The sequence below is a fragment of the Streptomyces sp. NPDC051183 genome (genome assembly GCF_040682455.1).
Taxonomy (GTDB): domain Bacteria; phylum Actinomycetota; class Actinomycetes; order Streptomycetales; family Streptomycetaceae; genus Streptomyces.
Genome location: NZ_JBFBBA010000005.1, coordinates 112,857 through 168,909 on the forward strand (window position 1 = coordinate 112,857; position 56,053 = coordinate 168,909).

The window sequence follows — 56,053 nt, forward strand, 5'->3', positions numbered from 1 at the left end:
TTCTCGAAGATCGGGGAGTGCACCGGGAAGGTACGCTCCACGCCGACGCTGAAGGAGACCTTGCGAACGGTGAAGGTCTCGGAGACGCCAGAGCCCTGGCGACGGATGACGACGCCCTTGAACTGCTGGATACGGGAGCGGTTGCCCTCGATCACGCGGACGTGCACGTTGATCGTGTCACCCGGGCGGAAGGCCGGGACGTCCGAGCGGAGCGCGGCGGCGTTGACGCCATCGAGCAGGTGAGACATGTTGTTCGTCTGCTTTCTTCGCACGACGCCACAGGTCGCCGGTGCGGGTTTCCGTAGAGAATTCGGGAGCCGGGTCACTCGGCGGGCGACGTTCCCCCTGTGGCAGGGGCGCACGCGAGCACACAGCAGCCGCCTATTCTTCCACGGTCTGCGGCCTACGCCAAAATCGGCCGTCAGCGGTCGGCTTCCAGCCCAGGATGCTCAGCGCTTCCCGGTCCTTCTTGTCGAAGGCGGAGGCCTCACAGCGCTCGATCATGTCGGGCCGGTTCTGCGCGGTGCGGCGGAAGGCCTCGTCCCGGCGCCAGCGGGCGATCTTCCCGTGGTGGCCGCTGAGCAGCACGTCCGGGATGCCGCGGCCGCGCCACGTCGGGGGCTTGGTGTAGACGGGCCCCTCCAGCAGGTTGGCCATCTCGCCGGGCGCGAAGGAGTCGTCCCGGTGCGATTCGGCGTTGCCGAGCACCCCGGGCAGCAGTCGCGCGACGGCCTCGGTGACGACCAGGACGGCCGCCTCGCCGCCGGCCAGGACGTAGTCGCCGATGGAGACCTCGTAGACCGGCATGCGGGTGGCGTACTCGTCCATGACCCGGCGGTCGATGCCCTCGTACCGGGCCGGGGTGAAGATCAGCCAGGGGCGCTCGGAGAGCTCGACGGCGAGCTCCTGCGTGAACGGCCGGCCGCTGGGTGTGGGGACGACCATGACGGGGCCGTGCGCGCCCGACTCGTAGCCGTCGGCCAGCGCCGCGTCCAGGGCCTCGCCCCACGGCTCGGTCTTCATGACCATGCCGGGACCGCCGCCGTACGGGGTGTCGTCCACCGTGTTGTGCCGGTCGTACGTCCATTCCCGCAGGTCATGGACGTGTACGTCGAGCTGCCCGCGCGCCCGCGCCTTGCCGACGAGGGAGACGTTCAGCGGCTCCAGGTACTCGGGGAAGATCGTGACGACGTCGAGACGCATCAGGCTTCTTCCCCGGATCCGGAGTCCTCGCCACGGGTCGAGTCGATGATCGCCTCGCGCTCGTCGATCAGCCCGGGGGGCGGGGTGATGACGCAGCGCTGCTCTTCCAGGTCGATCTCGGCGACGATCTCCTCGACGAAGGGGATCATCACCTCGGAGCCGTCCGGACGCTCGACGATGAACAGGTCCTGCGAGGGCAGGTGGGAGATCTCGGTGATCCGGCCGATCTCGGTGCCGTCGGCGAGGACCACGTCGAGGTCCATGAGCTGGTGGTCGTAGTACTCGTCGGGCTCCTCGGGCAGCTCCGCCGGGTCGACCTCCGCGATGAGCAGGATGTTGCGCAGCGCCTCGGCGCCGGTGCGGTCCTTGACGCCGGCGAAGCGGAGCATCAGCCGCCCGCTGTGCACCCGGCCCGTCTCGATGGTCAGCGGTCCCGCCGCCGCGGGCTCCGTCTTGAGCACGGCGCCGGGACTGAGCCGCAGTTCCGGCTCGTCGGTGCGCACCTCGACGGTGACCTCACCCTTGATGCCGTGGGCGCGGCCGATCCGCGCGACTACCAACTCCACTGTGCTCTCCTGTTCAGACGACGACGGGCCGGGGCGGGCACGAATGCCCTCCCCGGCCCGTGCCGGTGTTTCACGCTTCTAGCAAACCGGGTCTCAGCGGACCTGGTCCACGTCGACGAGGTCGACGCGGATCCCCCGGCCGCCGATGGCGCCCACGACGGTGCGCAGAGCACGTGCGGTGCGGCCGTTGCGGCCGATCACCTTACCGAGGTCGTCGGGGTGAACCCGGACCTCGAGCACCTGTCCGCGGCGCAGGTTGCGCGAGGCGACCTGCACTTCGTCGGGGTTGTCCACAATGCCCTTCACGAGGTGCTCAAGAGCCTCCTCGAGCATGCTCAGGCCTCGGTCGACTCGGCGGCGGCCTCAGCCTCGTCCGCCTTCTTGTCGGCCTTCTTCTTCTGCGTGATGGCCTCGCCCTTGCCCTCGCCGATGCCCTCGAGGGCCTTGGCGAACTCGTCGAAGGAGCGACGCTTGCTCTCCTTCGTCGCCGGCTGCAGCAGCGGCGCGGGGGCCGGGAGGCCCTTGTGCGCCTGCCAGTCACCGGTCAGCTTCAGGATGGCGAGCACAGCCTCGGTGGGCTGGGCGCCAACGGACAGCCAGTACTGCGCACGCTCGGCGTTGACCTCGATGCGCGACGGGTTGTACGTCGGGTGGTAGATACCGATCTCTTCGATCGCGCGACCGTCACGGCGGGTGCGGGCGTCGGCGACGACGATGCGGTAGTGCGGCTGGCGAATCTTGCCGAGGCGCTTGAGCTTGATCTTGACTGCCACTGGAGTGGTGTCTCCTGAACTTGACGTGGTTGGGCACATGAGATGCCACGTGGGGTTGCGGTACTCGGGTGCCCGATGGACGCGTCAGCCGGAGGAGAGAGGGGTCCTATGCGACTGTCGAGTACAGCTAGCCATTGTGCCATACGCCCGCGGCGGGCTCAGCCGGGAGGGCCCGCTCCGGCCGCCCGGCCGCGACGTCAGGACGCCACGGCGACGGCGACCTCCGGGATGCGGAAGGGCTTCATACAGCCCCCGCACACGATCGGGGCCTGGGCCAGTACCGAGGGGACCACCCGCACATTGCGCCCGCAGTCGCACACCGCCTTGACGCGCACCCCGCCGCCGGAGGAGCCGTGCCGGGCGGCCGGACCGCGGAAGCTGCGCTTGGTGTCGGCGGCCGTGGCGACCGTGTGCGCCTTCAGCGCGCGCTGCAGTCGCTCCATGGTGGGGCGGTAGCGCCGCTTGGCCTCGGGGTTGAGCGAGACCAGCGAGAAGCCGCTGCTCGCGTGCGGCTCGTCGGAGTGGTCCAGCCCCATCTCCTCGGCGATCGCGAGGAATCTGCGGTTGTGGTAGCGGCCGGCGCGCGAGGTGTCGCGCACTCCGCGCGCTGCGGCGATGCCGTGGACTGCCTCGTGGAGCAGTCGCTCGAAGGAGAGCTCGGCGCCGCAGGCGGACGAGGACTCTCCGATCAGGGACTCGGGCGCGGCAAGGTCAGGCAGCTCGGGGTGGTACCGCTGAATATCGGCCCACGCCTGTGCCAGCTCTGCGGCGAGAACAGGTGGTGTCGTGCTCACGTCGTGACAACGAGCCGAGGTGCCCCGGTGTTCCGATTCCGGGCCATTCCAAATTTTTTGCACGTACCAGTCAGTTCAGTCTCATGCGTCCTGACGAGGACGGGTGCGTCGATCCCAGGAGGAGTCGGTACGTAACGAGGACTAACGACAAAGCCGCCCCGGCGCGCGGCACGGGCCGCACGCCGGGGCGCAGGAGTCACTCAGTAGGAGCGCGCGACGATGGCGAGGGTACCGGGGGCGTCGTCCGCCTCCGGGACCGACCCGTCGGCCGCGACCAGGCAGCGCACGGAGACGGCCTGCTCGGCCAGCTTGGCCTCGCCCTCGGGGCCGAGGTCGGCCCACGGGATCCGCGCCCAGCCACCGGCGATGGCGGCCTCGGCGGCCTCCTCGATGGTGGAGACGTCGGAGGTACGGGACTCGCGGCGCTCGCGGGACTCGCGCAGCAGCTGCGCCTGGTCCTCCTCCAGCACCTTGGGCAGCAGGTCGGCGAGGGCGTCGATCTGCACCGGGGTCTTGCCGCCCGGGATCCGGCGGGCCAGCATCGCGGTGCCGGCCTCCAGGTCGCGGGGGCCGATCTCGATGCGGACCGGTACGCCCTTGAGCTCCCAGTCCACGGCGCGGCGGCCGAAGGGGGTGTCGACGCGGTCGTCGACCTGGACGCGCAGGCCCGCGGCCTTCAGCTGGGCGCCGAGCTCGCGGACCTTGGTGACGGCCTCGTCGCCCTTGATCGCCATGACGACGACCTGGACGTGCGCGAGGCGCGGCGGGACCCGCAGGCCGTTGTCGTCGCCGTGGGACATGATCAGGCCGCCGACCATGCGGGTCGAGACGCCCCAGGAGGTCTGCCAGACGAGCTCCTGCTTGCCTTCCTTCGACAGGTACTGCGTGTTGAAGGCCTTGGCGAAGTTGGTGCCGAGCTCGTGGCTCGTACCCAGCTGGAGGGCCTTGCCGTCGCCCATCATGCCCTCGAGGGTGAGGGTGTTGATGGCGCCGGCGAAGCGCTCCTTGGCGGTCTTGCGGCCGAGCACGACGTCGATGCCGAGGACGTTCGTCATGAAGTCGCCGTAGACGTCCGTGTGGATCCGGGAGGCGTAGTCGCGGGCGTCCTCGTACGAGGCGTGGGCCGTGTGGCCCTCCTGCCACAGGAACTCGCTCGTACGGAGGAACACGCGCGGGCGCATCTCCCAGCGGACCACGTTGGCCCACTGGTTGATCAGCAGGGGCAGGTCGCGGTAGCTCTGGACCCACTTGGAGAAGTAGTCGTTGATGATCGTCTCGGAGGTGGGCCGGACGACGACCGGCTCTTCCAGCTCCTTGCCGCCGCCGTGCGTGACGACCGCGAGCTCGGGGGCGAAGCCCTCGACGTGCTCGGCTTCCTTCGTCAGGTACGACTGGGGGATGAACAGCGGGAAGTACGCGTTCTGGGCGCCCGCGTCCTTGATGCGCGCGTCCATCTCCTGCTGCATCCGCTCCCACAGGCCGTAGCCGTACGGCCGGATGACCATCGTGCCGCGGACCGGACCGTTGTCGGCCAGCTCGGCCTTGTTGATCAGATCCTGGTACCAGCGGGGGAAATCCTCCGCCTGCGGGGTGAGAACGGGTGCCTTTGCCATGGCGCGAATGGTACGGCGCCGGGCGACCCGAGCGTGAATCGGGTGGCGCGCTCCTCTGGACGCGGGGGCGAATCGGGAGTTCTCTGGCAGCGGGGGCAAGGGGGCGACACGGAATCAGGAGCGCTCTTTCGATGACACCGACGCCGACGGCGACGCTCGTCGCCCGGGACTGGGCGGAGATCCAGGAACGGATGCTGGTACCGCTGTACGAGGCGGTCTACGACCGGCTGGAGGTCGGGCCGGGCAACCGGCTGCTCGGCCTGGACTGCGGGGCCGGACTGCCGCTGCTGCTGGCCGCGGGGCGGGGCGCCTCGGCCACCGGCGTGGAGCCGGACCCGGCGCGCCGGGCGCTGGCACGGGAGCGGCTGCTGGAGGTGGTGGCGGCACCCCCGGTGCCCACGGCGCGGCCGTACGACGTCCTGCTGGCGTTCTCGCCCGGCCCTGGCACCCTGGCCGCCGCGCTGCCGGCGGTCCGGCGGGGCGGTGCGGTGGTGCTGGCCGACTGGGGGCCGCCGGAGCGGTGCACGGTGCCGGCGGTGCTGGGCGGCGGTCCGGCTCCGCGCGACCTGGACGCGGTGGTCGAGCGGGCGGGCCTGCGGCCGGACGGCTCGGGGCGGGTGTTCTGCCCCTTCGGGTACGCGGACGTGGACAGCGCGGTGCGGGGGCTGCTCTCGACGGGCCTGTACGACGGTGCGGCGGCAGCCGATCCCGCGCTGGCGGAGAAGGAGCTGGCGGAGTCGCTTCACCCGTACGAGCGGCCGGACGGAGCCGTCTGGCTGCCGAACATCTTTCGCTACGTGGTGGCCCGCACGAGGTAGCGGCGGCCCCGCCCGCGGCCGCCGCTACGCCGGGCGGTCCCGTCGGGCGGGTCCCGTCGGGCGGGTCCCGTCAGGCGGGTTTCGTCAGGCGGGTGATGCCCGCGGCGGCGTAGGCCGCGGACTCCTCCAGCGTCTCGTTCGCCAGCAGCGCCTCCGCGAGGGCGTCCAGCTTGTGGCGGTTCTCGCGGAGCAGGCGGCAGGCCTCCGCGTAGCACTCGTCGACGATGCGCCGCATCTCGTGGTCCACCACGTCGAGCGTGGCGGGGGCGGCGGAGAGGCCGTAGGGGCTCTGCCCGTCGGACGGGATGGCGGTCAGCTTGCCGACGCGGTCGCTCATCCCCCAGCGGCCGACCATCCCGCGCGCGAGGTTGGTGACCTGTTCGAGGTCGTTCTCCGCGCCCGTGGTGACGACGTCGTAGACGGTCTGTTCGGCGGCCATGCCGCCCAGCGCGCCGATGATGCGGCCGCGGAGGTACTCCTCCGTGTACGCGTAGCGGTCCGCGTCCGGGGTGGACAGGGTCACGCCCAGGGCCCGGCCGCGCGGCACGATGGTGATCTTGCGGACCGGGTCGGCGCCCGGCTGGAGCATGCCCAGCAGGGCGTGGCCGCTCTCGTGGTACGCCGTACGCCGGCGCTCCTCCAAGGGCATGACCAGCGGCCGCTCCGCGCCCAGCTGGACCTTCTCCAGCGCGTCCGAGAGGTCTGACTGGGTCACCGCGCGCTGCTGGCGCTTGACCGCCAGCAGGGCCGCCTCGTTGGCCAGGTTGGCGAGCTCGGCCCCGGTCATGCCCGGTGTCGTACGGGCCACCTGGGCGAGGTCCACGCCCTCGGCCAGCGGGATGTCGCGGGTATGGATGCGCAGGATCGCCTCGCGGCCGGCGCGGTCCGGCGGGGAGACGGCCACCGTGCGGTCGAAGCGGCCGGGCCGGGTGAGCGCGGGGTCCAGGACGTCCGCGCGGTTGGTGGCGGCCAGTACGACCACGCCCTCCGAGCCGGAGAAACCGTCCATTTCGGTGAGGATCTGGTTCAGGGTCTGCTCGCGCTCGTCATGGCCGCCCATGGCGGAGCCGCCGCCGCGGGCCCGTCCGATCGTGTCGATCTCGTCGATGAACACGATCGCCGGAGCCACCTTCCGGGCCTCGGAGAAGAGTTCGCGCACCCGGGAGGCGCCCACGCCGACGATCATCTCGATGAACTCGGAGGCGGAGGCGGAGAAGAACGGCACCCCGGCCTCCCCCGCGACCGCGCGCGCCAGCAGGGTCTTGCCGGTCCCCGGCGGGCCGGCCAGCAGGACCCCGCCGGGCATCCGGGCGCCCATCCTCCGGTACTGCTCCGGGTTCTTGAGGAAGTCCACGACGTCGTTGAGCTCGCCCTCGACCTCGTCGATTCCGGCCACGTCCTCGAAGGTGGTGCGCTTGGCGCCCTCCTCCAGTTCCACCGGCTTCGGCGGCGCCTTGCGGCCCAGCCCGCCCATGCCGCCCATCGCCGATCCCATCCGGCGGGCGATGAGCAGCCAGAGGCCGACCAGGAGCAGCATCGGGGCGAGCGAGATCAGCAGGTTGACCAGGAAGCTGCGCTGGACGACCACCGGGGAGGCGGTGACGTTGACGTTCTGCTTGGTGAGGTTGGCCCACAGCTGGTCGTCGGCGAAGGCGGGGCGCTGGGTGACGAACTTGGTGTAGTCGCCCTTGCCCCCGTCGGGCACCGGCTGTTTGGTCTTCAGCTGGCCCTGGATGGCGTCGCCCTTGGAGTAGATCTTCGAGACGTTGCCGTCGGTGACCTGCTTGCTGAACTCCGTGTAGGAGATGGTCGGCTCGTCGCCCTCGTTGAAGAAGGACAGGACGAGGTTGGTCACCAGGTAGACGATCAGGGCGGTGAGGATCAGCCCCCGCCAGCCGCCGGGCATCTTCTTCTTGGGCGGCGGGGTGGGCGGTGCGCCCTCCGAGCGCCAGGGGGTGTCGGCCCGGTCGCGCGGCGGTACGGGGGTGGGGCTGGGCACGTGGCCTCCTTATGCCGTCCTCCCAGCCGACGATAAGGGACAAACCTGATCATTGCCCCCGCAAAAGCGGAGGGCCCCGGCCGCTCGACCTGTCGGTCACGAGCGCGGCCGGGGCCCTCCCCCGCGTACTGGCGTGCGTACTACTTCATGAACTTCTTGAACTCGTCCGGAAGGTCGAAGTCCTGGCCGGGCTGGCCGCCGCCGGCCGGGAGGCCGAACGGGTTGCCGGCGGCCGCGGGCTCGGCGCCCTGCGGACCCTGCTCGCGGCGCAGGGCGGCCGCGGCCTCCTCTTCCTTGCGCTTCATCGGGTTGCCGCTCTTGCGCTTGCCCTTGGCCTGCTTGATCTGCTTCTTCTGCCGGCCGGGGCCGCCACCCATGCCCGGCATGCCCGGCATCCCGGGCATGCCGCCGCCCTGGGCCATGCGGGACATCATCTTGCGGGCCTCGAAGAAGCGCTCGACGAGCGACTTCACGGCGCTGACCTCGACACCGGAGCCCTTGGCGATACGGGCACGGCGCGAGCCGTTGATGATGTGCGGGTCGTGGCGCTCGGCCGGGGTCATCGACTTGATGATCGCGGCGGTGCGGTCCACGTCGCGCTCGTCGATGTTGTTGATCTGGTCCTTGATCTGACCCATGCCGGGGAGCATGCCGAGCAGCTTGGAGATGGAGCCCATCTTGCGGACCTGTTCCATCTGGGCCAGGAAGTCGTCGAGCGTGAACTCCTTCGGCCCCTTCGCCAGCTTGGCCGCCATCTTCTCGGCCTCGGCCTGGCTGAAGGTCTTCTCGGCCTGCTCGATGAGGGTGAGCATGTCACCCATGTCGAGGATCCGGCCCGCCATGCGGTCGGGGTGGAACGCGTCGAACTCGTCGAGCTTCTCGCCGTTCGAGGCGAACATGATCTGCTTGCCGGTGACGTGCGCGATGGAGAGCGCGGCGCCACCGCGGGCGTCGCCGTCGAGCTTGGAGAGCACGACGCCGTCGAAGCCGACGCCGTCGCGGAAGGCCTCGGCGGTGTTGACCGCGTCCTGGCCGATCATGGCGTCGACGACGAAGAGGATCTCGTCCGGGCTGACGGCGTCGCGGATGTCCGCGGCCTGCTGCATCAGCTCCTGGTCGATGCCGAGGCGGCCCGCGGTGTCGACGATGACCACGTCGTACTGCTTGGTGCGCGCGTACTCGATGGAGTCCTTGGCGACCTGGACCGGGTCACCGACGCCGTTGCCGGGCGCGGGGGCGTAGACCGCGACACCGGCGCGCTCCGCGACCACGGAGAGCTGGTTGACGGCGTTGGGGCGCTGGAGGTCGCACGCGACGAGGAGCGGGGTGTGCCCCTGGCCCTTGAGCCACAGGCCGAGCTTTCCGGCGAGGGTCGTCTTACCGGCACCCTGGAGACCGGCCAGCATGATCACGGTGGGGGCGGTCTTGGCGAACCGCAGCCGCCGGGTCTCGCCGCCGAGGATCGAGACGAGCTCGTCGTTGACGATCTTGAGGACCTGCTGGCCCGGGTTCAGGGCCTTGGAGACCTCTTCGCCGCGGGCGCGCTCCTTGACGTTCGCGATGAACGAGCGGACCACGGGAAGGGCGACGTCGGCCTCAAGGAGGGCGATACGGATTTCCCGCGCCGCAGCGTCGATGTCCTGCTCGGAGAGGCGGCCTTTGCCCCGGAGGGACTTGAAGGTCGCGCTGAGGCGGTCGGAAAGCGTATCGAACACGGTGGTCGCGATTCCTCGGGTCGGGGGCGGTGTGGTCGTCCCCCAGGGTATCGGCCCCCGCCAAGTGGTGGACCCGGCGGCCCGAGCTCCGCCGCGCGGGGCCTCCCGGGCTCTGCCCGGACCCGCGCATCAAACGCCGGCGGAGCTGGATCCTTCAGCCCCGCCGGCGTTTGGGGCGCGGGCTACGCCAGGGCCGACTCGACCGACGCGGCCAGGGCTGCCGCATCGGTCTGATCCAGGGGTTTGCCGTCCGCGGTGGTCACGTACAGCGTGTCCACCGCGTTGGCGCCGAGGGTGGAGACGTGCGCGCTGCGGACCCGGACGCCGGCCCCCTCCAGCGCCCGCCCGATCCGGTGCAGCAGTCCGACCGCGTCGGGGGCCCGCACCTCCAGGACCGTGGCCAGCGCGGAGACGTCGGGCACCACCGAGACCCGGGGCGGCGGCGGGACCACGCCCCGGCGGCGCGGGTACGCCGCCTCGCGGTCCGCGAGCTTCGCCGGGACGTCCAGCGACCCGTCCAGCGCCCGGACCAGATCCGTACGCAGCCGGGCCGCCTCCGGCAGGGAGCCGTACTCGGCGGCAACCCGCCAGCGCAGTACGAGGACCTCCCCGAGCCGGTCGGGCAGTTCCAGGGAGCGCAGGTCGGCCGCCCGCACCGTGAGGCGGTGCAGCGCCAGCACCCCCGCCACCGCGGGGAGGACCCCCGGCTGGTCGGGGACGGCTACCACCAGCTCCACCCCGACGGCGTCCTCCTCCTGGCGCGCGTGCAGCGCCAGCACCGGCTCCCGGGTGCGCAGCGCCTCCACCGCGAGGCGTTCCTGCTCCGTGGTCGGGATCTCCAGCTCGGTGGCGGCCGGCGCCGTGCCCCGCAGGACCGCGGCGACCCGCGCGACGAGGTCCGCCACCAGGGAACTGCGCCAGGCGCTCCACGCGGCCGGCCCGGTGGCCAGGGCGTCGGCCTCCGTCAGCGCGTGCAGGATCTCCAGCGTGCCGGGCGACCCCACGGCGTCGGCCACCGCCTTCACGGTCGCCGGGTCGTCCAGGTCCCGCCGCGTCGCGGTGTCGACCAGCAGCAGGTGGTGGCGTACGAGCGTCCCCAGCACCGCAGCGTCCTGCGCGTCGAAGCCGACGCGCACCGCCACGTCGCGCGCGATCGTCTCCCCCGCCACCGAGTGGTCCCCGGGCCAGCCCTTGCCGATGTCGTGCAGCAGCGCGGCCATCAGCAGCAGGTCGGGGCGGCCGACCCGGCGGGTCAGCGCCGAGGCCCGGACCGCCGTCTCCACCAGGTGCCGGTCCACGGTCCAGGTGTGCACCGGGTTGCGCTGGGGCCGGCAGCGGACCCGCTCCCAGTCCGGGAGCAGCCGTGCGATCAGGCCCTCCGCCTCCAGCGCCTCCCAGACCGCCACCGTCGGCTCGCCCGCCCCCAGCAGGGTCAGCAGCTGCTCGCGCGCCTCGGCCGGCCAGGGCACCGGCAGGGGCTTGGCCTGCGCCGCGAGCCGGCGTACGGCGTGCAGGGACACGGGCAGACCCGCCTGCGCGGCCGCGGCGCCGAAGCGCAGCGGGAGCACCGGGTCCCGGTCCGGGCGTGCGGCCAGAGCCAGTACGGCCTCGCCGTCGGACTCCACGACTCCTTCCGCCAGCGGTGCCCGCTCCACCGCCGAGGCCCCCCGGGTGCCCAGCAGTCCGCGCAGCCTCGGCCGGGCCGCCCGCGCCCGCAGCACGCGCCCGACCTCCCGCCAGGTCACGTCCTCGGCGTACGCGACGACCCGCGCGGCCTCGTACACCTCGCGCAGCAGGGCGTCCGCGTCGAGCAGCCCGAGCCGGGCGGCGACCTGCGGCTGCTCCTGGAGCGAGAGCCGGTCGGTGGCGCGGCCCGTCACCAGGTGCAGCGCGTCCCGCACGTCGAGCAGCCTCCGCCGGGCTTCGCCGAGTCCCTCGCGGGGGGCGTCGGCCAGCCAGGACGCCGCCACCGCCCGCAGCGCGGTGACGTCCCGGAGCCCGCCGCGGGCCTCCTTGAGGTCGGGTTCCAGCAGGAAGCGGAGCTCCCCGGCCCGATCGGCGCGCTCGCGGCACAGGGAGTGCAGCTGGGGCAGGCGCTTGACCGCCTGGTTGCGCCAGTCGGCCAGTACGGAGGTGCGCAGCCCGGCGAGCAGCCCGACGTCCCCGGCGACGGGCCGGGCGTCCAGCAGGCCGAGGTGCACCTTGAGGTCCTCGGCGGCGGTCCTGCGGGCCTCCGCGGGGGTGCGCACGGAGTGGTCCAGGGCCAGGCCCAGGTCCCACACGGGGTACCAGAGCCGGTCGGCGAGCACGCTCAGCGCCCGGGCGTCGGCCTTGCCGTCGTGGAGCAGCACCAGGTCGAGGTCGCTGCGCGGGGAGAGTTCGGCCCGCCCGTAGCCGCCGACGGCGACCAGTGCGGCGCCCTGGACGCCCGTCTCCCGTACGGCGGTCGTGAACAGCTCCCTCAGCCAGTCGTCGGTCAGGCCGGCCAGGGCGGAACGCCGCGAAGGCCCGGACCGCGACTCCTCCTGGAGGAGTCGCAGCCGGGCCGCGGCGTAGCCGCTGGGTCCCGAGTCGGCCGTGTGGTCCGTGGTCTCTTCGACACTCGTCAACCCAGGAGCTCCCGTCATCTAGAGCGCGTCAGCGCCGCGCTCGCCGGTGCGGACCCGGATGATCGAGTCCACGGGGATGCTCCACACCTTGCCGTCGCCGATCTTGCCGGTCTGGGCGGCCTCGACGATGACCCGCATGACGTCCTCGGCGTCGTCGTCCTCGACGACCACCTCGACGCGGATCTTCGGAACGAGGTCCACCGTGTACTCGGCGCCCCGGTAGACCTCGGTGTGGCCGCGCTGGCGGCCGTACCCGTTGGCCTCGGAGACGGTCAGGCCGTGGACGCCGAACCGGTGGAGGGCTTCCTTGATCTCGTCCAGCCGGTAGGGCTTGACGATCGCGGTGATGAGCTTCATGCGTCAACCTTCTTGCTCGCGGCGGCAACGGGGGTCGGTACGGCGGTGCTCCGGGAGGAGGAGCCGCCGCCGGCTCCGCTGAAGTCGTAGGCGGTCTCGGCGTGTTCGACCTGGTCGATGCCGGAGACCTCGTCGTCCTCGGTGACGCGCATCCCCATCGTCTTGTCGAGGAGGAGGGCGAGTACCGCGGACGCCACGAGAGAGTAGGCGAGGACGGCGAAGACGCCCACGGCCTGCTTGCCGAGCTGCTCCAGGCCGCCGCCGTAGAAGAGGCCGGCCGCCTCGGACTGGACCCCGCCGGTGGCGAAGAGGCCGACGAGCAGGGAGCCGAGGACACCGCCGACGAGGTGGACGCCGATGACGTCGAGGGAGTCGTCGTAGCCGAACTTGTACTTGAGGCCCACGGCCATCGCGCAGACGACACCGGCGATGGCGCCGATGGCGATCGCGCCGAGCGGCGAGCAGGAGCCGCCGGAGGGGGTGATGGCGACGAGGCCGGCGACCGCGCCGGAGGCGGCGCCGAGGGTGGTGAAGGAGCCGTGGCGCAGCTTCTCGTAGCCGAGCCAGGCGAGCATGGCGGCGGCGGTGGCGACCTGGGTGTTGACGAACATGACCGCGCCGACGCCGTCGTCGTTGCCGAGCCAGGAGCCCGCGTTGAAGCCGAACCAGCCGAACCACAGCAGACCGGCGCCGAGCATCACGAGCGGGAGGCTGTGCGGGCGCATCGGGTCCTTCTTGAAGCCGACGCGCTTGCCGATGACGAGGATCACGCCGAGGGCGGCGGCGCCCGCGTTGATGTGGACGGCGGTACCGCCGGCGAAGTCGATGACGCCGAGCTCGAAGAGCCAGCCGCCGGCGCCCCAGACCCAGTGGGCGACGGGGAAGTAGACGACGGTGACCCAGAGGGTGATGAACAGGGCCCACGCGCTGAACTTCACGCGGTCGGCCAGCGCACCGCTTATCAGGGCGGGGGTGATGATCGCGAACATCAGCTGGAAGACGGCGAAGACGTAGACCGGGATGGTGTAGCCGTCCCAGAGCTCGGTGATGCCGATCCCGCTGAGGCCCACGTAGTCGGAGGACCAGCCGATGAGGGAGCCGGAGTCGGTGCCGAAGGCGAGGCTGAAGCCGTAGAGGACCCAGAGGATCGTGACGATCCCGAGGCTGATGAAGCTCATCATGAGCATGTTGAGGCTGCTCTTGACGCGGACCATGCCTCCGTAGAAGAAGGCGAGGCCCGGGGTCATCAGCATGACCAGGGCGGAGCAGATGAGCATGAACCCGGTGTTCGCGGCAGACAGCGTCGGGGCGTCTGCAGCGAGGGTCGTGATGGCTGATGCCATCGGCGTCTCCTCGTCGTCGGTACGTTCGCGTGCGGGCGATCGTGAAAACCTGAGCGGCGTTAAGGGATCCGGCCTGGTGGGGGGCTGGCCGGTTATTGGCCCTGAGATTCGCGCAGGCCGGTTTCCGGCGGCGCCGCTCGGTGTTTCGCGTGCGTGACGAAGAGGTCGGGCGTGTTACGCATCCATGAACGAGTGGTTCATGAAGGCCGGCCGCGGCGGTACCCGGATGGCCTGGCTGGGGGAGCCTGATCGGGCTTCACGGGGTGACTGCCGCGGCCGGGGCCTTGGGGGGCGGCCGCGTGGCCGTCAGACGGCCTCCGCGGCTTCGGGGAGCCGGGAGGCGAGGTGGTCGGTCAGCCGGACCACGTCGGCCACGTCGCCGTACTCACGCGCGGCGGTGTCGACGGTCTTGCGCAGCCGGGTGTTGACCCGCTCGGACCGCACCTTTCCCGCCACGTCGAGGGCGCGGCCGACGAGCACGGTGGCCTGCTCGGGCTCGCGCTGGAGCAGGTGCACGGTGGCCATGCCGATGAGGTTGAGGGCGTACGAGCGCTGGTGCTCCTCGTCCTTCTCGAAGAGCTCCACGGCCCGCTCCATGACCGGCTCGGCGAGGGAGGCGTACATGGGGCTGCGCCCGGCGACGTAGGCCAGATCCCGGTAGGAGTGGGAGTTCTCGCCGTTGAGCTCGGCCTCGGAGAAGAAGCGGATCCAGTCGGGCTCGGGCTCGCCTCCGAGGCCGACGTCGCCGAAGGTGTCCTCGGCCATCCGCACGGCCCGCTTGCAGCGGCTGGGCTGGCCCATGTTGGCGTAGGCGCGGGCCTCCATCGCATACAGCATGGCCTGGGTGCGCGGTCCGGCGCAGTCGCGGCTGCCGTACTGGGCGAGGTGGATGAGTTCCAGGGCGTCCTCGGGGCGGCCGAGGTGGATCATCTGGCGGCTCATGCCGGAGAGGATGTACGAGCCGAGCGGCTTGTCGCCGCCTTCCTTCGCGGCGTGCAGCGCGAGTACGAAGTACTTCTGCGCGGTGGGGTGCAGGCCGATGTCGTAGCTCATCCAGCCGGCCAGTTCGGCGAGTTCCGCGGCGACCTTGAAGAGCCGCTTCATGACGGGGGCCGGGTGGTTCTCCTGGAGCAGGTCGGTCACCTCGTGGAGCTGCCCGACGACGGCCTTGCGGCGCAGGCCGCCGCCGCACTGCGCGTCCCACTGCCGGAACATCACGGTGGTCGCTTCGAGGAGGTCCAGCTCCGGTTCGGACAGTCTGGGCGGCCGGTGGCCGCCGAGGGCGCCCGCCGGCCCCGCCCCGCGCGGTCCCGGGTCGGCGGCCGGGGCCGGGACGAGCCAGCGCTGCATGGGCTCGATGAGGGCGGGGCCGGCGGAGAGGGCGAGCGAGGTCCCGAGGAAGCCGCGGCGGGCGAGCATCAGGTCGCTGCGGGAGAACTCGCTGAGCAGCTCGACGGTCTGCGGGCCGGCCCAGGGCAGGTCGACGCCGGAGACGGAGGGGGTCTGGTGCGCGGTGCGCAGGCCGAGCTGTTCGATGGCGACGACGGAGCCGAAGCGTTCGGAGAACAGCTCGGACAGGATCCGCGGGACGGGCTCGCGGGGCTGTTCGCCGTCGAGCCAGCGGCGCACCCGGGAGGTGTCGGTGCTGATGTGGTGGGCGCCCATCTGGCGGGCCCGGCGGTTGACCTGGCGGGCGAGCTCGCCCTTGGACCAGCCGCTGCGGACGAACCACGACGTCAGCTGTTCGTTGCGGCCGGCCTCGGGCGGTGCTTCCGGTACGGACGGCATCCCGTACTCCGCGCTCGTTCCGCTTGCGCCGCTGCCGCTCACTGGAACGCCCCCATCCGTCAGCCTCTTCACCCGAAACCCTGGCGGGGGCGGCGAGCGCCGCCCCGGACCTTCACAGGTCCTCCACAACTTGCCTCCGGCATACCCACGGACGAGTCTGCCTTCGAGCTTCGTGTACCGAAAGTAATCCTACGATCACCCCTTCGGCGAGGCCGATTCCACAATCGCCACCATTCGCCACCCCTTCGAATGAACTCGCCACCCGCCAGGCGCGATTCACTTGACACGAAGGCGAAACGGAATGGTTGGACGGGAGTGCGCTCGGGGCGCGCGCGGCGAGGAGTGCGCCGGGCGACAAGATCGCCGCCGATCCCGCGTCCCGTCCCGATCCCGTCCCGCCGGCGTCGTAACCACCGGCGCGTCCGACCCGTTGGAGGGGGCATGGGCATGGGCTTCACGATCGGCGGCAGCCGCAGTACCAAGGAGTTCCGCACCGGCGCTCGGCGCCGCGGCCGGATGTCGGAGTGCACGACGGTGGCGGAGTACACCGGGCTGTGGGGCTGGGACGTCGTCCCAGGTGCCCGGGCCGCGGCGCCCGCCCGGGACTGCTCCTGCGGTCATACGAGTTGCAGTGCGCCGGGAGCGCATCCGCTGGCCCTCGCGCCGACGGTCCCGGCCGGCGCCACCCTCGACGAGGTCGCCGAGGCCTGGGGCGAGTACCCGGGCGCGGCGGTCCTGCTCCCCGTCGGCCGCGCCTTCGACGTCATCGAGGTCTCCGAGGAGGCCGGGCGCCGGGCCCTGGTACGGCTGGAGCGGATGGGGCTGCCGCTCGGGCCCGTCACCGCGACCCCCGACGGCCGGGCGCAGTTCTTCGTGGCCCCGGGAGCGGCGGCCGGGCTGCCGCAGCTGCTGTACCGGATGGGCTGGGACGACGCGGACCTCGATCTGCGGGCGCTGGGCCAGGGGGCCTTCGTCACCGCCCCGCCGTCCGACTTCGCGGGGCTCGGCCCGGCGAGCTGGCTGCGGCCGCCGGCGCTGGACTGCGCCGGGGATCCTCCGCAGGCCCGGCTGCTGCTGGGCACCCTCGCCTACCTGTGCCACCGCCTGCGCGGCGCGTAGCTCCGCATGCGGCTCCGGACGTGCCGGTGCCCCCGGGTCCGTGGGACCGCGGGGGCACTGGTCGGCGTAACGGATCCTGCGGTCAGTCGCCGATCAGCGCGTCGACGAACGCCTCCGGCTCGAAGGGGGCCAGGTCGTCCGCGCCCTCGCCCAGGCCGACGAGCTTGACCGGGACGCCCAGCTCGCGCTGGACGGCGACGACGATGCCGCCCTTGGCCGTGCCGTCGAGCTTGGTCAGCACGATGCCGGTGATGTCCACGACCTCGGCGAAGACGCGGGCCTGGGTCAGGCCGTTCTGCCCGGTGGTGGCGTCCAGGACCAGCAGGACCTCGTCCAGCGGGCCGTGCTTCTCGACGACGCGCTTGACCTTGCCGAGCTCGTCCATGAGGCCGGTCTTGGTGTGCAGGCGGCCGGCCGTGTCGATGAGCACCACATCGGCGCCCTCGGCGATGCCCTCCTTGACCGCGTCGTAGGCGATCGAGGCGGGGTCGCCGCCCTCGGGGCCGCGTACGGTGCGGGCGCCGACCCGGTCGCCCCAGGTCTGCAGCTGGTCGGCGGCGGCGGCGCGGAAGGTGTCGGCGGCGCCGAGCACGACGCTGCGGCCGTCGGCGACGAGCACGCGGGCGAGCTTGCCGGTGGTGGTGGTCTTGCCGGTGCCGTTGACGCCGACGACCATCACGACGGCGGGGGTGTCGACGCCGCTCTCGGTCTTCACCGCGCGGTCGAAGTCCGTGCCGAGCAGGGTCAGCAGCTCCTCCTTCAGGAGCGTGCGCAGGTCTGCGGGGGTCCGGGTGCCGAGCACCTTGACCCGCTCGCGGAGCCGGTCGACCAGTTCCTGGGTCGGGGCGACACCGACGTCGGCGATGAGGAGGGTCTCCTCGATCTCCTCCCAGGTGTCCTCGTCGAGGTGCTCGCGGGAGAGCAGCGTGAGCAGCCCCTTGCCGAGCGAGTTCTGCGACCGGGCGAGGCGGGCGCGCAGCCGGACCAGGCGGCCGGCGGTGGGCTCGGGCACCTCGATCTCGGGTGCGGCCGGAGCCTCGGGCTCGGCGACCGGCGCCTCGACGGGGGCCTCGGCCTCCGCCTCGGGGAGGGACACCTCCTCGATCGTTCGGCGCGGCTCTTCCGCCGTCGGTGCGGCGTCCTCCCCCACCTGCGGTTCTGCGGGCGGGGCAGTGATGGTCGGCGTGCTCGACGGCGCCGTGGGCGGCAGCTGCTTCTTCTTGCGGCTGCTGACCACGAGCCCGCTGATCGCGCCGACCGCGACCAGGGCGATGACTACAGCAAGGATGAGGATTTCCATAACCCCCCCAGTATCGGCCACGGCCGCCCCGAAGCCCGGACCTTGGACGTCCGCACCGGGCACTAAGCCTCTGTTTGTGGTTTTAGCGGCAAATCTACGATGATGGTCGACTTCCCGCCTCCACGCCCCTACGGAGTACCGCATGCCTGCCGAGCCCGCCGACGGCGCCATAGAGACCGCCGTCGAGACCCGCGGCCTGGAGCCCGTCCCGGACGGCGAGCGCCACGGCCGGGTGCGCGAGCTCGTTCCGACCTGGGTCGCCGCCAACATCAGCGTGCTGCTGCTGACCATGGGCGCCGGCCTGGTCATCTTCAACAAGCTGAACATCTGGCAGGTGCTCGTCGTCGCGATCGCCGCGCCCGTCGTCTCGTACGGGATCGTCGGCCTGATCTCCATCGCCGGCAAGCGCGGCGGATCCCCCGGCATGGCGCTCTCCCGGGCCGTCTTCGGCCAGCGCGGCAACCTCTTCCCCGGCGCCCTGATCTGGGTCGCCCGGTGGGGCTGGGAGACCATCAACGCGGTCAGCGGCGCCTACGCCGTCCTGACGGTCCTGGACCTGGTCTTCGGCATCAGGAAGAACACCGCCCTGATCGTGGTCACCCTGCTGTTCTTCGTCGGCTGCACCTTCCTGGTTTCGGGGCTCGGCATCAACGCCCTGCGCGTCTGCTCCAAGTGGTCGACGTACCTCTTCGGCGCCTTCAGCGTGCTCGTGCTGGGCTACCTGATCGTCGAGACCGACTGGTCCGCCGTCTTCGGCAAGCCCGCCGGCTCCACCGCGATGATGATCGCGGGCATCGGCACCATCGCCGCGGGCGGCATCAGCTGGGTCCCGTCCGGCCCCGACTTCACCCGCTACCTGCCGCGCACCGCCTCCTCGAAGGGGATGGTCGCCGCCACCATCGGCGGCGCGGGCATCGTCGTCCTGCCCATGGTCCTGATGGGCGCGGTCATGGCCGTCGGGACGCCCGACCTGGCCAGCGCGCAGGACCCGGTCTCCTTCATCGGCGAGCTGCTGCCGACCTGGATCGCGGTGCCGTACCTGCTGATCGCGCTCGTCGGCATGCTGCTCATCAACTCGATGTCCATGTACTCGGCCGGTTTCACCGCGCAGACCCTCGGCATCAAGGTCCCGCGCGCCGCGGCGGTGAGCGTCAACGCCGTCATCAGCCTGGTCTTCGGCTTCCTGCTGATGGTGGTCGCGACCAGCTTCTTCGGGTCGTTCATCTCCTTCCTGACCCTGCTGGCCGTGGCCTTCTCCGCCTGGATCGGGGTCTTCGGCGTGGACATGCTGCGCCGCACCTCCTACGACGGTCCCGCGCTGCTGGACACCACGCGGACCAGCGCCTACTGGTACAAGGGCGGGTTCGCCTGGCAGGCCATGACCGCCTGGGGCCTGGCCCTGGTGGTGGGCACGATGTTCACGAAGGTGGACTGGTTCAGCGGGCCGCTCGCCACCACCTGGATCGGGCAGAACGGCCTGGGCTGGGCGGCCGGGATCATCACCTCGGCGGCGCTGTACGCGGTCCTGCCGCGTACGGCCGCGCCGGCGCCGGCCGAGGAGCCCGAGCTCGCCGGATCCCTGTCCAACTGACGCTACGTCAGCTAACGTCCCCCCTCGCCCGCCCACCCACATCAGGCGAAGGGGGACTTCTCCATGCCCATCACCGTGGCCCGGTTCAATCTCGTCGACCCCAACGGCACCCCCGAGACCCTCTCCGCCCGGTACAAGGCGGCCCTGGAGATGGCCAGGTACGCGGACGACCGCGGGATCGACACCATCCAGACCGAAGAGCACCACGGCACCGACAACAACTGGCTGCCCTCGCCGTTCGCCTTCGCGGGCGCGGTCTTCGGCGCCACCCGCCGGATCGCGGTCACCGTCTCGGCGATCATCGGCCCGCTGTACGACCCCCTGAAGGTCGCCGAGGACGTCGCCGTGCTCGACCTGATGAGCGGCGGCCGCCTCGTCACGGTCGCGGGCATCGGCTACCGGCCCGAGGAGTACGAGCAGCACGGCGTCGAGTGGGGCCGGCGCGGCCGGCTCCAGGACGAGCTGCTGGAGACCCTGCTGAAGGCGTGGACGGGCGAGCCGTTCGAGTTCCGCGGCCGTACGGTACGGGTCACCCCGCGGCCGTACACCCAGCCGCACCCGCTGCTGCTGGTCGGCGGCAGCTCCGAGGCGGCCGCCCGGCGCGCGGCCCGGCTGGGGCTGCCGTTCTTCCCGAGCGCGCACCTGCCGGAGCTGGAGGCGTACTACAACGCGAAGCTCGCGGAGTACGGCACCGAGGGCTTCTGCATGATGCCGGCCGCCGAGACCCCGCTGCTGCACATCTCCGAGGACCCGGACCGGACCTGGGCCGAGCACGGCGAGCGCTTCCTGCACGAGGCGGGCATGTACGCGTCCTGGCAGTCCAAGGACATCCGCAGCGCCGTACGGTCGGCCGCGCGCTCGGTGGCGGAGCTGCGCGCGGAGGGCGTGTACCGCATCCTCACCCCGGACGAGGCGGTCGCGTACGCCCGCGGCGCGGGCGAGGCGGGGAACCTGGTCCTGCACCCGCTGTGCGGTGGGATGCCGGTGGACGAGGGCTGGCGGAGCCTGCACCTGCTGTGCGAACAGGTACTGCCCCGGCTCAAGGACTGAGCCGGGGCAGTATCGAGGAGAGGGGGTGTTGGCGGGGACGGTTACCCCATCTCCTCCAGCGCCTTGCCCTTGGTCTCCGGCACCCACTTGAGGATGAAGGGGATCGAGAGCACGGCGAAGACCGTGTAGATGACGTACGCGCCGGACAGGTCCCAGTCCGACAGGGTCGGGAAGGACACGGTGATGACCCAGTTGGCGATCCACTGCGCGGCCGCGGCGACGCCGAGGGCCGCGGCGCGGATGCGGCCCGGGAACATCTCGCCGAGCAGCACCCAGACGACCACGCCCCAGGACAGGGCGAAGAAGAGCACGAAGCAGTTGGCGGCGACCAGGGCCACGATGCCCTGGGCGTGCGGCAGGGCGATGTCGTCACCGGCCCCGGACTTGTAGGAGAACGCCCAGGCGGCGAGCCCCAGCGAGATCGCCATGCCGACCGAGCCGATGAGGGCCAGCGGCTTGCGGCCGATCCGGTCCACGAAGATCATCGCGATCACCGTGCCGATGATGTTCACGACCGAGGTCTCGAAGGAGTACAGGAACGAGGCGCTCGGGTCGATGCCGACGGACTGCCACAGCGAGGAGCTGTAGTAGAAGATCACGTTGATGCCGACGAGCTGCTGGAACACCGACAGGCCGATGCCGATCCATACGATGGGCAGGAAGCCGAAGCGCCCGCCGAGCAGGTCCTTGAAGGTCGACTTGTGCTCGGAGCGCATGGCGTGCTCGATCTCGGCGACGCGCCCGTCGAGGTCCACGTGCGAGCCCTCGACCTCGCTGAGCACCTTCCTGGCCTCGGCGGTCCGGCCGACGGAGATCAGGAAGCGCGGCGACTCCGGAATGACGAAGGACATCAGCCCGTAGAGCACGGCCGGGACGACCATGACGCCGAGCATCCACTGCCAGGCCTCCAGACCGCCGATCCTGCCGCGCTGGTCGCCGTCCGCGAGGTTCAGGATCCCCCAGTTGACGAGCTGGGAGACGGCGATGCCGATGACGATCGCCGCCTGCTGGAAGGAGGCGAGCCTGCCGCGGTAGGCGGGCGGGGACACCTCGGCGATGTAGGCCGGGCCGATGACGGAGGCCATGCCGATGCCGAAGCCGCCGATGACGCGCCACATGGCGAGGTCCCAGAGGGCGAAGGGCAGGGCCGAGCCGATGGCGCTCGCCGTGAAGAGGACGGCGGCGATCTGCATGCAGCGGATGCGGCCGATCCGGTCGGCGATGCGGCCCGCGGTGGCGGCGCCGAGCGCACAGCCGATCAGCGCGGCGGCGATCACCTGGGCGAGGGGCGCGGGGCCGATGTCGAAGCGGTCCCGGATCGCGACGACGGCGCCGTTGATGACGGAGCTGTCGTAGCCGAAGAGGAATCCGCCCATGGCCGCGGCCGCGGTGATGAAGATGACGTGCCCGAGGTGGTCCGGCTGCGCCGACCGGCCACCGCCTGCCGCGGGGGCGTTCGCTGTGCTGCTGCTGGTCAAGGTGTGCTCCGTGGGGGGGTTTTGTCCGTCCTACCAGTGGCGCACAGGTCAAGATCGGGCACCACCCGGAGGCGGGAGACAGCGAAGCGAGCCTATGTGTTCATTTTATGAAGTCAATACTTGGCACGAAGTTCACGTTAAGCAGGAACCATCACAGTTGAGTTCACTTCTTGAAGTGATGCGCTCAGCGCAGCCGCTGGCTGATGACCTTCGAGACGCCGTCGCCCTGCATGGAGACGCCGTACAGCGCGTCGGCGACCTCCATCGTCCGCTTCTGGTGCGTGATCACGATCAGCTGCGAGCTCTCCTGGAGCTCCTCCATGATCCGGATCAGCCGCTGCAGGTTGGTGTCGTCGAGCGCGGCCTCGACCTCGTCCATCACGTAGAACGGACTGGGCCGGGCCTTGAAGATGGAGACCAGCAGCGCCACGGCCGTCAGCGAGCGCTCGCCGCCGGAGAGCAGCGACAGCCGCTTGACCTTCTTGCCGGGTGGGCGGGCCTCGACGTCGACGCCGGTGGTCAGCATGTTGCCGGGATCGGTCAGGATCAGCCGGCCCTCGCCGCCGGGGAACAGCCGGGAGAAGACCCCCTCGAACTGCCGGGCCGTGTCCTGGTACGCCTCCGTGAAGACCTGCTCGACGCGCTCGTCGACCTCCTTCACGACCTGAAGGAGGTCGGCCCGGGTCTTGCGCAGGTCGTCCAGCTGCTCGCTGAGGAACTGGTGGCGCTCCTCCAGGGCGGCGAACTCCTCCAGCGCGAGCGGGTTGACCTTGCCGAGCTGCTGGTACGCGCGCTCGGCGGCCCGGAGCCGCTTCTCCTGCTTCTCCCGTACGAACGGTCCCGGCTGGTTGCGCGGGTGCTCCGGGTCCTCGGGCAGCTCCTCGCCCTCGGCGGGCAGGGAGGGCGGTACCGGCTGGTCGGGCCCGTACTCGGCCACGAGCCCGGCCGCCTCGATGCCGAACTCCTCCAGGGCGCGGCCCTCCACCTGCTCGATGCGCAGCCGCTTCTCGGCGCCGAGCACCTCGCCCCGGTGCACGGAGTCGGTCAGCTTGTCGAGCTCGCCCTTGAGGTCGCGACCGCGGTTGCGGGCCTCGCCGAGTTCGCGCTCGCTCAGCCCCTTGGCGTACTCGGCGGCGGCCCGCTCCTGCTCCGCCCGGCCCAGGGACACCTCCACGTGCGTGAGCAGTTGCCGGGCGCCGTCCGCCACGGCCCGGGCCACCTGCGCCTCGTGCCGCAGCCGTTCCCGGCGCCGCTCGGCGCGGGCGCGGGCCTCCCGCTCCGCGCGGGCCCCGCGGTCCAGCGAATCGGCGCGTCCGGCCAGCCCCTTGACCCGCTCCTCGTGGGTCCTGAGCTGTAGCCGCGCCTCCATCTCGGTCTGCCGCGCGTTGGCGCCGTCGGCCGCGAGGCGGTCCCGCCGGGAGGTGTCCGGCTCCTCCTCGACCGGCATCTCCTGCGCCACCGCGAGCCGCTCCGCGCACTCCTCCACGTCGGCCAGCGCCTGCTCCAGCGCGTCCTGTGCCTTGGCCGCGGCCGCGGCGCACCGCTCGGCCTCCCCCGCGGCCCCCTTCGCCTGCCCGCCGAGGCGGCCGAGCTGCTGGGCCACCCCGGCGCGGGCCTGCTCTGCGGCGCGGCGGCGCTCGCCGAGCTCCTCCACGAGGGCCGCGCACCCCGCCCGCCGGGCGTCGGCGGCCTGCTTCGCCCCGGCCAGCTCCAGGCACTGCCCGTCGAGCCGGGCCAACTCCGCGGCCGCCTCGTCGACGGCGGCCTGCACCTCGATCAGGCTGGGCACCCCCGCGGAGCCGCCGTGCGCGAGGTGCGCGCCGAGTACGTCCCCCTCCACCGTCACGGCCACCGCGTCGGGGCGCTGCGCTACGAGGGCCTCCGCCTCGTCGAGGGTCCCGACCACCACGTAGTCCCGCAGAACCCACGCGACGGCCCGCTGCGCCTCGGCGTCGCCCCCGACCAGCGCGGCCGCGGACACACCGCCGGTGCCGGCTTCGCCGTCGGGGCTCAGCAGCGGCCCCCGCGCCGGGGACGCGGTCCCGCCCAGCTCCCGGCCCGGGGCCCCGGCGGGGTGCGGAACTCCCCCGGCCGGAGCCGGAGCTGAGGCCGGTGCCGAAACGGGAGCCGGTGCCGAAGCCGGGGCCTCGGCCGAGACCGCAGCCTGAGCCGGGGCCGCGGCCGGCGCAGCGGCGGGGTGCGGAACTCCCCCGGCCGGAGCCGGGGCCGGATCCGAAGCCACGGCCGCAGCCGGGGCGTCAGCCGCAGCCGGGGCCGAAGTGGGGGCCGGGGCCCCGGCCGGCCCGGCCGGAGCCGGAGTCGGGGCCCCGGTCGAAGCCCCGGCCGCGGCCTGGCCGGGGACCCCGGGGGCCGGGGCGGGGACGGGGGCGGGGGCCGGGACCTGGGTCGGGAAGGGTGGCGGCGGAGTGATCAGGAACGTGGCGCGGCCGGCGTCCGCGGCGCGGAGGTGCCGGATGGCCTCGGCCGCCGAGGCCGGGGAGGACACCGCCAGGGCATCGGCCGCCGCACCCAGGGCCGCCGCGACCGGAACCTCGTACCCCGGGGTGACGCAGAGACGTTCCGCCGCCGGGCCCAGCAGCCCGGCCAGCCGTTCCCGGGCCGCCAGCAGCGCACCCGTACCGTCCTTGCGGCGCAGCCCCAGCGCCAGCGCGTCGCGCCGGGCCGACACCGCCGCCCGCGACCGCTCGGCCGCGGCGAGGGCGTCCCGCGCGGCGGACAGCCCGGCTTCCGCGTCCGCCAGCTCCGCCCGCGCGGACTCGTGGGCGGTGTCCGCCGCCGGGTCCTCCAGCCCGCCGACCTCCTCCGCCAGCGCCTCGTACTCCGCCTGCGCGGCGGCGGCCCGGGCCTGCGCCCCGTCCCGCGCCGACACCAGCCGGTCGATCTCCGCCTGCGCGGCCCCCGCCCGGGAGCGGGCCGCGCCGAGGCGCCCCGTCAGCCGGGCCAGGCCCTCGCGCCGGTCGGCGACGGCCCGCGCCGCGTCGCGCAGCCGCCGCTCCTCCTCGGCCAGCGACCGTTCCAGCTCGGCCCGGTGCTCGACCGTGTCCTCCAGCGCGCGCGAGGCCGCCTCCATCGCGGCCGTCAGCTCCGCCTCCTGCTCGCGGATCCGCGCGGCCTCCTTCTCCATGCGTTCGGGGTCCCGCGCATCGGCGCCGCGCCGCTCGTCCTCCACCGGAGCCGTCGCGCTCTTGACCCGCGCGTCCGCCAGGGAGGCGGTCCCCCGTACCCGCTCGGCCAGTTGCGACAGCTCGTACCAGGTCTGCTGCGCGCGCTGGAGCCGCGGCGCGAGTTCCCGTACGGCCTGCTCCAGTTCGGACTCCCGCCGTACGGCGCCCGCGAGCAGCGCCTCGGCCGTGTCCTTGCGCTCCTTGAGGGCCGCCTCGTCCGCGACCTCGGCATCGAGGGCCCGCTTGAGCACCACGAGGTCGTCGGCGAGCAGCCGCAGCCTCGCGTCACGCAGGTCGGCCTGGATCACCGCGGCCCGGCGGGCGACCGCGGCCTGCCGTCCCAGCGGCTTGAGCTGACGCCGCAGTTCGTCGTTGAGGTCCTGGACGCGTGCGAGGTTGGCCTGCATCGCGTCGAGCTTCCGCAGCGCCTTCTCTTTCCGCTTGCGGTGCTTCAGTACGCCGGCGGCCTCCTCGATGAAGGCCCGGCGGCCCATCGGGTCGGCGTGCAGTACGGAGTCCAGCTGGCCCTGGCCGACGATGACGTGCATCTCGCGGCCGATCCCGGAATCCGACAGCAGCTCCTGGATGTCCAGCAGCCGGCAGGTGTCGCCGTTGATCTGGTACTCGCTGCTGCCGCCGCGGAACATGATGCGGGTGATGGTGACTTCGGCGTAGTCGATGGGCAGCGCGCCGTCGGAGTTGTCGATCGTGAGGGAGACCTCGGCCCGCCCCAGCGGCGGACGCCCCGTGGTGCCCGCGAAGATGACGTCTTCCATCTTCCCGCCGCGCAGGGATTTGGCGCCCTGTTCGCCCATGACCCAGGAGAGCGCGTCGACCACGTTGGACTTGCCCGAGCCGTTCGGGCCCACGACACAGGTGATGCCGGGCTCGAAGCGCAGGGTGGTGGCAGAAGCAAAGGACTTGAAGCCACGCAGGGTCAGGGACTTGAGGTGCACGCCGCCGGACTCTACCTCCCGCGTTCGGTTTCACCCATGAAGGTGCGGGGCACCGCGCGCGCCCGCGGAAAGAAAGAAGGGACGCCGAAGCGTCCCTTGCAGATCATGCTGGGCTGGAGTCGTGCGACGAATGAGAGCGCGGATCAGGTGAGCGCAGGCTCCGCCTGGGGTACGTCGATGTCGATGCTGTCCAGCAGCGAGTCTCCGTGCTGAGCGGCGGCCGCGTTCAGCGCGTCGTTTTCGGACTGAATCCGTACGAGCTCGGACTCGAGGTCCTGGACGCGCTGCTGAAGCCGTCGCATCTCGGCGAGGAGTCGCGGGTCGGAACCGCCGACGTAACCGAGAAGCGCCTTTGCCATGATGGATGGTCCTCCACACTGAGTGACCGACCGAAGCGGTGTGGGTCGTGAGGGAATCGCACCCGCGGATGTCCGACAGCGACTGTCAGTCACTGCGCTTAGTACTGCCAACACTGCCAAACAGCTCAGGTGCGCGGGGCTTCCAGCGTCTCACCAAAAAGTTTGACGGTCAACACGATCACGCCCCGTATCGGCGGGCATCCCGGCCCCCGCAAGGGGCGTGGAGATCATCCTCGTCTCCGAGCCTTCCACGGATCGCTCGACTCGGCAACGCGTCGGCGATGAATGCGCAGATCCGACCATGTGCGCACCATCGGGAGATCTGTTCAGTACATGATCAGTCGATCGGTCACCGGATCGCGAACCCGTCGTAGCCACCGCGCGGTGTACCCCAGATCTCTGTCACCCCGTCCACCCGCCCGGGCGTGTCGGCGGAGCGCAGCCAGTCGAGCAGCCGGTGGCAATTCTCACGTTGACCTTCGGCGACCACCTGCACTCGGCCGTCGTCGAGGTTGAGCGCGAAGCCGGCCAGGCCGCCGATCTCCAGGGCATTCGCCCTGGTGAACCAGCGGAAGCCCACTCCCTGTACACGACCGCGCACCCACGCGGTCAGCCGCACGTCTTCGTTCATGCGTGAACGCTAACCGGGCAAAGACTTTTGGGGCACGTCGCCCCCCTGGTCCCATGGCGTACAGTCGCGCAGCAATGACCTCACCCTTTCGGGTGAGTGGAGATCGATCTTGATCTTAACCCCTGCAAGGAAGGCACGCCGCGATGGGACGCCACCGACTCCACGCCGCGCCCGGCCGCGGAAAGCGCCGCACCGCCGTACGCACCGGCCTGCTCGGCGTCTCCGTGGCCGTGGTCCTCGGTACCGCGGCCGTCACCACCGGCATCGTGCCGGTCGGCGCGTCCTTCCCGTACGTCGGCGTCGCGGGCTCGGGCTCCGACACGAAGACGGAAGCCGGGGCCGGCGACAAGGCCTCGCCGAGCCCGGGCAGCTCGGTGGAGCAGCAGGGCGGACTGGCCAACCTCTCCGGCCGCGCGTCGAACGCCCCGGACACCGCCGCGGGCTCCCCGTCCCCGTCGGCTTCCCCTTCGCCCTCGCCCACGCCCACCCCGTCGGCAACTCCGAGCCCCTCGCCCTCCACGAAGGAGCCGGAGCCGGAGAGGAGCTCGGCCCCCGCCCCGTCGAAGCCGGCGGCCCCGAAGCCGTCCAAGCCGGTCGAGCCGCCGGTGCCCGGGGACGGCCACTCCGCGGAGGAGGCCGCCGTCGTGGCCCTGGTGAACCAGGTCCGCGCCGAGGCCGGATGCGGTCCCGTACGGGCGAACCCGCCGCTCGCGGCGCTGGCCGGGGCCTTCAGCAAGGACATGGCGACCCGGGGCTTCTTCGACCACACGGACCCCGACGGCAACACCCCGTGGGACCGGGCCACCAAGGCCGGCCTCTCGGGCCTCGGCGGCGAGAACATAGCCCGCGGCCAGGGCGACGCCGCTGCCGTGATGAAGGCCTGGATGGACAGCCCGGGCCACAAGGCGAACATCCTCAACTGCGAGTTCCGGACGCTGGGCGTCGGCGCCCACTTCGCCGCCGGCGGCCCGTGGTGGACCCAGGACTTCGGCTTCTAGAGCCTTCGCGACCCGGACCCGGTCAGTCAGGCAGCCAGGGCCGCGCGGCCCGCGATGACGACGCGGGTGTGCTCGGCGACGCGGCGGCCGAGGTGCTCGGCGGTCGCGATGTCGGCCTTGTGGACCGCTTCCACACCCTCGTCGGAGTTGGTCTGGGCCGCGGCGCCGTCGAAGAAGCCGAGGCGGTTGAGGTCGTGCTCGGAGGCGCTGCTGGAGTTCCAGCCCGGCTTCAGGCCCAGGTTGACCCAGCTCATGCCATGCTGCGCGGCCAGCGTCTGGAAGTAGCCCAGCGTGTGGCCCTTGTCGCCGCTCTTGGACGCGGAGTTCGTGAAGCCCGCGGCGACCTTGTCCTGCCACACGTCGCCGAACCAGCGCTTCGAGGTGGCCTCGGCGAACACATGGAAGGCGCCCGAGGCGGTGCCCATGTAGGTCGGGGAGCCGAAGACGATCGCGTCGGACGCGTCGAGGAGCTCCCACTGCGCGTCGTCGATCTCGTCGACCTTGATCAGGTGGACCGTGGCCCCGGCGTCGGCGGCACCGGCCCGGACGGCCTCGGCGACGACGGCGGTGTGGCCGTAGCCGGAGTGGTAGGCGATCGAAACGACGGGGGTGTGCGTGGTACCGGACAAGGCTGATCTCTCCCTCAAAAGCACTGCTTGGTGATGAGGAAAGAAAAGCACTAACTTTTAGAAAGCGCAACCCCCTGGTTAGCGCTGCACGGAGGTACGCTGTACCCCATGGAGACCCCTGCCTGTAGCGAAACGGCCAGCCTCGAACTACCGTTCGATGTCTTCGGACGCGCCTGCCCGTCCCGGGAGACCCTTGAGCACGTCACGGGTCGCTGGGGCAGCCTCACCGTCGGCGCCCTGCGCGACGGCCCGTGCAGGTTCAACGAACTGCGCCGCCGCGTCGACGGCGTGAGCGAGAAGATGCTCTCCCAGACCCTGCACGCGCTGGAACGCGACGGCATCGTCAACCGCGAGGCGCAGCCGACCAACCCGCCGCGCGTGGACTACGAGCTGACCCCGCTCGGCATCGAGGTCGCCGACCGGCTGCTCGCGCTCATCCACTTCCTGGAGGGGAACATGCCGCAGGTACTGGGCGCCCGGGAGTCCTACGACGCCGCGCGCGGCGGCCGCTGACAGCGCGGGCAGAAGTAGCTGGACCGGTTCATCCAGGGCCGGCGCCGCATCGGGGTACCGCAGCGCCGGCACGGCTCGTCCTCGCGCCCGTAGGCGTCGAGCGAGCGGTCGAAGTACCCGGACTCCCCGTTCACGTTCACGTAGAGGCTGTCGAAGCTCGTACCGCCCACCGCCAGGGCGGCGTTCATGACGTCCCGGACGTGGCCGAGGAGTTCCGCGCTCCGGGGGCGCGTGAGGGTGGCGGTGGGGCGCTCGTAGTGCAGCTTGGCGCGCCACAGCGCCTCGTCCGCGTAGATGTTGCCGACCCCGCTGATCAGCGACTGGTCCAGCAGCGCCCGCTTCACCGTGCTCCGCTTGGCCCGCAGCGCCAGGTGGTAGACGCCCTCGTCGAACAGCGGATCCAGCGGGTCCCGGGCGATGTGCGCGATGACGTCGGGCAGCCCGTCGGTGCTGCCCGCGGCGACCTCGTGCAGCGACAGCCCGCCGAAGGTCCGCTGATCCACGAAGCGCAGCTCGGTCCCGCTCGCATCGCCGAACCGCACCCGGATCCGCAGGTGCTTCTCGTCCGGCGCGTCCTCGGGCTGCACGAGCAGCTGCCCGCTCATCCCCAGGTGCCCGAGCACCGACAGGTCCCGCCCCAGCAGGGGCAGCCAGAGGTACTTGCCGCGCCGCTGCGGAACACCGATGGTCTCCCCGCGGAGCCGCGCCGCGAAGTCCGCACCGCCCCCGGGGTGCCGTCGTACGGCCCGGGGGTGCAGCACCTCGACGGAGGCGACGGTGCGCCCGGCCACCCAGCGCTCAAGTCCCCGCCGCACCACTTCGACTTCGGGCAGCTCGGGCACGGCGGTCTCCTCCGGGTGATGGGCGCGAAACGGGAACGCGAAACCCCGCCGCACAGGTGTGCGGCGGGGTCACTGCGAGGAATGCCTCAGGCACTCGGCGTCGGATCGGCGGGCGTCGGCGCCCCGTCGTCCTTGGCCTCGGCATCGGCCTCGGCCGGAGCCGGGACCTCCACCGCGACGGCGGCGGCAGCCGCGGCAGCAGCCGCGATCCGCTCGTTCGCGGCGTCGGAGATGCCGCGCCAAGCGGACTCCGCCGCCTGCTGCTCGGCTTCCTTCTTGCTGCGGCCGGTGCCGGTGCCGTACGAGACACCACCGACGCGGGCGGCAGCGGTGAACGTCTTCTCGTGGTCCGGACCGGTCTCGGTGACCAGGTATTCCGGAACTCCGAGACCCTCGGCCGCCGTGAGCTCCTGGAGACTGGTCTTCCAGTCCAGGCCGGCACCGAGGTTCGAGGACTTCTCGATGAGCGGGTCGAAGAGCCGGTGGACCAGCTCCGAGGCCGCGTCGAGGCCCTGGTCGAGGTAGACCGCGCCGATCACCGCTTCAAGGGTGTCGGCGAGGATGGAGGCCTTGTCCCGGCCACCCGTGCCCTCTTCGCCCCGGCCGAGCCGGATGAAGAGACCGAGTTCGAGGCCACGCCCGACCTCCGCCAGTGCGCGCGAGTTGACCACCGCGGCCCGCAGTTTGGCCAGCTGGCCTTCCGGCAGGTCGGGGTGGGTGCGGTACAGCGTGTCCGTGACCACCAGGCCGAGCACGGAGTCCCCGAGGAACTCCAGCCGCTCGTTGGTGGGCAGACCGCCGTTCTCGTACGCGTACGAACGGTGGGTCAGTGCACGCACCAGAAGGGCGGACTCGAGGTGATACCCGAGCCGCCCTTCCAGAAGCGTGTGGGACGAGGCCGCGTTGTTACTGTCTGCCTGCTTCTCAGCGTTGGACAGCTCAGACATTGCGCCTCTCACCAGCCGCTCAGACCTCGAGGACCTGGCGCTTGTTGTAGGTGCCGCAGCTCGGGCACGCAATGTGCTGGAGCTTCGGCTCCTGGCAACGCTCGCACGAAACCAGGGTGGGGACCGCAGCCTTCCACTGCGACCGGCGGTGGCGCGTGTTGCTGCGCGACATCTTCCGCTTCGGAACAGCCACGGCTACTTCTCCTGCTTCTCGGCGGCGCTCTGAACTCCGTCAGACGCAGTGCCGCTCATGTTGTCCTTCTCATCGCCCTGATCGGTGACGAGTCCCTGCAATGCCGCCCAACGGATGTCGACGGCGTCATGGTGGTGCTCCGGGTCGTCGTTCAGGCTGAGCCCGCAATCGGGGCACAGTCCGAGACAGTCCTCCCGGCACACCGGCTGCAGCGGCAGTGCGAGCACCACCACGTCGCGCAGCACGGGTTCGAGGTCGAACAAGCCGTCCTCGAGGAAGAGCATGTCCTCGTCGTCCTCGGCGTCGTCGGCCGGCTCCGCCTTGGAGCGGTTCCGGTCGTCGGCGTCAGGGTACGAGAACATCTCCTGGAAGTCCGCCTTGAGCTCTCGCTCGACGGCCTCCAGACACCTTACGCATTCCCCGGTGGCCGATGCACGGGCGGTGCCTGTGACAAGCACCCCTTCCATGACCGACTCCAGGCGGAGGTTGAGCTTCAGCGGGGCGCCTTCCGGTACCCCGATGACGCCTGCGAGACCGAGGTCCGCAGGAGCCGCGATCTCACGGGACAGCCGCTGCATGGCACCAGGACGCCGACCCAGCTCGTGCGTGTCGAACACGAGGGGGTTGCGGTGGTCGAGGCGGGTGTTCAGGGCTGTTCCTGCTTTCGCGGATCGCTGAAGATCAAAAAATGCTGTGTGTGCCGCACCCAAGGGCAGCACAGATCGCGGTGCATACGCGCGACCGAAGAGCCAGGATACCCGCCGCTTCGCTCTGAGCCCAATCCGGGCCTAGCGCCCCTGTTCGTACTGGCGCAGCTGGTCCAGGTTGATCATGCTCGTGTCGAAGAAGCTGGTCTCGTCGAGCGAAGGCTGCTGGGGCTGCTGCTGGACCTGCTGGGGGTCCTGGTACGCGGCGTACGGGTCCGGCTGCTGCTGGTAGCCCGCGTAGGGGTCGGGCTGCTGCTGGTACCCCGCGTAGGGGTCCTGGTGGCCCTGGTAGGCGTACCCGTCCTGCTGCTGGGGCTGCTGCTGCGGCTGCTGGTAGGCATAGGCGTCGTACGCCGGCTCGTGCTGGGCCGGGATCGGCACCTGCACGGGCTCCGGCTCGGCCAGCCCCGCCAGGAAGTCCGCGTCGCTCGCGGAGCGGGACTGCGGCACCCCCGCCGCGTCCTGGGCCGCGATGTGCGCGCCGAGATCGTCGGTGGGCACCCGGCCGAGGAGCTTCAGGCGGCCCCGGCCGACGGCCTCCAGGGTCTTGGCGAGCACCGCCTCGAAGGTCGCCAGCTTGCCGTCCACGTACGCGTCGGCCTGCTGACGCTGCGTCTCCGGGTCGTGGCTGCGCTCGGGCGCCTCCGCGTCGGGGAAGCCCTGGTCGTCCAGGCCCGGGCCGCGCCCCAGCAGCTTCTCGCGGCCGCGGTCCACCGATCCGATGGTCTTGGTCAGCACGACCTCGAAGTTCGCGAGCTTGCTGTCGACGTAGTCGTCGGCCTCGGCGCGGATCTCCTCGGCCTCCCGGCGGGCCTCCGCCAGGATCCGGTCCGCCTCGTCCTGGGAGCGCCGGGCGACCTCGGTGTCGGAGATCAGCGAACCGCGCTGGGTGTGCGCCGATTCGATGATCCGCTCCGCCTCCCGGCGGGCCTCCTCGACCATCTGCTCCCGGCCGCCGATCAGCTCCTGCGCCTGCGCGAGCGAGCCGGGCAGGGCCTGGCGCACCTCTTCGAGCTGCGCGAGCAGCTCGGCACGGTTGATCACGCAGGAGGCCGACATGGGCATGGACCGGGCGCCGCCGACGGCCGCGACGATCTCGTCGAGCTTCTTCTGCACGTCCATGGGGGCTCGCACTCTCTCGGCCTCGGGCGGTTCCTGAGACGGACGGGACGACTTTAAGGCCACGGGGCGGGGGCCCGACACCGCCTGACGCACCGTCAGTGCGTCAGCGGTTCGCCAGGCGCTCGATCAGCGCCGCGTGCACATGCGCGGGCAGCAGGTGGGCGACGTCGCCGCCCCATGCCGCGACCTCCTTGACCAGGGAGGAGGACAGGAAGCTGTAGGTGGGGTTCGTCGGCACGAACAGGGTCTCGACGCCCGACAGGCCCATGTTCATCTGGGCCATCTGGAGCTCGTAGTCGAAATCGCTGACGGCGCGCAGGCCCTTGACGATGGCCGGGATGTCCCGCTGCTTGCAGAAGTCGACGAGCAGCCCGTGGAAGGCCTCGACCTCGATGTTCCCGTAGTCGGACGTCGCCTCGCGGATCAGCTCGATCCGCTCCTCGACGGTGAACAGGCCCTGCTTCGACTGGTTGATCATCACCGCGACGTGCACGACGTCGTAGAGCCTGGAGGCGCGTCCGATGATGTCGAGGTGTCCGTTGGTGATGGGATCGAAGGACCCCGGACAGACGGCGCGGCGCAACTGAACTCCCTCGTTCATGAGTTTTCGCTGGTGAAGGCGGCGCGACCGTACCAAAGGGTGCCCTCGCCGTACTTCCGCGACCGGAGCGGCTCGAAGCCCTCGGGCCACGGGAAGGCGCCGCTCCTGGTGCTGCGCTCCACGGTGACGAGCGCATCGTCGGTGAGCCAGCCATTGGACCGGAGTGTGAGGAGGATCTCGCGGAGTTCCGCGTGGTCCGCGGCGTAGGGCGGGTCCAGGAAGACGATGTCGTACGGGTCCCCGCCGGCCGGGACCGAGACGATCTGCTCGGCCTTGCCGGCCCGGAACTCGGCTCCGGCCAGGCCCAGCGTCCTGATGTTGTCCCGGATCGCCTTGGCGGCCTTGGCGTCGGCCTCGACCAGCAGGGCGTGGGCGGCGCCGCGGGAGAGGGCCTCCAGGCCGACGGCGCCGGAGCCCCCGTAGAGGTCGAGCACGCGGGCCCCGTCGACGCCGTGCAGCGACTCCCAGGTGGAGAAGAGGCCTTCGCGCATCCGGTCCGAGGTCGGCCGGGTGCCGGTGCCCGGGGGCACGGCCAGTCGTCGCCCGCCGGCGCTGCCGGCGATCACGCGGGTCATCTGGGGGTCCTTCAATCCTCGGGGGACAACGGGCACCCCCATTGTCAGCCCTTCTCCAGGAACTGCTCCCGCTCGGTGTCCAGCAGGGCGTCCAGCGCGGTCCGCAGGCCGGGCAGGCCCGCCAGCTCGGGATCGGCGAGGACCACGCGGGTGGCCTCCTCCCGGGCCTGGGCGATGACCTCCTCGTCCTCGATGACGGCGAGCATGCGCAGGGAGGACCGGACGCCGGACTGGGCCTGGCCGAGGACATCGCCCTCGCGGCGCTGCTCCAGGTCGATGCGGGAGAGCTCGAAGCCGTCGAGGGTGGCGGCGACGGCGGCGAGCCGGGCCCGGGCGGGGCTGGCCTCGTGCATCTCGCTGACCAGCAGGCACAGGCCCGGTGCGGAGCCGCGGCCGACGCGGCCGCGCAGCTGGTGCAGCTGGGAGACGCCGAACCGGTCCGCGTCCATGATCACCATGACCGTGGAGTTCGGGACGTTCACCCCGACCTCGATGACGGTGGTGGCGACCAGCACCTTGACCTCGCCGGCGGCGAAGCGGCGCATGACGTCGTCCTTGTCGGCGGGGTCCATCCGCCCGTGCAGCACCTCGACGCTCAGCCCGGCCAGCGGCCCGCGCGTGAGCTGCTCGGCGATGTCGAGGACGGCGAGCGGCGGACGCTTCTCGGCGTCGTCCTCGGCGGAGCCCTTCTTCTTCGGCTCGTCCTCGCTGTCGCCGATCCGCGGGCAGACGACATACGCCTGGTGGCCGTTCTCCACCTCCTCGCGGACCCGCTCCCAGGCCCGGGCGAGGAAGTGCGGCTTGTCCTTGGCGGGCACCACGTGGGTGGCGATCGGCGAGCGCCCGGCGGGCAACTGGTCGAGGACGGAGGTCTCCAGGTCGCCGAAGACGGTCATCGCCACCGTGCGCGGGATCGGGGTCGCGGTCATCACCAGCAGGTGCGGGGGCTGCTTCCCCTTGGACCGCAGCGCGTCGCGCTGCTCCACGCCGAAGCGGTGCTGCTCGTCGACCACGACCAGGCCGAGGTCGTGGAACTGCACCTTGTCCTCGATCAGGGCGTGGGTGCCGATGACGATCCCGGCCTCGCCGGTGACCAGGTCGAGCAGCGCCTTGCGCCGCGCGGGCATCCCCATGGAGCCGGTGAGCAGCACGACCTTGGTGCCCTGGTCGGAGCCGCCGAGCATTCCCCCCTCGGCGAGTTCGCCCATCATCTCGGTGATGGAGCGGTGGTGCTGCTGGGCGAGCACCTCGGTGGGCGCGAGCATCGCGGCCTGCCCCCCGGAGTCCACGACGGCGAGCATGGCCCGCAGGGCCACCATCGTCTTTCCCGAGCCGACCTCGCCCTGGAGGAGGCGGTGCATGGGGTGGCTGGTGGCGAGGTCGTCGAAGATCTCCTTCGAGACCTTCTCCTGGCCCTCGGTGAGGGTGAAGGGGAGTTTGGCGTCGAAGGCGTCGAGGAGGCCGCCCGGGGCGGGGCGGCGGGGGACGGCCGGCAGTTGGGAGTCGGCGTGCCGGCGGCGGGCCAGGGCGACCTGGAGGACGAAGGCCTCGTCCCACTTCAGGCGCTGGCGGGCGTCGTCGATGTCGGCCTTGGTGGACGGCCGGTGGATCTTCAGCAGGGCTTCGGTGAGCGGGACCAGCCCCCGGCCCTCGCGCAGGGCGTCCGGGAGCGGGTCCACGACCTCCTGCGCCGTGGGCAGCAGCGCGTCCACGCACTTGGCGATCTTCCAGGACTCCAGCTTCGCGCAGGCCGGGTAGATCGGGATGAGCTGGTTGGCGAAGGCGGTGGCCGCGTCGCGGTCGGAGGCGTCCGCGCCGAGCGGCTCGTACGCCGGGTGCGCGAGCTGGAGCTTGTGGTTGAACTTCGAGACCTTGCCCGCGAACATCGCACGGCTGCCCGGCAGCAGTTCCTTGTGCGGTTTGTGGACGCCCGCACCGAAGAAGACGAGCTGGAGCCGGCCGCTGCCGTCGGTGATGGTCACCTCCAGCCGCTTGCCGCCGCCGCGGCTGCCCTGGTAGGTCAGCAGCCGGGCGTCGGCGACCTGTGCGACGACCGTCACGTGCTCGTCGATCTGGTCGGCGAGCTCGGCCAGCGAGGTCAGCTCGCCGCGCTCGGCGTACCGCCGGGGGTAGTGGTGCAGCAGGTCCAGGGCCGTGTGCAGGCCGAGCTGTTCGGCCAGCACCTTCGCGGTGGCGGGGCCGAGCGTCTTCTTGAGGTCTTCGTCGAGCGCGGGCACGTGTTCCATTGCACACCATGGCGCCGACAAGCCCGCTATTCCACCCCGATGAGCAGGGGCGCCGAGTAACGCCCGCCCCGGTAGGTCACGGTGTCCACGGCCAGGTGCCCGTGCTGGACGTACGCCTCCAGGCGCTCGGCGAGCGCGTCGGGCACCTCGGGGCCCAGCACCAGGGTGACGAGCTCGCCGCCGGACCCGAGCATCCGCGCCAGTACGGCTTCCGCGGTCTGCGGCAGGTCCGCGCCGATGACGGCGACGTCCCCGTCGATGAGCCCGAGCACGTCGCCGGCCTGGCAGATGCCGGCCGAGGTGAAGGACTGCCGCTCCGCGACGGCCAGTTCGGCGTACCGGGTGGCGCCGGCCGCCGCGGTCATGGCGACCACGTCCTCGTCGAAGCTGCCGTCCGGGTCGTGCACGGCGAGGGCGGCCAGGCCCTGGACCGCCGACCGGGTGGGGACCACGGCGACCCGTACGCCGTCGGCGCGGGCCTGCTCGGCGGCGGCGAGGGCGGCCGCGCGCAGGTCGGCGCCGCCCGGGAGCAGCACCACCTCGCGGGCGTGGGCCCGGCGGATGGCGTCGAGCAGTTCGGCGACGGTCGGCGGTTCCCCGGGGCGGGCGAGCACGCTGGTCGCGCCCGCCTCCCCGCACAGCCCGGCCAGTCCCTCGCCCGGGACGACGGCGACCACGGCCCGCTGGGCGCGCTCGCCCCGGGCCCGGCGCCGCTCGTCGCCGAAGTGGGTGATGCGGATCCGGTACGGCCGGCCGGCGACCACCCCGGCCTCCACGGCCGCGCCGGGGTCGTCGACGTGGACGTGGACGTTCCACAGGCCGTCGCCGCCGACGACCACCAGGGAGTCGCCGAGCCCGTCGAGCCGCGTCCGCAGGTCCCCCACCGCCGCCTCGCCGGCCTCCAGCAGATAGACCACCTCGTACGCGGGCCCCTCCTGCTCCTGCGCGCACGGCTCCGGCGGCCGCGGCACGGGCACCGCCCGCCCGCGCACCGCTTCGGGGGCCGGCTCCTGGCCGGAGAGGGCCTGCCACAGGGCCCCGAGTACGGCGACCAGCCCGCAGCCCCCGGCGTCGACCACCCCGGCCCGCCCGAGCTCGGCCAGCTGCCCCGGGGTCTCGGCCAGGGCCGCGCGGGCCCCGTCGTAGGCCGCCCGGGCCACGTCCACCGCGGTCCCGGCAGCGGCCCCGGCGGCCTCCCCGGCCCGCGCGGCCGCGGCGGCGACGGTGAGCATCGTGCCCTCCACCGGGTGCGCGACGGCCTGGTAGGCCTCCTCGGCGGCCCGGGTCAGCGCCTGGGCGAGCAGCCGGCCCGGCCCGCGGCCGCCCGGCTCGTCGCCGAGCACATCGGCCACGCCGCGCAACAGCTGCGCCAGGATCGTCCCGGAGTTCCCCCGGGCGCCTATGAGGGCACCGTGCGCGTAGGCGCGTACGGCCGCCGACAGGGGGGCGGCCGGGGCTGTGGCCTCGGTCACGGTCCCGACGGCGGCCCGCAGCTCGCGGTCGGCGGACTCGGCGGTGAGGTAGAGGTTGGTGCCGGTGTCGGCGTCCGCGACGGGGTAGACGTTGATCGCGTCGATGTCCTCGCGGGCCCGGCCCAGTGCGGCCAGGGCCAGCGAGCTCCAGGTGCGCACCGCTTCGGCGTCGAGCTCGTCGCGCTCGTCGCGCTCATCGAGGGGGTGCGACTGCGGCTCGTGCGCCACCGGGCGTTCCTCCTTGTGCGGGCCAGGGTTCACCGCAGGGTAACGAAGGCCGGCCGGGAGGTCGGGACCCCGGGGCGGGACGGGTGGCGGACATGGTAGTTTTCTTGGACCGAAGCAGTCGTTGTATGCTGCTCAGGTTGCCCGTCGAGAGTCGGGCCATTCGTCCGGCAAGCCACTTCAGATCTCTGATTCCGGTGCGCCGGATTTCACTGTAATTGCATCTGAAGTCTTTGGAGTGACCTGTGGCTGCCAACTGCGACGTTTGCGCCAAGGGGCCGAGCTTCGGCAACAACATCTCCCACTCGCACCGCCGCACCTCGCGTCGCTGGAACCCGAACATCCAGCGCGTTCGTGCCGTGGTCAATGGGACGCCGAAGCGCCTCAACGCCTGCACCTCGTGCATCAAGGCCGGCAAGGTCTCGCGCTGACGCCTCCCGTCGTCGTAGCGCAGCCCTTTCCGGTTGCCAAGAAGGCCGGTTCACCTTTGGTGAACCGGCCTTTTGCCTTGTCCGGGGCCGGCGCGGGGGCTCGTGGCGGAGCCTGCTCTCAGCGCCACTGCCAGGCGTGGTCCACCGGGCCGATGCCGCCGCCCAGCGCGAAGCCGGCGGCGATGGCGCCGGTGACGTAGGACTTCGCCGCCGTGACGGCCTCCGGGACGGCGAGGCCCTTCGCCAGGCCCGCCGCGACGGCGCTGGCCAGGGTGCAACCCGTGCCGTGCGTGTGCCGGTTGTCGTGCCGGGGAGCGCGCAGCCACAGCTCGTCGGCGCCGTCCGTCAGCAGGTCCACGGCCTCGTCCCCGTGCGCCGCCAGGTGGCCGCCCTTGATCAGCGCCCAGCGCGGCCCGAAGCCGAGGACCGCTTCGGCCGCCCGCCGCATGTCGTCCTCGGTCTCCACCACCACACCGGTGAGCTGGGTGACCTCGTCCAGGTTGGGCGTGGCCACGGTGGCCCGCGGCAGCAGCTCCTTGCGTACGGCGTCCAGCGCCGAGGCGGCGAGCAGCGCGTCCCCGTGCTTGGAGACGCCCACCGGGTCCACGACGGCCGGGGCACCAGTGCCGGCCAGCAGTTCGGCGACGGTCTCCACCAGAGCGGCGCAGGACAGCATCCCCGTCTTCACGGCCTGTACGCCGATGTCGTCCGCCACGGCCCTGTACTGGGCCCTCACGGCCTCGGCGGGCAGCTCCCAGACCCCTGTGACCCCCAGGGAGTTCTGGGCGGTCACAGCGGTGAGCACGCTCATGCCGTGCACGCCGAGGGCCAGCATGGTCTTGAGGTCGGCCTGGATGCCCGCGCCGCCGCCGGAGTCGGATCCGGCGACGGTCAGGCAGAGCGGCGGGGCGCCGCTCATCGCGGTGTCTCCTCGGCGGCCGGCTCGCCGCCGAAGTGGTCCCAGCCGCCGCCGCTGGTCCAAGGGGCGCCGTCCACGGTCACCTGGGGCAGCGCGGAGCGGTTGAGCACCTCTCCGATGACCTTCCAGCGGGCCGGGAGCTTCACGTCGGGCGGGAAGGTGGCCACGATCGCGTGGTCCTCTCCGCCGGTGAGCACCCACTGCAGCGGGTCCACGCCGACGGCCTGCCCGATGTCGTGCATCTGCGTCGGGATGTCGACGGCCGCCGTGCGCAGGTCGATCCGTACCTTGCTGGCCTCGGCGATGTGCCCGAGGTCGGCGATCAGGCCGTCGCTGACGTCGGTCATGGCGGTGGCGCCGAGTCCGGCGGCCGCGGGGCCCGCGTGGTACGGCGGCTCGGGCCGCCGGTGGGCCTCCACGAAGGCCCGCGGGGAGCGGAAGCCTCGCGAGAGGACGGCGAAACCGGCCGCCGACCAGCCCAGCCAGCCCGTGACGGCCACGACGTCGCCGGGCTGGGCGCCGGAGCGCAGCACGGGCTCGTGGTTGCGCAGGTCGCCGAGGGCGGTGATGGCGACGGTGATGGTGTCGCCGCGGACGACGTCCCCGCCGACCACGGCCGCGCCGGCGACCTGGCACTCGTCGCGGATGCCGTCCATCAGCTCGGTGGGCCAGGTGACCGGCAGTTCCGCCGGGACGACGAGGCCGAGGAGCAGCGCGGTCGGCACCGCGCCCATGGCGGCGATGTCGGCCAGGTTCTGCGCGGCGGCCTTGCGGCCTACGTCGTAGGCCGTGGACCAGTCGCGCCGGAAGTGCCTGCCCTCCAGCAGGATGTCGGTGCTCGCCACGACCCGCCGGTCGGGGGCCGACACCACCGCGGCGTCGTCGCCCGGCCCGAGCCGGACCGCCGGGGTGGTGGTGAGCCGTGAGGTGAGCTCCCGAATGAGCCCGAACTCCCCCAGCTCGCCCACAGTGCCCTTCATCGCTGTGCCCCTTCTTGCCCAGTCCGCTTGCGGTCGCGAGCCGTCACAGCTCTGGGTACCGTCAACAGATACGTCAACTTCTGCTCTCCGTACGCCCCGCCGTGCGTGGTGCCGGGCTCGCAGGTCTCCCCGCGGCGCTCGGCGACGCGGTACCGTGGCGTCCCTTCTTCCCCCGGCCCCGCCGATCGTGTGGGGCCCACCCGAAGGTTAGGGGAAATGATCCTCGTGGCCGCCCTGGAGGTTCCGTGGTACAGGCGTACATCCTTATCCAGACCGAGGTGGGCAAGGCGTCTTTCGTCGCCGAGTCCATCGCCCAGATCGCGGGGGTGATCCAGGCCGAGGACGTGACGGGCCCGTACGACGTGATCGTGCGCGCCCAGGCCGACACCGTGGACGAACTCGGTCGCATGGTCGTGGCCAAGGTCCAGCAGGTGGAGGGGATCACCCGCACCTTGACCTGCCCCGTGGTCCATCTGTAGCCCCCGTCTACGCTTGGCCGGTGATGTGCCTCCACCACCGGCCCCCTGGTCTGCTCGCCGTACTGCCCGCACTGGCTGTCGTCCTGTCCGTCGCGGGCTGCACCGTGGGCGGTTCCGGGGCCCGGGTGACTCCGCCGCCCGCACCGCCCGCCGACGTCGCGGGGCTCTGTGCGGCGCTGCACAAGGAGCTCCCGGAAACGGTGGCCGGTCTGGCGCGGACCCCGGTGGAACCGGAGTCCGACCTGACCGCCGCTTGGGGCGGCTCGGCGATCGTACTGCGGTGCGGTATCCCCAAGCCCGCGAAGATGTGGGATCCGGAGCAGGACGGCGTCGAGGTCAACGGTGTCGGCTGGCTGCTGGAGAAGCAGGGCGACGACGGGGGGTTCCGGTTCACCACCGGCGCGCGCCTGGCGTACACGGAGGTCCGGGTCGACAAGGAGCATGCCACGGATGCCGGGATGCTGGTCGGGCTGTCCGCCGCCATCGCCAGGACCGTACCGGTGGGGATCTCTTCGTACTGAGGCCCCGACCGGACCCGCTCACACCGCCGCCCGCCGGGATTTCCCCGGCGGGCGGTCGGCGTTGGTCCCGGAATCCGGCCGGACGGCCTAACGCAGCCCGGTGGAGCGGCGCAGGGCCGCCTGGATCAGGCGGTCCACCAGTTCCTGGTACTCGATGCCCGACTCCTGCCACATCCGCGGGTACATGGAGATGGGGGTGAACCCGGGCATCGTGTTGATCTCGTTGATGACGAAGGTGCCGTCTTCGGTCAGGAAGAAGTCGGCTCGCACCAGACCCTCGCACGACGCTGCCTCGAAGGCCTCGATCGCGAGCCGCTGGACCTCGGCGGTCTGCTCGGGGGTGAGCGGCGCGGGCACGATCCCGGAGGCGGAGTCGATGTACTTCGCCTCGAAGTCGTAGAAGTCGTGGCTGGAGACCGGCGGGATCTCGGCGGGCACGCTCGCGCGCGGACCGTCCTCGAACTCCAGCACTCCGCACTCGATCTCGCGGCCGCGCAGCAGCGCCTCCACGATGATCTTCGGGTCGTGCCGCTGGGCCTCGCGGACCGCTGCGTCCAGGGCGGAGGCGTCGTCGACCTTGGTGATGCCGATGGAGGAGCCGGCCCGGGCGGGCTTGATGAACAGCGGCCAGCCGTGTTCGCCGGCGAAGTCCAGGATCCGGCCGCGGGCGGCGTCGCGGTCCGCTTCCCACTCGCGGGGGCGGATGGTCACGTACGGGCCGACGCGCAGCCCGAAGGACGTGAAGACCCGCTTCATGTAGTCCTTGTCCTGGCCGACGGCCGAGGCGAGGACGCCCGAGCCGACGTACGGGATGCCGGACAGCTCCAGGAGGCCCTGCAGGGTGCCGTCCTCCCCGTACGGGCCGTGCAGTACGGGGAAGACGACGTCGACCTCGCCCAGGGCCTTGGGAACGGCGCCCGGCTCGGTGTAGACGACCTCGCGGCGGGCGGGGTCGACCGAGAGCACGACGGAGCCGTCCTCGGAGTCGGCGAGCTCCTCGACGTTCGGGAGCTTTCGGTCGGCGATGGCCATCCGCGCGGGCTCGTCGGCGGTCAGCGCCCACCGGCCGTCCGTGGTGATGCCGATGGGCAGCACCTCGTACTTGGAGCGGTCGATGGAGCGCAGCACGGCGCCCGCCGTGACGACCGAGATGGCGTGTTCCGAGCTGCGGCCGCCGAACACGACGGCCACGCGGGGCTTGCGGCCCTGCTGCTCAGGGGTCTGGGGGAGGTTCTCGCTGCTCATATCGCCACGAGGGTACCCGCTCAGACGTCCGGAAAGGAGTCAGCGCCGTTCCGGTTTGGCGCTGCGCGCCATGAGTTCCTTCAGCGCGACCAGCGTGGGCTTGCCGTGGTGGACGATGTCGACGACGGTGTCGGTGATCGGCATGTCGACCCCGTGGCGGCGGGCGAGATCGGCCACCGACTGGCAGGACTTGACGCCCTCCGCGGTCTGCCGGGTGACCGCGATGGTCTCCTCCAGGGTCATCCCGCGGCCGAGGTTGGTGCCGAAGGTGTGGTTCCGGGAGAGCGGCGAGGAGCAGGTGGCGACCAGGTCGCCGAGGCCCGCGAGGCCGGAGAAGGTGAGCGGGTCGGCTCCCATCGCGACGCCCAGACGGGTCGCTTCGGCGAGTCCGCGGGTGATGAGGGAGCCCTTGGTGTTGTCGCCCAGGCCCATGCCGTCGGCGATGCCCACGGCGAGGCCGATGACGTTCTTGACGGCGCCGCCGAGCTCGCAGCCGATGACGTCGGTGCTCGTGTACGGGCGGAAGTACGCGGTGTGGCAGGCGGCCTGGAGGCGCCGGGCCACGGCCTCGTCCACACAGGCGACGACGGAGGCGGCGGGCTGCCGGGCGGCGATCTCGGGGGCCAGGTTGGGGCCCGTGACGACGGCGATGCGCTCGGCGGGGACCTTGGCGACCTCTTCGATGACCTCGCTCATGCGCTTGGCGGTGCCGAGTTCGATGCCCTTCATGAGGGAGACGAGCACCGTGTCGGGGGCCAGCAGGGGCGCCCAGGCCGCGAGGTTCTCGCGCAGGGTCTGGGAGGGGATGGCGAGGACTGTGAAGTCGGCGCCGGCCGCGGCCGCGGCCGGGTCGGTGGTGGCGCGGATGTTCTCCGGGAGTTGGACGTCCGGGAAGTAGTCCGGGTTGGTCCGGCCGGTGTTGATGGCGTCGACGAGCTCCTGACGGCGGCCCCAGAGGGTCACCTCGCAGCCGGCGTCGGCGAGCACGACGGCGAAGGCCGTGCCCCAGGATCCGGTTCCGAAGACGGTTGCCTTCACGGGACGTGTCACTTCTTGCCCTCCCCCGCGGCCTTGCGCCGCTGTTCGGCCCTGGCCTTGCGATGGTCGTACGGCTGCGCGGGCGCGGTTTCGCCCCGCAGTTCCTCCAGCAGCCCGGTGATGGCCGCCATGATGACCTCGGTGACCTCCTTGAGGACCTCCGGGGTGGGTTCCCTGTCGTAGAACGCGGAGAGGTCCACGGGCGGTCCGGCGATCACCTGGAGGGTCTTGCGCGGGAACAGGCTGAGCTTGTTCTCCTTGGCGTACGGGGGCATCGCGAGATTCGCGCCCCACTGGGCCACCGGAATGACGGGGGCCTTTGTCATCAGCGCGACGCGGGCGGCGCCGGTCTTGCCGGCCATCGGCCACATGTCGGGGTCGCGGGTGAGGGTGCCTTCCGGGTAAAAGGCCACGCATTCGCCGGCCTCGATCGCGTCCACGGCGGCCCGGAATGCGTCCAGGGCGTTGGTGGACTCCCGGTAGACGGGGATCTGCCCGCTGCCGTGCAGGATGGCGCCGACAATAGGCACCTTGAAGAGGGCCGCCTTGGCGAGCAATCGGGGCACTCGGCCGGTGTTGTACTGGAAGTGCGCGTAGGAGAGCGGGTCCAGATACGAGTTGTGATTGACGGCGGTGATAAATCCGCCCTCGGCCGGAATGTGGTCCATTCCCCGCCAGTCCCGCTTGAAGAGCACTACCAGCGGCGGTTTTGCGATGACCGCCGCCAGGCGGTACCAGAAGCCGATTCTGCGGCGGGACACTCGGACACCTTCCTCTACGACCGGTGCGCGGCTGGGGCACCTCGGGGCCGAACAAGTGTCGCCCCGGGTCCGGTCTCTGTCGAGAACACCGTACGCCCCGCTCAGGGCACCGGTCCCCCGGGTCGCCCGGCCGGGAGTGACAATGGGCCGAGGCATGACCCGGCCATGACCTGACCATGGCCTGCGCATGTGCGAGAGCTCACCGGAGGGTAGGGGTCCGTGACGAACGCCGCCTGGAGCCTGGTGGTCCCGCTGAAGCCCTTGGCGTTGGCCAAGAGCCGGCTCGCGCAGGCCGTCGGCGCCTGGCGCCCGGCGCTCGCGCTGGCGTTCGCGCAGGACACCGTGGCAGGGGCGCTGGCCTGCGCGGCGGTCGCGGATGTGGTCGTCGTCACGGACGACGCGGCGGCCGGGGCGGAACTGGCCCGGCTGGGAGCGCGGATCGTGCCGGACGCGCCGGGCTCCGGGCTCAACGCGGCGCTGGTCCACGGGGCGCGGGCGATACGCGCGGGCCGGCCGCGGGCGGCGGTGGCCGCGATGAACGCGGATCTGCCCGCGCTGCGGCCTCCGGAATTGCTACGCGTGCTCGATGCGGCGGCGGTATTCCCCCGGGCATTTCTGGCCGATGCGGCGGGAATCGGGACGACCCTGCTTTCCGCTGCGCCGGACGTGGAATTGGCCCCGTCGTTCGGCGGACCGTCCCGGGCCCGGCATTCGGCCTCCGGGGCGGTGGAAATGGCCCTGGCGGGCGTCGACAGCGTGCGCCGGGACGTGGACACGGGTGCGGACCTGCGGACCGCCCTCACCCTTGGTGTGGGGCGTCACACAGCCCGATACAGTGCCCGTATGCAGGCGACCGCGTACACGTACGACTCCCAGACCCGCAGCGGCAGTGTGCTGCTGGACGACGGCACCCCGGTGCCCTTCGAGGCACCTGCGTTCGACGCGGGCGGCCTGCGGCTGCTGCGCCCGGGCCAGCGGGTCCGGATCGAGACGGACGGCGAGGGCGCCGGCCTTCGGATCACCCTGGTCACGCTGCAGACCTTCTGAGGCCTGCCTTCCCCACCTGCAAGAACGCACCGCGGGCCGGCTTCCCCCTCCAGGGGAAGCCGGCCCGGCGCGTGTGACTCGTGCCCCTACTTCTTGCGGGCGGTGGTCTTCTTCGCGGTGGCCTTGCGCGTCGCCGTCTTCTTGGCGGGCGCGGTGGTCTTCGCGGTGGCCTTCTTGGCGGCCGGAGCCGTCTTCTTGGCGGTCGCGGTGGTCTTCTTCGCCGTCGCGGCGGCCTTCTTGACCGTGGCCTTCTTCGCGGCCGGCGCGGCCTTCTTCGCCACGGCGGTCTTGGCGACGGCCTTCTTCGCGGTCGCGGTGGTCTTCTTCGCCGTGACCTTCTTGGCGACCGCGGTCTTCGCCGCGGCCTTCTTGGCGGTGGTGGCCTTCTTGGCCGCGGCCTTCTTGACCGTCGCGGAAGCGCCACCGGTGAGGCTGCCCTTGGGCGCCTTCTTCACCGAGACCTCGCCGCCCTTGGGGAGCTTCTTGGTGCCGGCGACCAGGTCCTTGAAGCCCTGGCCCGCGCGGAAGCGGGGAACCGAGGTCTTCTTGACCCGGACGCGCTCTCCCGTCTGGGGGTTGCGGGCGTAACGGGCCGGGCGGTCGACCTTCTCGAACGAGCCGAAGCCCGTGACCGAGACCCGGTCGCCCGCGACGGTCGCGCGGACGATCGCGTCCAGTACCGCGTCGACAGCGTCCGCGGCCTGCTGACGGCCGCCCAGCTTGTCGGCAATCGCTTCTACGAGCTGCGCCTTGTTCAACGTCTTCCCCTTCGGAGACTTCGCCAGAACGAATGTGTTCAAGCTTATTTCGCACGTTAGGCGGATATATACCGCAAATCAAACACGAAACGGGCTAATCACCCTAGTGCCGCAACGTTGTAGGTCGTTACGGAGTTCCTTCGCATCAGTCGCCTTCAGGGAATCGACCCTCGTCGAGGTCCTTCATCAACCTGTCCAGGCGCCTTGCCGCATCGGCGAGATCGTGCTTCGCCGCGGCCGTGACGACCAACAGCTTCCGGGACAGCGCCATCCTTACGCCCTCCGGGACTTGCAGCGTGCGCACCCTTGTGTGTGCTTCTTTCAACCGGTCCGCGACGAGTTCGTAGAGCTCGAGTTGACTGTCGCGTTCCATGCACAGATTGTGCCATCTGGGGCGAGTTGTCGCCTCACGGGGCCTCAACAAACGGCTGTGCCCCCTGCCGGAAGGCAGGGGGCACAGTGTTGCCGGTGTGATCACCCAAGGGTGAATAAGCGCTGATCAGGCAGGAATCAGACCTGAATCGTGCGCGGCTTGAAGGCCGGCCGGGCGCTTTCGTAGGTGGCGATGTCCGCTTCGTTCTGAAGGGTGAGCGAGATGTCGTCCAGACCCTCCAGCAGCCTCCAGCGGACGTTGTCGTCGAGTTCGAACTCCGCCTCGACGCCCTCGGCTCGGACCTGGCGGGCGACCAGGTCCACGGTGACCTCGGCGGTCGGGTCGGCCTCGGTCAGCTTCCACAGCTGCTCGACGGTCTCCTGCGGCAGGACGACGGTCAGCAGACCGTTCTTCAGCGAGTTGCCGCGGAAGATGTCGGCGAACCGGGAGGAGATGACCGTCTTGAAGCCGAAGTTCTGCAGGGCCCAGACGGCGTGTTCGCGCGAGGAGCCGGTGCCGAAGTCGGGGCCCGCGACCAGGACGGTCGCCCCCGCGCGCTCGGGCCGGTTCGTGATGAACTCCGGGTCCTTGCGCCAGGCCTCGAAGAGCCCGTCCTCGAACCCGTCGCGGGTGATCTTCTTCAGCCAGTGGGCCGGGATGATCTGGTCGGTGTCCACGTTGCCGCGGCGCAGCGGTACGGCCCGGCCGGTGTGGGTGGTGAAGGCTTCCATGGTTCAGACTCCGGCGGTCGCGGTGGCTTCGGACAGGTCGGCGGGAGAGGCCAAGTGGCCCAGTACCGCGGTGGCGGCGGCCACCTGCGGCGAGACCAGGTGGGTACGACCGCCCTTGCCCTGCCGGCCCTCGAAGTTGCGGTTGGAGGTGGACGCGGAGCGCTCACCGGGGGCCAGTTGGTCGGGGTTCATGCCCAGGCACATCGAGCAGCCCGCGTGCCGCCATTCGGCGCCGGCCTCCTTGAAGACCTTGTCCAGGCCCTCTTCCACGGCCTGCAGCGCGACCCGGACGGAGCCCGGTACCACCAGCATCCGTACGCCGTCGGCGACTTTGCGGCCGCCGATGACATCGGCCACGGCCCGCAGGTCCTCGATGCGGCCGTTGGTGCACGAACCTACGAAGACGGTGTCGACCTTGATGTCGCGCAGCGGCTGCCCGGCGGTCAACCCCATGTATTCCAGGGCCTTTTCGGCGGCCAGACGCTCCGAAGCGTCCTCGTACGAAGCCGGGTCGGGGACGTTGGCCGACAGGGGCGCGCCCTGGCCCGGGTTGGTGCCCCAGGTGACGAACGGCGACAGCGCGGCGCCGTCGATGACGACCTCGGCGTCGAAGACCGCGTCCTCGTCGGTGCGCAGGGTCTTCCAGTACGCGACGGCCTCGTCCCAGTCGGCGCCCCGGGGGGCGTGGTCGCGGCCCTCCAGGTAGTCGAAGGTGGTCTGGTCGGGGGCGATCATGCCGGCGCGGGCGCCCGCCTCGATCGACATGTTGCAGATGGTCATGCGGGCTTCCATCGAGAGCTTCTCGATGGCCTCGCCGCGGTATTCCAGGATGTAGCCCTGGCCGCCGCCGGTGCCGATCTTGGCGATGATCGCCAGGATCAGGTCCTTGGCGGTGACGCCCTCGGCCAGCGCGCCGGTGACGGTGATCGCCATCGTCCTGGGGCGGGCCAGCGGCAGCGTCTGGGTGGCCAGCACGTGCTCGACCTGGCTGGTGCCGATGCCGAAGGCCAGCGCGCCGAAGGCGCCGTGCGTGGAGGTGTGCGAGTCGCCGCAGACCACGGTGGTACCCGGCTGGGTCAGGCCCAGCTGCGGTCCCACTACGTGGACGACGCCCTGCTCCACGTCACCCAGCGGGTGCAGACGGACACCGAACTCGGCGCAGTTCTTGCGCAGCGTCTCCAGCTGGGCCCGGGAGACCGGGTCCGCGATCGGCTTGTCGATGTCGATGGTGGGGGTGTTGTGGTCCTCGGTCGCGATGGTGAGGTCGAGGCGTCGGACCTTGCGGCCGGCCTGGCGCAGGCCCTCGAAGGCCTGGGGGCTGGTCACCTCGTGCAGCAGGTGCAGATCGATGAAGAGGAGATCGGGCTCGCCCTCGTCGCGCCGGACGACATGGTCGTCCCAGACCTTCTCCGCGAGTGTCCTACCCATCGCTTTCCCTCCGGCTCACCGTCCCGGACCCAGTGGTTCGTGGACCCGTACATACAGACTCGCTGGTTCTTGGAAAAATTGAACTTGCGTTTCACAGTGTGAGACGCGAATATCGTTTCATGGACAACTCTAGCGGCGTCGGCGTTCTCGACAAGGCAGCTCTGGTATTGAGCGCACTGGAGTCCGGTCCGGCCACCCTCGCCGGGCTGGTCGCGGCGACAGGGCTCGCACGACCCACGGCACATCGCCTTGCCGTGGCACTGGAACACCACCGGATGGTGGCGAGGGACATGCAGGGCCGGTTCATCCTCGGACCGCGGCTGGCGGAGCTCGCCGCCGCGGCCGGCGAGGACCGCCTGCTGGCCACGGCCGGACCGGTGCTCACCCACCTCCGGGACGTGACGGGCGAGAGCGCGCAGCTCTACCGGCGTCAGGGCGACATGCGCATCTGCGTGGCGGCCGCCGAGCGGCTGTCGGGCCTGCGGGACACCGTCCCGGTGGGCTCCACGCTCCCGATGAAGGCCGGTTCGGCGGCTCAGATCCTGATGGCGTGGGAGGAGCCCGAGCGGCTCCACCGCGGCCTGCAGGGTGCGCGCTTCACGGCGACGGCGCTCTCGGGCGTACGGCGCCGCGGCTGGGCGCAGTCGATCGGCGAGCGGGAGCCCGGCGTGGCCTCCGTCTCGGCGCCGGTGCGCGGGCCCTCGAACCGCGTGGTGGCCTCCGTGTCGGTCTCCGGGCCGATCGAGCGGCTCACCCGCCACCCGGGCCGGATGCACGCCCAGGCCGTCATCGACGCGGCCGCCCGGCTCACCGAGGCGCTGCGCCGCTCCGGCTGAGCCGGCGGCCGGCCCGTCCGACCTCCCACCACTCCCCCGGGCCCGGGGGCGCGTACGACGCCGCACACGTCCTGACGCGCGCCTCCGGGCCCGTACTCATGTGCCCTCGGGGCAAAGCGAAGAGGCCCTCCGCGATGATCGCGGAGGGCCTCTTCTGTGCGTACCCCCGACCGGATTCGAACCGGCGCTACCGCCTTGAGAGGGCGGCGTGCTAGGCCGCTACACAACGGGGGCTAGCTGTTACTGCGGTACTGCGCTGGGCTACCAGGACTCGAACCTAGAATAAGGGAACCAGAAACCCTCGTGTTGCCAATTACACTATAGCCCAATGGTCTAGACCAACTAGACACTGTACCCCCGACCGGATTCGAACCGGCGCTACCGCCTTGAGAGGGCGGCGTGCTAGGCCGCTACACAACGGGGGCCCTAGCGATCCTGCATCAAGACGTCCGGGTGCGACCCTGGAGATCTCGCGGGAAGGATCTGTACCCCCGACCGGATTCGAACCGGCGCTACCGCCTTGAGAGGGCGGCGTGCTAGGCCGCTACACAACGGGGGCAAAGCACTGCGTTACTGCTGCACTGCGCTGGGCTACCAGGACTCGAACCTAGAATAAGGGAACCAGAAACCCTCGTGTTGCCAATTACACTATAGCCCACCAAAACTCAAGACCCTGAGGGACTTTCGTTTGGTTAGCGCCCCCGTCCGGCCTTTCGGCCCGCTCCGGCGGCGCAGAAAGAACATTACCGGATGGCTGACCGTGCTCCAAAACGGGTATCTGCAGCCAGCAGCTCCGGCAGCCGGTCGAGTCCGGCGATCCGGTGCACACCGGCAGGACCCGGTCCGCGGCCGCCGTCGCGGTCGAGCCAGACCGCCGTCAGCCCGGCGTCGCGGGCGCCGCGCGCGTCGATCTCCGGCTGGTCCCCCACGTACACCACCTCGTGCGGCGGGAGCCCCATTTCGGCGCAGGCGCTGAGGAAGGCGGCCGCCTCGGGCTTGCTCACGCCCAGTTCGGCGGCGCACACCAGCACCTCGAAGCGGTCGCGCAGGCCGAGGTGGCGCAGCTTGGGGTCCTGGGCGGCGGTGGAGGAGTTGGAGAGCACCCCGTGCCGGTAGCCGCCGGCGAGGGCGTCCAGTACGGGCACCACGTCGGGGAACAGCGTCCAGGCGGCCTTGTAGTGCGCGACGTAGCGGTCGAACCAGGCGTCGGCGGCTTCGTCGCCCATGCCGGGCTCCCCGAGGAAGTCCCGCACCCGGTCCCGGCGCTGCCCGAGGAAGGTGACCTCCCCGGCGGCGAAGCGCGCCCAGTGCCGGTCGGTGACGCGCCGCCACAGCGCGAGCGCCTCGGCGGCGGAGCCGTACCGCTGGCGCAGGCCCTCTTCCTCCAGCTGCCGCGCGAGCCCGGCGGTGTCGGCCCCGGTGTAGTCGAACAGGGTGTCGTCGATGTCCCAGAGCACGGCGCGGATCGGCATGTGGCCGAGGCTACTCGGGAAGCCCCGCCCCGGTGGGTACGACGAAGAAGTCCGTCAGGAAACAGGTGATCTCCCCCTCGGTGACGAACGCCACGGGGCCGTTCCCGCGCGCCTCCATGGCCGCCCGGACGGGCCCGGCACCGACAACGCCGCAGGGGGCGGTCGCCGGGAAATCCGGCGGCCGCCCCCTGCGGGACGTACGGGGAGGGCTACGCGGCCAGCTTGGCCAGCGTCGCGTCGATGCGGGCCAGCGAGCGGTCCTTGCCCAGGATCTGCAGGGACTCGAAGAGCGGCAGGCCGACCGTGCGGCCGGTCACGGCGACGCGGACCGGGGCCTGGGCCTTGCCGAGCTTGAGGCCGTGGGCCTCGCCGGCGGTCAGGACGGCCTGCTTGAGGGACTCGGGGTCCGTCCAGTCGGCCGACTCCAGGTTGGCGCGCGCGGTGGTCAGCAGGGCCGCCGGCTCGCCCTTCATCGCCTTGTCCCACGAGGCCTGGTCCTCGACCGGCTCCTTCAGGAACAGGAAGTCGACGTTGGCCGTGATGTCCGACAGGACGGTCACGCGGGTCTGGGCGTACGGCGCGATGCGCTCCCAGGCCTCGGCGTCGAAGTCCTCGGGCGCCCAGTTGGCGTGCGGGGCCCGCAGCCACGGGGCGCAGGCGTCCGCGAAGGCCTTCGGGTCCAGCAGGCGGATGTGGTCGGCGTTGATCGACTCGGCCTTCTTCAGGTCGAAGCGCGCCGGGTTGGCGTTGACGTCCGGGATGTCGAACTTCGCGACCATCTCGTCGATCGAGAAGATGTCCTGGTCCTTGGAGAAGGACCAGCCGAGGAGCGAGAGGTAGTTCAGCAGGCCCTCGGGCAGGAAGCCGCGCTCGCGGTAGAGGTTGAGCGAGGACTCCGGGTCGCGCTTGGAGAGCTTCTTGTTGCCCTCGCCCATCACGTACGGCAGGTGGCCGAAGGCGGGGGTCGCCTTGGCGATGCCCAGCTCGGTCAGCGCCTTGTACAGGGCGATCTGTCGCGGGGTGGAGGACAGCAGGTCCTCGCCGCGCAGGACGTGGGTGATCTCCATCAGCGCGTCGTCGACCGGGTTGACGAGCGTGTACAGCGGGGCGCCGTTGGCCCGGACGATGCCGAAGTCCGGCACGTTCTCGGGGGTGAAGGACAGCTCGCCGCGGACCAGGTCCGTGAAGGTGATCGTCTCGTCGGGCATCCGGAAGCGGACGATCGAGGTGCGGCCGGCGGCCTCGTACGCGGCCACCTGCGCGGTGCTCAGGTCACGGCAGTGGCCGTCGTAGCCGGAGGGCTTGCCGGCCGCGCGGGCGGCGTCGCGGCGCTGGTCGAGCTCCTCGGTGGTGCAGTAGCAGCTGTACGCGTAGCCGCCGTCCTGGAGCTTCTTCGCCACGTCCGCGTAGATGTCCATGCGCTGGGACTGGCGGTACGGGGCGTGCGGGCCGCCCACCTCGGGACCCTCGTCCCAGGTGAAGCCGAGCCAGCGCAGCGAGTCGAGCAGCTGGACGTACGACTCCTCGGAGTCGCGGGCCGCGTCGGTGTCCTCGATGCGGAAGACGAACGTACCGCCGTGGTGGCGGGCGAACGCCCAGTTGAAGAGGGCCGTGCGGACCAGACCCACGTGGGGGTTGCCGGTCGGGGAGGGACAGAAACGTACGCGGACGTTCGCGTTAGCCACGCTTGATCACCTTGTTGGTGAGAGTGCCGATGCCTTCGATGGTGACGGCGACCTCGTCGCCGACGTTCAGGGGGCCGACTCCGGCCGGGGTCCCCGTGAGGATGACGTCGCCGGGGAGCAGCGTCATGGCCTCGCTGATGTGGACGATCAGGTCCTCGATGGAGCGGACCATGTCGCTGGTGCGGCCGAGCTGGCGCTGTTCGCCGTTGACCGTGCACTGGATGGTCAGGTCGCTCGGGTCCAGGTCGGTCTCGATCCAGGGGCCGAGGGGGCAGGAGCTGTCGAAGCCCTTGGCGCGGGCCCACTGCTTCTCGCGCTGCTGGACGTCGCGCGCGGTGACGTCGTTGGCGCAGGTGTAGCCGAGGATCACGTCCTTGACGCGCTCGCGCGGGACCTCGCGGCACATGCGGCCGATGACCACGGCGAGCTCCGCCTCGTGGTGGAGGTCCTGGGAGAAGGAGGGGTACGTGATCGGGTCGCCCGGGCCGACCACCGAGGTGGAGGGCTTGAAGAAGGTGATGGGCGCGTCGGGCACCTCGTTGCCGAGCTCCGCCGCGTGCTCCGCGTAGTTGCGGCCGATGGCCACGACCTTGTTCGGGAGCACGGGCGGCAGCAGCCGGACCTTGCTGAGCGGGACCTTCGTACCGGAGAGCTCGAAGTCCGCGAACGGGATGCCCTTGATGATGTCGAGGACGAGCTCCCCTTCGGACGCCGCGAGGGCGGCGTTGCCCTCGACCGCGCCGAAGGCGACGTTGCCGTCGATCGAGAACCTGGCGATGCGCACGTGTTGCGTCTGCCCCTCTGTATTACCGCTGGCTGGAGTCTGCGGACTCCAGGCTAACGCGGTGGGCGCCGACGCTTCGCGCGCCTTTCGCGCGGGGCGTCCCCTACTGCGCGGCGACGGCGACCGGGGCGTCCATCAGGACGGTGCGGCGCGGGTTCGCCGTCTGGGCCGGCAGCTCGACGGTGTGCTCCGGAGTGGCCACGGCCTGCAGCTCCTCGGCGTCCTTGAGGTGCGCGAGGGTGGTGCGGCGCGGGTTGGCTATGTTGCGGAACATCATCGTCGTCTTCATCGGAGTCTGGGGCCCTCGGCTCGCTCGTCGGATCTTGTGTGTTGGATCTTGAGTGGTGGATGCTTGTCGCATGCACCAACCCTGTAAAGGGCAAGGCTAAACATCTGAATCACCCGCGGAACCGGGAAGTAATGGCCACGGCTATGTGAGTTTGCTCACCCGTGACCACTCATTACGGGCATAACGGACAGTCAATTCGCCCTGAAAAAACGGACATTGCGCCACTGAATGCGCCATTCCGCTCCCGATCATCGCGACTGGGACACCTTGCCAGACGCGGTGTTTGCATGGTGTAAGTCCGATTCTTCACCAAATGACCTCTACGTGCTGTAGCGCTTGCATCACAAGCCGTGACCGACTCTCCGGGCCGACACTCGCACCTTGTTGGAGATCCGCCTCTGTGCTGGAATTCGCGGGACCGCCGCGGGAATCAGCCGGCGCGCAGGTGGCGCGACCCAGCGCCGAGCGCGGCGGCAAGGAGAGGGAGACGCGCCGGTCACCGACGACCACCATGGGGCGCACCGCCCCAAGACTCGACACCGTCCCACCGGTCGCCCGGCGGGACGCCTGGTCCAGAGGTTGCGACGCTAGTGCAGGGACGATTCAAGAGGGATGGCAGCGCTGCGGCGGAGCAGGAGCCGCGCGGCGGGACCGACCGTGGCTCCTCGCCCCAGCACGCCCAGAACCGCGGGCCGGCTGTCGAAGGCACGAGCCCCGACCTTTCCGGCGCCTTGAAGCCCAAGGGCCGCGGCAAGTCCGTCAGGGCCAACAAGCCCACGGACGAGCTGGCGGAGCGGGAGACGGCGATACCCAAGGCCCCCAGTGGGCCCGGTTCCCGTCTCGCCATGCAGAACTGGCGCATCAGCACGCGACTGGTGTCTCTGCTGACCCTGCCGGTCGTCGCCGCCACCACGCTCGGTGGCTTCCGCATCAACGACTCGATGAACGACATCGCGCAGCTGGAGCACATGCAGCTGCTGACGACGATGACCCGGCAGGCCACCAACCTGGCCGCCATGCTCCAGGAGGAGCGGGACAAGTCGGCCGGTCCGATGTCGCAGCTCAAGGACGGCAAGAGCAACAGCCTCGTCCAGGGCGTCCGCGACCAGACCGACTCCGCCGCCAAGGCCTTCGCCGCCGCGACCGACAAGGTCGACAGCGCGGAGGACAAGGACGAGACCCTCAAGTCGATCCGCAACAACATCCTGCAGATCGGCCGCCAGCTCACCGGCATCGAGGACATCCGCAAGAAGGCGTACGTCAACGGCGCCCAGCAGACCGTCACCGAGTACAACGCGCTGATCGTCTCGCTGCTCTCGCTCTCGCAGGACATGGCCCAGGCCACCTCCAGCCCGGAGATGATCAAGCGCACGCGCGCCCTGGCGGCCTTCTCGTCCGCCAAGGAATACGCCTCCATCCAGCGCGCCGTCATCGCCGCCTCGCTCCCCGAGAGCGGCGACAGGCCCGGCGACCTGAAGGAGAACGACCGTCTGTACGCGCTCTCCGCGCTGCGCGGTGAGAGCCAGTCGAAGAAGACCTTCGAACTCGTCTACCAGGGCAAGCCCGAGGAGCTTCTCGCGGCGCTCGGCGACGGCAACACGGAGATCGGCAGCGCCGACCACTACGCGCGCCGCGTCCTGAGCACCCAGGGGCAGTTCGGCAAGGAGAAGAACCGGTCCTGGATGGACTGGTACGACGCCGACGACACCAAGCTCCAGGCCATGAAGGTCATCGAGCTCACCCTGCTCGAGGACATGGAGCAGAAGGCCCGCGAGCTCAAGAACGAGTCGCAGCAGGACGCCATCATCAACGGTGCCCTGATCCTCCTCGTCCTCGGCGTCTCCCTCGTCGGCGCCTTCATCATGGCCCGCTCGATGATCCGCTCGCTGCGCCGCCTGCAGGACACCGCGACCCGCGTCGCCCAGGACCGCCTGCCGGAGCTCGTCAAGCAGCTGTCCG

The 56,053-nt window shown here is 71.3% G+C and carries 52 protein-coding genes, 5 tRNA genes and 1 pseudogene (2 of these 58 only partly in view); 12 read left to right on the forward strand and 46 right to left on the reverse strand.

Going from position 1 to position 56,053, the window contains the following annotated elements:
* From rplS to proS, 7 genes are all read right to left on the reverse strand, one after another.
* Positions 1–248, reverse strand: the 5' portion of a protein-coding gene (gene rplS / locus AB0M99_RS06180) for a 50S ribosomal protein L19 (RefSeq protein WP_365917480.1). It extends 103 nt beyond the left edge of the window; the window shows 248 of its 351 coding nt (coding positions 1–248); its start codon is at positions 246–248; its stop codon lies off the left edge, out of view.
* Positions 249–381: 133 nt separating this feature from the next.
* On the reverse strand, positions 382–1,203 hold the full coding sequence (gene trmD / locus AB0M99_RS06185; protein WP_365917481.1) for a tRNA (guanosine(37)-N1)-methyltransferase TrmD: 822 nt from the start codon (positions 1,201–1,203) through the stop codon (positions 382–384).
* Positions 1,203–1,769, reverse strand: coding sequence for a ribosome maturation factor RimM (gene rimM, locus AB0M99_RS06190; protein ID WP_365917482.1), 567 nt, complete (start codon positions 1,767–1,769; stop codon positions 1,203–1,205). The genes trmD and rimM overlap by 1 nt, the downstream gene beginning before the upstream one ends.
* Positions 1,770–1,862: 93 nt before the next feature.
* Positions 1,863–2,102 (reverse strand): RNA-binding protein, encoded by a 240-nt coding sequence (locus tag AB0M99_RS06195; protein WP_030011889.1) that lies wholly within the window; start codon positions 2,100–2,102, stop codon positions 1,863–1,865.
* A 2-nt stretch (positions 2,103–2,104) separates the two neighbouring features.
* Positions 2,105–2,542: a 30S ribosomal protein S16 gene (gene rpsP, locus AB0M99_RS06200; RefSeq protein ID WP_365917483.1), complete on the reverse strand. Its 438-nt coding sequence runs from the start codon at positions 2,540–2,542 to the stop codon at positions 2,105–2,107.
* 197 nt (positions 2,543–2,739) lie between these two features.
* Entirely contained in the window at positions 2,740–3,336 is a 597-nt protein-coding gene (locus AB0M99_RS06205) for a hypothetical protein (RefSeq protein ID WP_365917484.1), read from the reverse strand.
* 200 nt (positions 3,337–3,536) lie between these two features.
* A complete protein-coding gene (proS, locus tag AB0M99_RS06210; RefSeq protein WP_365917485.1) occupies positions 3,537–4,949 on the reverse strand; it encodes a proline--tRNA ligase in 1,413 nt (470 codons plus the stop codon).
* Between the two features lie 131 nt (positions 4,950–5,080).
* Here proS and AB0M99_RS06215 point away from each other — a divergent pair, with 131 nt between their 5' ends.
* On the forward strand, positions 5,081–5,767 hold the full coding sequence (locus tag AB0M99_RS06215) for a methyltransferase type 11 (RefSeq protein WP_365917486.1): 687 nt from the start codon (positions 5,081–5,083) through the stop codon (positions 5,765–5,767).
* A gap of 70 nt (positions 5,768–5,837) precedes the next feature.
* Here AB0M99_RS06215 and ftsH read toward each other — a convergent pair whose 3' ends face one another.
* The 6 genes from ftsH to AB0M99_RS06245 all read right to left on the reverse strand — a co-directional run bounded on the left by ftsH (position 5,838) and on the right by AB0M99_RS06245 (position 15,578).
* Positions 5,838–7,673: an ATP-dependent zinc metalloprotease FtsH gene (gene ftsH, locus AB0M99_RS06220; RefSeq protein ID WP_365917593.1), complete on the reverse strand. Its 1,836-nt coding sequence runs from the start codon at positions 7,671–7,673 to the stop codon at positions 5,838–5,840.
* Between the two features lie 233 nt (positions 7,674–7,906).
* A complete protein-coding gene (gene ffh / locus AB0M99_RS06225; RefSeq protein ID WP_365917487.1) occupies positions 7,907–9,481 on the reverse strand; it encodes a signal recognition particle protein in 1,575 nt (524 codons plus the stop codon).
* A gap of 182 nt (positions 9,482–9,663) precedes the next feature.
* Positions 9,664–12,090 carry a [protein-PII] uridylyltransferase gene (locus AB0M99_RS06230; protein WP_365917488.1) on the reverse strand — a complete coding sequence of 809 codons (2,427 nt, stop codon included), beginning with the start codon at positions 12,088–12,090 and terminating at the stop codon, positions 9,664–9,666.
* Between the two features lie 18 nt (positions 12,091–12,108).
* On the reverse strand, positions 12,109–12,447 hold the full coding sequence (locus AB0M99_RS06235) for a P-II family nitrogen regulator (protein ID WP_365917489.1): 339 nt from the start codon (positions 12,445–12,447) through the stop codon (positions 12,109–12,111).
* Positions 12,444–13,790: an ammonium transporter gene (locus tag AB0M99_RS06240; protein ID WP_365917490.1), complete on the reverse strand. Its 1,347-nt coding sequence runs from the start codon at positions 13,788–13,790 to the stop codon at positions 12,444–12,446. The genes AB0M99_RS06235 and AB0M99_RS06240 overlap by 4 nt, the downstream gene beginning before the upstream one ends.
* Positions 13,791–14,096: 306 nt before the next feature.
* A complete protein-coding gene (locus AB0M99_RS06245; RefSeq protein WP_365917491.1) occupies positions 14,097–15,578 on the reverse strand; it encodes a hypothetical protein in 1,482 nt (493 codons plus the stop codon).
* 447 nt (positions 15,579–16,025) lie between these two features.
* Between AB0M99_RS06245 and AB0M99_RS06250 the strand changes: the two genes are divergently transcribed.
* Entirely contained in the window at positions 16,026–16,697 is a 672-nt protein-coding gene (locus tag AB0M99_RS06250; protein ID WP_365917594.1) for a bifunctional DNA primase/polymerase, read from the forward strand.
* Between the two features lie 82 nt (positions 16,698–16,779).
* On the opposite strand, the gene ftsY is transcribed toward AB0M99_RS06250, so the two are convergent.
* Positions 16,780–17,997: a signal recognition particle-docking protein FtsY gene (gene ftsY / locus AB0M99_RS06255; protein ID WP_365917492.1), complete on the reverse strand. Its 1,218-nt coding sequence runs from the start codon at positions 17,995–17,997 to the stop codon at positions 16,780–16,782.
* Positions 17,998–18,139: 142 nt separating this feature from the next.
* Here ftsY and AB0M99_RS06260 point away from each other — a divergent pair, with 142 nt between their 5' ends.
* Together AB0M99_RS06260 and AB0M99_RS06265 are read left to right on the forward strand one after the other, a co-directional pair.
* Positions 18,140–19,588, forward strand: a complete 1,449-nt coding sequence (locus AB0M99_RS06260) for a cytosine permease (RefSeq protein ID WP_365917493.1) — start codon at positions 18,140–18,142, stop codon at positions 19,586–19,588.
* A gap of 63 nt (positions 19,589–19,651) precedes the next feature.
* Positions 19,652–20,638 carry an LLM class flavin-dependent oxidoreductase gene (locus tag AB0M99_RS06265; RefSeq protein WP_365917494.1) on the forward strand — a complete coding sequence of 329 codons (987 nt, stop codon included), beginning with the start codon at positions 19,652–19,654 and terminating at the stop codon, positions 20,636–20,638.
* A gap of 41 nt (positions 20,639–20,679) precedes the next feature.
* Here the strand turns inward: AB0M99_RS06265 and AB0M99_RS06270 are convergent, their stop codons facing one another.
* From AB0M99_RS06270 to AB0M99_RS06285, 4 genes are all read right to left on the reverse strand, one after another.
* Positions 20,680–22,116, reverse strand: a complete 1,437-nt coding sequence (locus AB0M99_RS06270; RefSeq protein WP_365917495.1) for a sugar porter family MFS transporter — start codon at positions 22,114–22,116, stop codon at positions 20,680–20,682.
* Between the two features lie 184 nt (positions 22,117–22,300).
* Complete coding sequence (locus tag AB0M99_RS06275) at positions 22,301–26,257, reverse strand: AAA family ATPase (protein ID WP_365917496.1); 3,957 nt, start codon at positions 26,255–26,257, stop codon at positions 22,301–22,303.
* A gap of 143 nt (positions 26,258–26,400) precedes the next feature.
* Positions 26,401–26,616, reverse strand: coding sequence for a hypothetical protein (locus AB0M99_RS06280; RefSeq protein WP_031144198.1), 216 nt, complete (start codon positions 26,614–26,616; stop codon positions 26,401–26,403).
* Between the two features lie 349 nt (positions 26,617–26,965).
* Positions 26,966–27,247: an acylphosphatase gene (locus AB0M99_RS06285; RefSeq protein ID WP_365917497.1), complete on the reverse strand. Its 282-nt coding sequence runs from the start codon at positions 27,245–27,247 to the stop codon at positions 26,966–26,968.
* 143 nt (positions 27,248–27,390) lie between these two features.
* Here AB0M99_RS06285 and AB0M99_RS06290 point away from each other — a divergent pair, with 143 nt between their 5' ends.
* The gene (locus tag AB0M99_RS06290) at positions 27,391–28,245 is read left to right on the forward strand and encodes a CAP domain-containing protein (protein ID WP_365917498.1); all 855 of its coding nucleotides are present in this window, start codon (positions 27,391–27,393) and stop codon (positions 28,243–28,245) included.
* Between the two features lie 26 nt (positions 28,246–28,271).
* Here AB0M99_RS06290 and AB0M99_RS06295 read toward each other — a convergent pair whose 3' ends face one another.
* Positions 28,272–28,874: a flavodoxin family protein gene (locus tag AB0M99_RS06295; RefSeq protein WP_365917499.1), complete on the reverse strand. Its 603-nt coding sequence runs from the start codon at positions 28,872–28,874 to the stop codon at positions 28,272–28,274.
* Between the two features lie 108 nt (positions 28,875–28,982).
* Between AB0M99_RS06295 and AB0M99_RS06300 the strand changes: the two genes are divergently transcribed.
* A complete protein-coding gene (locus tag AB0M99_RS06300; RefSeq protein WP_365917500.1) occupies positions 28,983–29,387 on the forward strand; it encodes a helix-turn-helix domain-containing protein in 405 nt (134 codons plus the stop codon).
* On the opposite strand, the gene mutM is transcribed toward AB0M99_RS06300, so the two are convergent.
* The 9 genes from mutM to AB0M99_RS06345 form a co-directional block, all read right to left on the reverse strand.
* Positions 29,360–30,229, reverse strand: a complete 870-nt coding sequence (mutM, locus tag AB0M99_RS06305; RefSeq protein ID WP_365917501.1) for a bifunctional DNA-formamidopyrimidine glycosylase/DNA-(apurinic or apyrimidinic site) lyase — start codon at positions 30,227–30,229, stop codon at positions 29,360–29,362. The two genes, AB0M99_RS06300 and mutM, sit on opposite strands and share 28 nt — an antisense overlap.
* An 86-nt stretch (positions 30,230–30,315) precedes the next feature.
* Entirely contained in the window at positions 30,316–31,176 is an 861-nt protein-coding gene (gene rnc / locus AB0M99_RS06310; RefSeq protein ID WP_365917502.1) for a ribonuclease III, read from the reverse strand.
* Positions 31,177–31,195: 19 nt separating this feature from the next.
* Positions 31,196–31,369, reverse strand: a complete 174-nt coding sequence (rpmF, locus tag AB0M99_RS06315; RefSeq protein WP_003965982.1) for a 50S ribosomal protein L32 — start codon at positions 31,367–31,369, stop codon at positions 31,196–31,198.
* A 2-nt stretch (positions 31,370–31,371) separates the two neighbouring features.
* Positions 31,372–32,019 carry a DUF177 domain-containing protein gene (locus AB0M99_RS06320; protein ID WP_365917595.1) on the reverse strand — a complete coding sequence of 216 codons (648 nt, stop codon included), beginning with the start codon at positions 32,017–32,019 and terminating at the stop codon, positions 31,372–31,374.
* A gap of 138 nt (positions 32,020–32,157) precedes the next feature.
* A complete protein-coding gene (locus AB0M99_RS06325; RefSeq protein ID WP_365917503.1) occupies positions 32,158–33,198 on the reverse strand; it encodes an ATP synthase F0 subunit B in 1,041 nt (346 codons plus the stop codon).
* A 103-nt stretch (positions 33,199–33,301) separates the two neighbouring features.
* Positions 33,302–33,781, reverse strand: coding sequence for a pantetheine-phosphate adenylyltransferase (gene coaD, locus AB0M99_RS06330; RefSeq protein ID WP_365917596.1), 480 nt, complete (start codon positions 33,779–33,781; stop codon positions 33,302–33,304).
* A gap of 14 nt (positions 33,782–33,795) precedes the next feature.
* Positions 33,796–34,374 carry a 16S rRNA (guanine(966)-N(2))-methyltransferase RsmD gene (rsmD, locus tag AB0M99_RS06335; protein WP_365917504.1) on the reverse strand — a complete coding sequence of 193 codons (579 nt, stop codon included), beginning with the start codon at positions 34,372–34,374 and terminating at the stop codon, positions 33,796–33,798.
* Positions 34,375–34,418: 44 nt separating this feature from the next.
* Positions 34,419–36,620, reverse strand: a complete 2,202-nt coding sequence (gene recG, locus AB0M99_RS06340; protein ID WP_365917505.1) for an ATP-dependent DNA helicase RecG — start codon at positions 36,618–36,620, stop codon at positions 34,419–34,421.
* Positions 36,621–36,646: 26 nt separating this feature from the next.
* A complete protein-coding gene (locus AB0M99_RS06345; protein WP_365917506.1) occupies positions 36,647–38,320 on the reverse strand; it encodes a DAK2 domain-containing protein in 1,674 nt (557 codons plus the stop codon).
* Between the two features lie 242 nt (positions 38,321–38,562).
* On the opposite strand from AB0M99_RS06345, the gene rpmB reads away from it, so the two are divergent.
* Complete coding sequence (rpmB, locus tag AB0M99_RS06350; protein ID WP_007266795.1) at positions 38,563–38,748, forward strand: 50S ribosomal protein L28; 186 nt, start codon at positions 38,563–38,565, stop codon at positions 38,746–38,748.
* Positions 38,749–38,866: 118 nt separating this feature from the next.
* Here the strand turns inward: rpmB and thiD are convergent, their stop codons facing one another.
* Together thiD and AB0M99_RS06360 are read right to left on the reverse strand one after the other, a co-directional pair.
* A complete protein-coding gene (gene thiD, locus AB0M99_RS06355; protein ID WP_365917507.1) occupies positions 38,867–39,667 on the reverse strand; it encodes a bifunctional hydroxymethylpyrimidine kinase/phosphomethylpyrimidine kinase in 801 nt (266 codons plus the stop codon).
* The gene (locus AB0M99_RS06360; RefSeq protein WP_365917508.1) at positions 39,664–40,647 is read right to left on the reverse strand and encodes a thiamine-phosphate kinase; all 984 of its coding nucleotides are present in this window, start codon (positions 40,645–40,647) and stop codon (positions 39,664–39,666) included. Before AB0M99_RS06360 ends, thiD begins: the two co-directional genes overlap by 4 nt.
* Before the next feature lie 245 nt (positions 40,648–40,892).
* Between AB0M99_RS06360 and AB0M99_RS06365 the strand changes: the two genes are divergently transcribed.
* Positions 40,893–41,126: an Lrp/AsnC ligand binding domain-containing protein gene (locus AB0M99_RS06365; protein WP_214947835.1), complete on the forward strand. Its 234-nt coding sequence runs from the start codon at positions 40,893–40,895 to the stop codon at positions 41,124–41,126.
* Between the two features lie 23 nt (positions 41,127–41,149).
* A complete protein-coding gene (locus AB0M99_RS06370; protein ID WP_365917509.1) occupies positions 41,150–41,647 on the forward strand; it encodes a DUF3515 family protein in 498 nt (165 codons plus the stop codon).
* Positions 41,648–41,734: 87 nt separating this feature from the next.
* Here AB0M99_RS06370 and AB0M99_RS06375 read toward each other — a convergent pair whose 3' ends face one another.
* The 3 genes from AB0M99_RS06375 to AB0M99_RS06385 are packed head-to-tail and all read right to left on the reverse strand — an operon-like array spanning position 41,735 to position 44,691.
* On the reverse strand, positions 41,735–42,892 hold the full coding sequence (locus AB0M99_RS06375) for a D-alanine--D-alanine ligase family protein (protein WP_365917510.1): 1,158 nt from the start codon (positions 42,890–42,892) through the stop codon (positions 41,735–41,737).
* A 39-nt stretch (positions 42,893–42,931) separates the two neighbouring features.
* A complete protein-coding gene (locus AB0M99_RS06380) occupies positions 42,932–43,942 on the reverse strand; it encodes an NAD(P)H-dependent glycerol-3-phosphate dehydrogenase (protein ID WP_365917511.1) in 1,011 nt (336 codons plus the stop codon).
* Entirely contained in the window at positions 43,939–44,691 is a 753-nt protein-coding gene (locus tag AB0M99_RS06385; RefSeq protein ID WP_365917512.1) for a lysophospholipid acyltransferase family protein, read from the reverse strand. The genes AB0M99_RS06380 and AB0M99_RS06385 overlap by 4 nt, the downstream gene beginning before the upstream one ends.
* Positions 44,692–44,910: 219 nt before the next feature.
* On the opposite strand from AB0M99_RS06385, the pseudogene cofC reads away from it, so the two are divergent.
* Positions 44,911–45,531 (forward strand): annotated as a pseudogene (cofC, locus tag AB0M99_RS06390) (2-phospho-L-lactate guanylyltransferase); the annotation flags it as partial.
* A gap of 293 nt (positions 45,532–45,824) precedes the next feature.
* On the opposite strand, the gene AB0M99_RS06395 reads toward cofC, so the two are convergent.
* The 4 genes from AB0M99_RS06395 to leuC all read right to left on the reverse strand — a co-directional run bounded on the left by AB0M99_RS06395 (position 45,825) and on the right by leuC (position 49,028).
* Positions 45,825–46,496, reverse strand: a complete 672-nt coding sequence (locus AB0M99_RS06395) for an HU family DNA-binding protein (RefSeq protein WP_365917513.1) — start codon at positions 46,494–46,496, stop codon at positions 45,825–45,827.
* Positions 46,497–46,641: 145 nt separating this feature from the next.
* Entirely contained in the window at positions 46,642–46,869 is a 228-nt protein-coding gene (locus AB0M99_RS06400) for a hypothetical protein (protein WP_008739877.1), read from the reverse strand.
* A gap of 137 nt (positions 46,870–47,006) precedes the next feature.
* A complete protein-coding gene (gene leuD, locus AB0M99_RS06405; RefSeq protein WP_365917514.1) occupies positions 47,007–47,600 on the reverse strand; it encodes a 3-isopropylmalate dehydratase small subunit in 594 nt (197 codons plus the stop codon).
* A gap of 3 nt (positions 47,601–47,603) precedes the next feature.
* Positions 47,604–49,028 (reverse strand): 3-isopropylmalate dehydratase large subunit, encoded by a 1,425-nt coding sequence (gene leuC / locus AB0M99_RS06410; protein ID WP_365917515.1) that lies wholly within the window; start codon positions 49,026–49,028, stop codon positions 47,604–47,606.
* Between the two features lie 119 nt (positions 49,029–49,147).
* On the opposite strand from leuC, the gene ndgR reads away from it, so the two are divergent.
* On the forward strand, positions 49,148–49,864 hold the full coding sequence (gene ndgR, locus AB0M99_RS06415) for an IclR family transcriptional regulator NdgR (protein ID WP_007266782.1): 717 nt from the start codon (positions 49,148–49,150) through the stop codon (positions 49,862–49,864).
* A 161-nt stretch (positions 49,865–50,025) separates the two neighbouring features.
* On the opposite strand, the gene AB0M99_RS06420 is transcribed toward ndgR, so the two are convergent.
* The 9 genes from AB0M99_RS06420 to AB0M99_RS06460 form a co-directional block, all read right to left on the reverse strand.
* A tRNA-Glu gene (locus AB0M99_RS06420) sits at positions 50,026–50,098 on the reverse strand.
* A 22-nt stretch (positions 50,099–50,120) separates the two neighbouring features.
* Positions 50,121–50,192 (reverse strand) — tRNA-Gln (locus tag AB0M99_RS06425).
* Positions 50,193–50,216: 24 nt separating this feature from the next.
* Positions 50,217–50,289, reverse strand: a tRNA-Glu gene (locus AB0M99_RS06430).
* Between the two features lie 61 nt (positions 50,290–50,350).
* Positions 50,351–50,423: transfer RNA gene (locus AB0M99_RS06435), tRNA-Glu, on the reverse strand.
* Positions 50,424–50,450: 27 nt separating this feature from the next.
* Positions 50,451–50,522 (reverse strand) — tRNA-Gln (locus AB0M99_RS06440).
* A gap of 85 nt (positions 50,523–50,607) precedes the next feature.
* Positions 50,608–51,336, reverse strand: coding sequence for an HAD family hydrolase (locus AB0M99_RS06445; protein ID WP_365917516.1), 729 nt, complete (start codon positions 51,334–51,336; stop codon positions 50,608–50,610).
* 209 nt (positions 51,337–51,545) lie between these two features.
* Positions 51,546–53,021 (reverse strand): glutamate--tRNA ligase, encoded by a 1,476-nt coding sequence (gltX, locus tag AB0M99_RS06450; RefSeq protein WP_365917517.1) that lies wholly within the window; start codon positions 53,019–53,021, stop codon positions 51,546–51,548.
* Complete coding sequence (locus tag AB0M99_RS06455; protein ID WP_365917518.1) at positions 53,014–53,805, reverse strand: fumarylacetoacetate hydrolase family protein; 792 nt, start codon at positions 53,803–53,805, stop codon at positions 53,014–53,016. The genes gltX and AB0M99_RS06455 overlap by 8 nt, the downstream gene beginning before the upstream one ends.
* A gap of 103 nt (positions 53,806–53,908) precedes the next feature.
* Complete coding sequence (locus tag AB0M99_RS06460) at positions 53,909–54,094, reverse strand: hypothetical protein (RefSeq protein WP_365917519.1); 186 nt, start codon at positions 54,092–54,094, stop codon at positions 53,909–53,911.
* 590 nt (positions 54,095–54,684) lie between these two features.
* Here AB0M99_RS06460 and AB0M99_RS06465 point away from each other — a divergent pair.
* Positions 54,685–56,053, forward strand: the start of a protein-coding gene (locus AB0M99_RS06465; RefSeq protein WP_365917520.1) for a nitrate- and nitrite sensing domain-containing protein. 2,333 nt of this gene lie beyond the right edge of the window; only the first 1,369 of its 3,702 coding nucleotides appear in the window; it begins with the start codon at positions 54,685–54,687; its stop codon lies off the right edge, out of view.

Bases quoted from the DNA above. Each gene is read 5' to 3' on its own strand.
- trmD (WP_365917481.1), bottom strand. From the start codon at position 1,203: ATGCGTCTCGACGTCGTCACGATCTTCCCCGAGTACCTGGAGCCGCTG.
- AB0M99_RS06195 (WP_030011889.1), bottom strand. From the start codon at position 2,102: ATGCTCGAGGAGGCTCTTGAGCACCTCGTGAAGGGCATTGTGGACAAC.
- proS (WP_365917485.1), bottom strand. From the start codon at position 4,949: ATGGCAAAGGCACCCGTTCTCACCCCGCAGGCGGAGGATTTCCCCCGC.
- AB0M99_RS06215 (WP_365917486.1), top strand. From the start codon at position 5,081: ATGACACCGACGCCGACGGCGACGCTCGTCGCCCGGGACTGGGCGGAG.
- ftsH (WP_365917593.1), bottom strand. From the start codon at position 7,673: ATGCCCGGCGGCTGGCGGGGGCTGATCCTCACCGCCCTGATCGTCTAC.
- AB0M99_RS06235 (WP_365917489.1), bottom strand. From the start codon at position 12,447: ATGAAGCTCATCACCGCGATCGTCAAGCCCTACCGGCTGGACGAGATC.
- AB0M99_RS06240 (WP_365917490.1), bottom strand. From the start codon at position 13,790: ATGGCATCAGCCATCACGACCCTCGCTGCAGACGCCCCGACGCTGTCT.
- AB0M99_RS06245 (WP_365917491.1), bottom strand. From the start codon at position 15,578: ATGCCGTCCGTACCGGAAGCACCGCCCGAGGCCGGCCGCAACGAACAG.
- AB0M99_RS06250 (WP_365917594.1), top strand. From the start codon at position 16,026: ATGGGCTTCACGATCGGCGGCAGCCGCAGTACCAAGGAGTTCCGCACC.
- ftsY (WP_365917492.1), bottom strand. From the start codon at position 17,997: ATGGAAATCCTCATCCTTGCTGTAGTCATCGCCCTGGTCGCGGTCGGC.
- AB0M99_RS06260 (WP_365917493.1), top strand. From the start codon at position 18,140: ATGCCTGCCGAGCCCGCCGACGGCGCCATAGAGACCGCCGTCGAGACC.
- AB0M99_RS06265 (WP_365917494.1), top strand. From the start codon at position 19,652: ATGCCCATCACCGTGGCCCGGTTCAATCTCGTCGACCCCAACGGCACC.
- AB0M99_RS06280 (WP_031144198.1), bottom strand. From the start codon at position 26,616: ATGGCAAAGGCGCTTCTCGGTTACGTCGGCGGTTCCGACCCGCGACTC.
- AB0M99_RS06285 (WP_365917497.1), bottom strand. From the start codon at position 27,247: ATGAACGAAGACGTGCGGCTGACCGCGTGGGTGCGCGGTCGTGTACAG.
- AB0M99_RS06290 (WP_365917498.1), top strand. From the start codon at position 27,391: ATGGGACGCCACCGACTCCACGCCGCGCCCGGCCGCGGAAAGCGCCGC.
- AB0M99_RS06300 (WP_365917500.1), top strand. From the start codon at position 28,983: ATGGAGACCCCTGCCTGTAGCGAAACGGCCAGCCTCGAACTACCGTTC.
- rnc (WP_365917502.1), bottom strand. From the start codon at position 31,176: ATGTCTGAGCTGTCCAACGCTGAGAAGCAGGCAGACAGTAACAACGCG.
- AB0M99_RS06325 (WP_365917503.1), bottom strand. From the start codon at position 33,198: ATGGACGTGCAGAAGAAGCTCGACGAGATCGTCGCGGCCGTCGGCGGC.
- rsmD (WP_365917504.1), bottom strand. From the start codon at position 34,374: ATGACCCGCGTGATCGCCGGCAGCGCCGGCGGGCGACGACTGGCCGTG.
- recG (WP_365917505.1), bottom strand. From the start codon at position 36,620: ATGGAACACGTGCCCGCGCTCGACGAAGACCTCAAGAAGACGCTCGGC.
- thiD (WP_365917507.1), bottom strand. From the start codon at position 39,667: ATGAGCGGCGCCCCGCCGCTCTGCCTGACCGTCGCCGGATCCGACTCC.
- AB0M99_RS06360 (WP_365917508.1), bottom strand. From the start codon at position 40,647: ATGAAGGGCACTGTGGGCGAGCTGGGGGAGTTCGGGCTCATTCGGGAG.
- AB0M99_RS06370 (WP_365917509.1), top strand. From the start codon at position 41,150: ATGTGCCTCCACCACCGGCCCCCTGGTCTGCTCGCCGTACTGCCCGCA.
- AB0M99_RS06375 (WP_365917510.1), bottom strand. From the start codon at position 42,892: ATGAGCAGCGAGAACCTCCCCCAGACCCCTGAGCAGCAGGGCCGCAAG.
- AB0M99_RS06400 (WP_008739877.1), bottom strand. From the start codon at position 46,869: ATGGAACGCGACAGTCAACTCGAGCTCTACGAACTCGTCGCGGACCGG.
- leuD (WP_365917514.1), bottom strand. From the start codon at position 47,600: ATGGAAGCCTTCACCACCCACACCGGCCGGGCCGTACCGCTGCGCCGC.
- leuC (WP_365917515.1), bottom strand. From the start codon at position 49,028: ATGGGTAGGACACTCGCGGAGAAGGTCTGGGACGACCATGTCGTCCGG.
- ndgR (WP_007266782.1), top strand. From the start codon at position 49,148: ATGGACAACTCTAGCGGCGTCGGCGTTCTCGACAAGGCAGCTCTGGTA.
- AB0M99_RS06445 (WP_365917516.1), bottom strand. From the start codon at position 51,336: ATGCCGATCCGCGCCGTGCTCTGGGACATCGACGACACCCTGTTCGAC.
- AB0M99_RS06460 (WP_365917519.1), bottom strand. From the start codon at position 54,094: ATGAAGACGACGATGATGTTCCGCAACATAGCCAACCCGCGCCGCACC.